The 57,169-nt window shown below is 57.7% G+C and carries 56 protein-coding genes (2 of these 56 running past the window's edge); 29 read left to right on the top strand and 27 right to left on the bottom strand.

Annotated features, from left to right (window positions below; translation table 11 throughout):
* A protein-coding gene (locus FPY71_RS13495; RefSeq protein WP_149301110.1) for an MFS transporter crosses the window boundary here: on the top strand, positions 1-210 show its 3' portion. 990 nt of this gene lie to the left of the window's left edge; the window shows 210 of its 1,200 coding nt (coding positions 991-1,200); its start codon lies beyond the left edge, outside the window; its stop codon occupies positions 208-210.
* Positions 211-236: 26 nt separating this feature from the next.
* Positions 237-1,967 carry a SulP family inorganic anion transporter gene (locus tag FPY71_RS13490; RefSeq protein WP_149301108.1) on the top strand — a complete coding sequence of 577 codons (1,731 nt, stop codon included), beginning with the start codon at positions 237-239 and terminating at the stop codon, positions 1,965-1,967.
* On the opposite strand, the gene FPY71_RS13485 is transcribed toward FPY71_RS13490, so the two are convergent.
* The 7 genes from FPY71_RS13485 to FPY71_RS13455 form a co-directional block, all read right to left on the bottom strand.
* Positions 1,964-3,169, bottom strand: a complete 1,206-nt coding sequence (locus FPY71_RS13485) for an MFS transporter (RefSeq protein WP_425457895.1) — start codon at positions 3,167-3,169, stop codon at positions 1,964-1,966. The two genes, FPY71_RS13490 and FPY71_RS13485, sit on opposite strands and share 4 nt — an antisense overlap.
* 50 nt (positions 3,170-3,219) lie before the next feature.
* Positions 3,220-4,233 (bottom strand): ABC transporter ATP-binding protein, encoded by a 1,014-nt coding sequence (locus FPY71_RS13480; protein WP_149300821.1) that lies wholly within the window; start codon positions 4,231-4,233, stop codon positions 3,220-3,222.
* Positions 4,230-5,264, bottom strand: a complete 1,035-nt coding sequence (locus FPY71_RS13475; protein ID WP_149300820.1) for an ABC transporter ATP-binding protein — start codon at positions 5,262-5,264, stop codon at positions 4,230-4,232. Before FPY71_RS13475 ends, FPY71_RS13480 begins: the two co-directional genes overlap by 4 nt.
* The gene (locus FPY71_RS13470) at positions 5,239-6,159 is read right to left on the bottom strand and encodes an ABC transporter permease (RefSeq protein ID WP_149300819.1); all 921 of its coding nucleotides are present in this window, start codon (positions 6,157-6,159) and stop codon (positions 5,239-5,241) included. Before FPY71_RS13470 ends, FPY71_RS13475 begins: the two co-directional genes overlap by 26 nt.
* A gap of 13 nt (positions 6,160-6,172) precedes the next feature.
* On the bottom strand, positions 6,173-7,138 hold the full coding sequence (locus FPY71_RS13465) for an ABC transporter permease (protein ID WP_149300818.1): 966 nt from the start codon (positions 7,136-7,138) through the stop codon (positions 6,173-6,175).
* A gap of 211 nt (positions 7,139-7,349) precedes the next feature.
* Complete coding sequence (locus tag FPY71_RS13460; protein ID WP_210246295.1) at positions 7,350-8,942, bottom strand: ABC transporter substrate-binding protein; 1,593 nt, start codon at positions 8,940-8,942, stop codon at positions 7,350-7,352.
* 164 nt (positions 8,943-9,106) lie between these two features.
* A complete protein-coding gene (locus FPY71_RS13455; RefSeq protein WP_149300817.1) occupies positions 9,107-9,841 on the bottom strand; it encodes a GntR family transcriptional regulator in 735 nt (244 codons plus the stop codon).
* 181 nt (positions 9,842-10,022) lie between these two features.
* On the opposite strand from FPY71_RS13455, the gene FPY71_RS13450 reads away from it, so the two are divergent.
* The 7 genes from FPY71_RS13450 to FPY71_RS13420 all read left to right on the top strand — a co-directional run bounded on the left by FPY71_RS13450 (position 10,023) and on the right by FPY71_RS13420 (position 18,752).
* Positions 10,023-11,273, top strand: coding sequence for a M20 family metallo-hydrolase (locus FPY71_RS13450; protein ID WP_149300816.1), 1,251 nt, complete (start codon positions 10,023-10,025; stop codon positions 11,271-11,273).
* Between the two features lie 15 nt (positions 11,274-11,288).
* A complete protein-coding gene (locus tag FPY71_RS13445) occupies positions 11,289-12,806 on the top strand; it encodes an aldehyde dehydrogenase (protein WP_149300815.1) in 1,518 nt (505 codons plus the stop codon).
* Positions 12,807-12,949: 143 nt separating this feature from the next.
* On the top strand, positions 12,950-14,659 hold the full coding sequence (locus FPY71_RS13440; protein ID WP_149300814.1) for a thiamine pyrophosphate-requiring protein: 1,710 nt from the start codon (positions 12,950-12,952) through the stop codon (positions 14,657-14,659).
* Between the two features lie 86 nt (positions 14,660-14,745).
* Positions 14,746-15,816 (top strand): ABC transporter substrate-binding protein, encoded by a 1,071-nt coding sequence (locus FPY71_RS13435; RefSeq protein WP_149300813.1) that lies wholly within the window; start codon positions 14,746-14,748, stop codon positions 15,814-15,816.
* A 148-nt stretch (positions 15,817-15,964) separates the two neighbouring features.
* Positions 15,965-17,014, top strand: a complete 1,050-nt coding sequence (locus tag FPY71_RS13430) for an ABC transporter ATP-binding protein (protein ID WP_188052346.1) — start codon at positions 15,965-15,967, stop codon at positions 17,012-17,014.
* Positions 17,011-17,925, top strand: a complete 915-nt coding sequence (locus FPY71_RS13425) for an ABC transporter permease (protein ID WP_149300811.1) — start codon at positions 17,011-17,013, stop codon at positions 17,923-17,925. Before FPY71_RS13430 ends, FPY71_RS13425 begins: the two co-directional genes overlap by 4 nt.
* Entirely contained in the window at positions 17,925-18,752 is an 828-nt protein-coding gene (locus FPY71_RS13420; protein ID WP_188052345.1) for an ABC transporter permease, read from the top strand. The genes FPY71_RS13425 and FPY71_RS13420 overlap by 1 nt, the downstream gene beginning before the upstream one ends.
* Positions 18,753-18,789: 37 nt before the next feature.
* On the opposite strand, the gene FPY71_RS13415 is transcribed toward FPY71_RS13420, so the two are convergent.
* Entirely contained in the window at positions 18,790-19,470 is a 681-nt protein-coding gene (locus FPY71_RS13415) for a GntR family transcriptional regulator (RefSeq protein WP_188052344.1), read from the bottom strand.
* A gap of 359 nt (positions 19,471-19,829) precedes the next feature.
* Here FPY71_RS13415 and FPY71_RS13410 point away from each other — a divergent pair, with 359 nt between their 5' ends.
* From FPY71_RS13410 to FPY71_RS13400, 3 genes are all read left to right on the top strand, one after another.
* The gene (locus tag FPY71_RS13410) at positions 19,830-20,963 is read left to right on the top strand and encodes a pyridoxal phosphate-dependent aminotransferase (protein ID WP_149300808.1); all 1,134 of its coding nucleotides are present in this window, start codon (positions 19,830-19,832) and stop codon (positions 20,961-20,963) included.
* Positions 20,964-21,014: 51 nt separating this feature from the next.
* On the top strand, positions 21,015-21,797 hold the full coding sequence (locus tag FPY71_RS13405) for an SDR family oxidoreductase (RefSeq protein ID WP_149300807.1): 783 nt from the start codon (positions 21,015-21,017) through the stop codon (positions 21,795-21,797).
* Positions 21,798-21,869: 72 nt separating this feature from the next.
* On the top strand, positions 21,870-22,751 hold the full coding sequence (locus FPY71_RS13400) for an alpha/beta fold hydrolase (protein ID WP_149301106.1): 882 nt from the start codon (positions 21,870-21,872) through the stop codon (positions 22,749-22,751).
* A gap of 76 nt (positions 22,752-22,827) precedes the next feature.
* Here the strand turns inward: FPY71_RS13400 and FPY71_RS13395 are convergent, their stop codons facing one another.
* Positions 22,828-24,261: a metal-dependent hydrolase family protein gene (locus tag FPY71_RS13395; protein ID WP_149300806.1), complete on the bottom strand. Its 1,434-nt coding sequence runs from the start codon at positions 24,259-24,261 to the stop codon at positions 22,828-22,830.
* Between the two features lie 110 nt (positions 24,262-24,371).
* On the bottom strand, positions 24,372-25,181 hold the full coding sequence (locus tag FPY71_RS13390) for an AraC family transcriptional regulator (protein WP_149300805.1): 810 nt from the start codon (positions 25,179-25,181) through the stop codon (positions 24,372-24,374).
* A gap of 87 nt (positions 25,182-25,268) precedes the next feature.
* Here FPY71_RS13390 and FPY71_RS13385 point away from each other — a divergent pair, with 87 nt between their 5' ends.
* The 3 genes from FPY71_RS13385 to FPY71_RS13375 all read left to right on the top strand — a co-directional run bounded on the left by FPY71_RS13385 (position 25,269) and on the right by FPY71_RS13375 (position 27,572).
* Positions 25,269-26,666, top strand: a complete 1,398-nt coding sequence (locus tag FPY71_RS13385; RefSeq protein WP_246160537.1) for an SLC13 family permease — start codon at positions 25,269-25,271, stop codon at positions 26,664-26,666.
* A gap of 62 nt (positions 26,667-26,728) precedes the next feature.
* Positions 26,729-27,307: an MgtC/SapB family protein gene (locus FPY71_RS13380; RefSeq protein ID WP_149300804.1), complete on the top strand. Its 579-nt coding sequence runs from the start codon at positions 26,729-26,731 to the stop codon at positions 27,305-27,307.
* Positions 27,308-27,338: 31 nt separating this feature from the next.
* A complete protein-coding gene (locus tag FPY71_RS13375; protein ID WP_149301104.1) occupies positions 27,339-27,572 on the top strand; it encodes a hypothetical protein in 234 nt (77 codons plus the stop codon).
* A gap of 12 nt (positions 27,573-27,584) precedes the next feature.
* On the opposite strand, the gene FPY71_RS13370 is transcribed toward FPY71_RS13375, so the two are convergent.
* Complete coding sequence (locus FPY71_RS13370) at positions 27,585-28,016, bottom strand: Lrp/AsnC family transcriptional regulator (protein WP_149300803.1); 432 nt, start codon at positions 28,014-28,016, stop codon at positions 27,585-27,587.
* A gap of 132 nt (positions 28,017-28,148) precedes the next feature.
* Here FPY71_RS13370 and FPY71_RS13365 point away from each other — a divergent pair, with 132 nt between their 5' ends.
* A complete protein-coding gene (locus FPY71_RS13365; protein WP_149300802.1) occupies positions 28,149-29,252 on the top strand; it encodes a saccharopine dehydrogenase family protein in 1,104 nt (367 codons plus the stop codon).
* A gap of 187 nt (positions 29,253-29,439) precedes the next feature.
* The gene (locus FPY71_RS13360) at positions 29,440-29,706 is read left to right on the top strand and encodes a hypothetical protein (RefSeq protein WP_149300801.1); all 267 of its coding nucleotides are present in this window, start codon (positions 29,440-29,442) and stop codon (positions 29,704-29,706) included.
* 59 nt (positions 29,707-29,765) lie between these two features.
* Here FPY71_RS13360 and FPY71_RS13355 read toward each other — a convergent pair whose 3' ends face one another.
* Positions 29,766-30,089, bottom strand: a complete 324-nt coding sequence (locus FPY71_RS13355; protein WP_149300800.1) for a hypothetical protein — start codon at positions 30,087-30,089, stop codon at positions 29,766-29,768.
* A 40-nt stretch (positions 30,090-30,129) separates the two neighbouring features.
* A complete protein-coding gene (locus tag FPY71_RS13350) occupies positions 30,130-30,522 on the bottom strand; it encodes a GFA family protein (RefSeq protein ID WP_149300799.1) in 393 nt (130 codons plus the stop codon).
* Between the two features lie 61 nt (positions 30,523-30,583).
* On the opposite strand from FPY71_RS13350, the gene FPY71_RS13345 reads away from it, so the two are divergent.
* The 9 genes from FPY71_RS13345 to FPY71_RS13305 all read left to right on the top strand — a co-directional run bounded on the left by FPY71_RS13345 (position 30,584) and on the right by FPY71_RS13305 (position 40,921).
* Positions 30,584-31,816, top strand: coding sequence for a putative DNA modification/repair radical SAM protein (locus FPY71_RS13345; protein WP_149300798.1), 1,233 nt, complete (start codon positions 30,584-30,586; stop codon positions 31,814-31,816).
* A gap of 29 nt (positions 31,817-31,845) precedes the next feature.
* The gene (locus tag FPY71_RS13340) at positions 31,846-33,252 is read left to right on the top strand and encodes a UdgX family uracil-DNA binding protein (protein WP_246160535.1); all 1,407 of its coding nucleotides are present in this window, start codon (positions 31,846-31,848) and stop codon (positions 33,250-33,252) included.
* A 66-nt stretch (positions 33,253-33,318) separates the two neighbouring features.
* Positions 33,319-34,308, top strand: coding sequence for a ligase-associated DNA damage response exonuclease (locus tag FPY71_RS13335; protein ID WP_149301103.1), 990 nt, complete (start codon positions 33,319-33,321; stop codon positions 34,306-34,308).
* Complete coding sequence (locus FPY71_RS13330) at positions 34,305-35,855, top strand: cisplatin damage response ATP-dependent DNA ligase (protein WP_149300796.1); 1,551 nt, start codon at positions 34,305-34,307, stop codon at positions 35,853-35,855. Before FPY71_RS13335 ends, FPY71_RS13330 begins: the two co-directional genes overlap by 4 nt.
* Before the next feature lie 269 nt (positions 35,856-36,124).
* On the top strand, positions 36,125-37,483 hold the full coding sequence (locus FPY71_RS13325) for an NAD(P)H-dependent oxidoreductase (protein WP_149300795.1): 1,359 nt from the start codon (positions 36,125-36,127) through the stop codon (positions 37,481-37,483).
* A gap of 5 nt (positions 37,484-37,488) precedes the next feature.
* Entirely contained in the window at positions 37,489-37,794 is a 306-nt protein-coding gene (locus FPY71_RS13320) for a putative quinol monooxygenase (RefSeq protein WP_149300794.1), read from the top strand.
* 216 nt (positions 37,795-38,010) lie between these two features.
* The gene (locus FPY71_RS13315; RefSeq protein WP_149300793.1) at positions 38,011-39,006 is read left to right on the top strand and encodes a DctP family TRAP transporter solute-binding subunit; all 996 of its coding nucleotides are present in this window, start codon (positions 38,011-38,013) and stop codon (positions 39,004-39,006) included.
* Between the two features lie 79 nt (positions 39,007-39,085).
* Positions 39,086-39,637: a TRAP transporter small permease gene (locus FPY71_RS13310; protein ID WP_149300792.1), complete on the top strand. Its 552-nt coding sequence runs from the start codon at positions 39,086-39,088 to the stop codon at positions 39,635-39,637.
* 3 nt (positions 39,638-39,640) lie between these two features.
* Complete coding sequence (locus FPY71_RS13305) at positions 39,641-40,921, top strand: TRAP transporter large permease (RefSeq protein ID WP_149300791.1); 1,281 nt, start codon at positions 39,641-39,643, stop codon at positions 40,919-40,921.
* Positions 40,922-40,942: 21 nt separating this feature from the next.
* Here the strand turns inward: FPY71_RS13305 and FPY71_RS13300 are convergent, their stop codons facing one another.
* On the bottom strand, positions 40,943-41,854 hold the full coding sequence (locus FPY71_RS13300; protein WP_149300790.1) for a LysR substrate-binding domain-containing protein: 912 nt from the start codon (positions 41,852-41,854) through the stop codon (positions 40,943-40,945).
* 182 nt (positions 41,855-42,036) lie between these two features.
* Between FPY71_RS13300 and FPY71_RS18780 the strand changes: the two genes are divergently transcribed.
* Complete coding sequence (locus FPY71_RS18780) at positions 42,037-42,165, top strand: hypothetical protein (protein ID WP_281287502.1); 129 nt, start codon at positions 42,037-42,039, stop codon at positions 42,163-42,165.
* A 102-nt stretch (positions 42,166-42,267) separates the two neighbouring features.
* Here FPY71_RS18780 and FPY71_RS13295 read toward each other — a convergent pair whose 3' ends face one another.
* The 9 genes from FPY71_RS13295 to FPY71_RS13255 all read right to left on the bottom strand — a co-directional run bounded on the left by FPY71_RS13295 (position 42,268) and on the right by FPY71_RS13255 (position 50,226).
* Positions 42,268-43,737, bottom strand: coding sequence for a phospholipase D-like domain-containing protein (locus tag FPY71_RS13295; protein ID WP_149300789.1), 1,470 nt, complete (start codon positions 43,735-43,737; stop codon positions 42,268-42,270).
* A gap of 6 nt (positions 43,738-43,743) precedes the next feature.
* A complete protein-coding gene (locus FPY71_RS13290; protein WP_149300788.1) occupies positions 43,744-44,928 on the bottom strand; it encodes a BatD family protein in 1,185 nt (394 codons plus the stop codon).
* A complete protein-coding gene (locus FPY71_RS13285; RefSeq protein WP_149300787.1) occupies positions 44,922-45,566 on the bottom strand; it encodes a tetratricopeptide repeat protein in 645 nt (214 codons plus the stop codon). Before FPY71_RS13285 ends, FPY71_RS13290 begins: the two co-directional genes overlap by 7 nt.
* Entirely contained in the window at positions 45,563-46,477 is a 915-nt protein-coding gene (locus FPY71_RS13280; RefSeq protein WP_149300786.1) for a vWA domain-containing protein, read from the bottom strand. Before FPY71_RS13280 ends, FPY71_RS13285 begins: the two co-directional genes overlap by 4 nt.
* Complete coding sequence (locus FPY71_RS13275) at positions 46,474-47,436, bottom strand: VWA domain-containing protein (RefSeq protein WP_149300785.1); 963 nt, start codon at positions 47,434-47,436, stop codon at positions 46,474-46,476. The genes FPY71_RS13280 and FPY71_RS13275 overlap by 4 nt, the downstream gene beginning before the upstream one ends.
* 7 nt (positions 47,437-47,443) lie before the next feature.
* The gene (locus FPY71_RS13270) at positions 47,444-47,815 is read right to left on the bottom strand and encodes a hypothetical protein (RefSeq protein WP_149300784.1); all 372 of its coding nucleotides are present in this window, start codon (positions 47,813-47,815) and stop codon (positions 47,444-47,446) included.
* Positions 47,799-48,716, bottom strand: coding sequence for a DUF58 domain-containing protein (locus tag FPY71_RS13265; protein WP_149300783.1), 918 nt, complete (start codon positions 48,714-48,716; stop codon positions 47,799-47,801). Before FPY71_RS13265 ends, FPY71_RS13270 begins: the two co-directional genes overlap by 17 nt.
* On the bottom strand, positions 48,713-49,711 hold the full coding sequence (locus tag FPY71_RS13260; protein WP_149300782.1) for an AAA family ATPase: 999 nt from the start codon (positions 49,709-49,711) through the stop codon (positions 48,713-48,715). Before FPY71_RS13260 ends, FPY71_RS13265 begins: the two co-directional genes overlap by 4 nt.
* 86 nt (positions 49,712-49,797) lie before the next feature.
* Positions 49,798-50,226 carry a MerR family transcriptional regulator gene (locus FPY71_RS13255; protein ID WP_149300781.1) on the bottom strand — a complete coding sequence of 143 codons (429 nt, stop codon included), beginning with the start codon at positions 50,224-50,226 and terminating at the stop codon, positions 49,798-49,800.
* 92 nt (positions 50,227-50,318) lie between these two features.
* On the opposite strand from FPY71_RS13255, the gene FPY71_RS13250 reads away from it, so the two are divergent.
* Together FPY71_RS13250 and FPY71_RS13245 are read left to right on the top strand one after the other, a co-directional pair.
* Positions 50,319-52,598: a heavy metal translocating P-type ATPase gene (locus tag FPY71_RS13250; protein WP_149300780.1), complete on the top strand. Its 2,280-nt coding sequence runs from the start codon at positions 50,319-50,321 to the stop codon at positions 52,596-52,598.
* Positions 52,599-52,603: 5 nt separating this feature from the next.
* On the top strand, positions 52,604-53,182 hold the full coding sequence (locus FPY71_RS13245) for a methyltransferase family protein (RefSeq protein ID WP_149300779.1): 579 nt from the start codon (positions 52,604-52,606) through the stop codon (positions 53,180-53,182).
* Positions 53,183-53,210: 28 nt separating this feature from the next.
* Here FPY71_RS13245 and FPY71_RS13240 read toward each other — a convergent pair whose 3' ends face one another.
* The 4 genes from FPY71_RS13240 to FPY71_RS13225 all read right to left on the bottom strand — a co-directional run.
* The gene (locus tag FPY71_RS13240; protein ID WP_149300778.1) at positions 53,211-54,320 is read right to left on the bottom strand and encodes an NADH:flavin oxidoreductase/NADH oxidase; all 1,110 of its coding nucleotides are present in this window, start codon (positions 54,318-54,320) and stop codon (positions 53,211-53,213) included.
* A 119-nt stretch (positions 54,321-54,439) separates the two neighbouring features.
* A complete protein-coding gene (locus FPY71_RS13235) occupies positions 54,440-55,879 on the bottom strand; it encodes an aldehyde dehydrogenase family protein (protein ID WP_149301102.1) in 1,440 nt (479 codons plus the stop codon).
* A 157-nt stretch (positions 55,880-56,036) separates the two neighbouring features.
* Entirely contained in the window at positions 56,037-57,047 is a 1,011-nt protein-coding gene (locus tag FPY71_RS13230) for a TRAP transporter substrate-binding protein (protein ID WP_149300777.1), read from the bottom strand.
* Between the two features lie 16 nt (positions 57,048-57,063).
* Positions 57,064-57,169, bottom strand: the end of a protein-coding gene (locus FPY71_RS13225) for a TRAP transporter large permease (RefSeq protein WP_149300776.1). Its footprint extends 1,157 nt past the window's final position; the window shows 106 of its 1,263 coding nt (coding positions 1,158-1,263); its start codon lies off the right edge, out of view; it ends in the stop codon at positions 57,064-57,066.

The raw sequence follows: 57,169 nt of genomic DNA, 5'->3' as shown, positions 1-57,169 counted from the left end.
CATACACCCGCAGAGCGCGGCAAGGTACAAGGCACCAACGACTTCATGGTGTTTGGCGTGGTTGCGGCAGCGTCGTTTTTCTCCGGCACATTGCTGCATGCCTCAGGCTGGCAAGCCATAAACTGGCTGATTTTTCCCGCTGTTGCACTGGTGCTGGTGCCCCTGTTGTGGCGCGCCAGAACGGCGGGCAGCCCGGCGCGAACCGTATGAACCGGCATTTCGAGAAAGCTAAAAACATGCGCCGCGCCACTGATCGGCTACGCCGTCACCTTCCCGCCTTGCAATGGGCCGCGGGTTACAACCGGGATATTCTCCTCAGCGATGGTATCGCTGCGGTGATCGTGACCATTATGCTGATCCCGCAATCTCTGGCCTATGCCATGCTGGCCGGATTGCCACCGGAAGTTGGGCTCTATGCTTCGATTCTGCCGCTTCTGGCTTACGCGCTTTTTGGCACAAGCCGAACGCTGGCAGTCGGGCCGGTTGCGGTGGTGTCACTGATGACAGCCTCTGCCATCGGGCAGATTGCGGCGCAGGGCACTGCCGATTACTGGACAGCCGCCGTTGCGCTTGCGCTGATGTCCGGCGTCATGCTGCTCATCATGGGGTTCCTGCGCCTCGGTTTTCTGGCCAATTTTCTCAGCCACCCGGTTATCTCCGGCTTCATCACCGCCTCGGCCATTCTGATTGCGGCGGGACAGGTTCGCCACATTCTTGGTGTACCAGGTAGCGGTAGCACGCTGGTGGAAATTCTGGCTGGTCTTTCTGCCAGCATTCGCCAGATCAACCCTGCCACCCTGGCTATCGGCGCAGGCGCGCTCTGCTTCCTCTATTTTGCGCGCCGGTGGGCAAAACCCATGGCTGTGAAGTCTGGCTTGCCCATTCGCGCTGCCGACATGCTGGCGCGCACCGCCCCCATTTTTGCCGTTGCCGTCACAATTTTGCTGGCAATCTGGCTGGATCTTGCGGCTAAGGGTGTCGCACTGGTTGGCGCCATTCCACAGGGTCTGCCTGCTCCGGCCATACCGGCACTGACATGGGAGCTGATCACCGGCCTGGCCGTCCCGGCATTTCTGATCAGCATTATCGGCTTTGTGGAGTCGGTTTCCGTTGGCTGGACACTTGCGGCCAAACGCCGCCAGCGCATCGTGCCGGATCAGGAGTTGATCGGCCTTGGTGCCGCCAACATCGCTTCGGCCATATCGTCCGGCTATCCGGTGACAGGAGGGTTTGCCCGGTCCATCGTTAATTTTGATGCAGGGGCGCAAACTCCGGCCGCTGGCGTTTTCACCGCCATTGGCATTGCCTTTGCAACCTTGTTTCTAACGCCACTTCTGGGCAGCCTGCCGCAGGCAACGCTGGCTGCAACCATCATTGTGGCTGTGCTGTCTCTCATGAATTTCAGCGCTATCCGCCATGTCTATCAATATTGCCGGGCGGATTTTTCCGCCATGATGGCCACCATCATCGTGACACTGCTGTGGGGGGTGGAAACCGGCATTCTTGCGGGGGTGGCGCTGTCAATTTTTCTGCACCTGTACCGCACCAGCAAACCGCATATGGCCATTGTCGGACAGGTTCCCGGCAGCGAGCATTTTCGCAATATCGAGCGGCACACTGTCACCACCGACCCTGCCATTCTGTCCATCCGGGTGGATGAAAGCCTGTATTTTGCCAATAGCCGCTATCTGGAAGACCGCATAACCGCTCTGGTGGCCGGCAGACCGGACATTCGGCACGTGGTGCTGATGTGTCCTGCCGTTAACGCAATTGATGCCAGCGCGCTGGAAAGTCTGGAAGAAATCAATCACCGGCTCGCCGAAGCCGGCATTGCCTTTCACCTTTCCGAGGTGAAAGGGCCGGTGATGGACAAGCTGCATCGCAGCAGCTTCCTGCAGAGGCTGAGCGGCAAAGTGTTCCTGAGCCAGTATGAGGCTGTCGCGAGTTTAAGCAAAGAAACGACCTAGCGCCGATCCCGTATATTGGGCAGAAAGAACGTCAAAAGGCCGATCAGTGGCAGGAAGGCACACAGACGGTAGACCAGCGTGATGGATGTCCAGTCCATCAACACGCCCAGAACCGCCGCTCCGATGCCGCCCAGCCCAAACGACAGGCCGAAGAACACACCGGAAATCAACCCGACCTTACCCGGCACAAGTTCCTGTCCAAACACCACAATGGCCGAGAATGCCGAGGAAAGGATCAGTCCGATCAGGATTGAAAACACCACTGTCCAGAACAGATCCAGGTAAGGCAGGGCCAGCGTGAATGGAAGAGCGCCGATAATGGAGAACCAGAGCACGAATTTGCGGCCGAACCTGTCGCCAATCGGCCCGCCTGCAATGGTGCCGGCAGCCACCGCAGCAAGAAAGACAAACAGATAGATCTGCGCATCCTGAATCGAAACATTGAATGTTTCGATCAGATAGAAGGTGTAGTAGCTGGTCAGCGCCGCCATATAGAAGAACTTGGAAAACAGCAACGCGCCCAGAATGAACATTGACCGGGTTACGATGTGCTGTGGCAGCCGCACAATCGGCGCAACACTGGCAGGTTTGGGCTTGCGCTCATGGTCGCGGTACCAGAAGCCAACGCGCGTCAGCAACAGCATGCCGGCCAATGCAAACAGTGCAAACCAGGCCACCTGCTCCTGCCCGCGCCCCAGAATGATCAGCGCCGCCAGCAAGGGGCCGATGGCGCCGCCAAAATTGCCGCCGACCTGAAACAGTGATTGCGCCAGACCATGCCGCCCGCCGGATGCCAGCCGCGCCACGCGTGAGGCTTCCGGGTGGAAAATAGATGAGCCGATGCCCACAAAGGACACTGACAGCAAAAGCATGGCATAGCTGTGCGACATGGACAGCATAACCAATCCGATCAGCGTGAAACCCATGCCAATCGGCAGCGAAAACGGCTTTGGATGCTTGTCCGTGTAAATACCGACAACCGGCTGCAAAATAGACGCCGTCAACTGGAATGCCAGTTGGATCAACCCGATCTGCGCAAAACTCAGTGCGAAGTCCTGCTTGAGAATCGGGTAGATGGATGGAATCACCGATTGCATCAGATCGTTCAGCATGTGGCTGATGCTGATGGCGACCAGCACAGCCACAGTGGTTTTTTGGACTGGATCCGGCGTTGACGAGGCAATATCGGCGGCTGCGGGCACTTGTGTCACTGACAAAAATCCAGCTTTTCAATAGATTACGCGTAATACGCTCAGATACGCCCTTCCTCGACTGCGTGGCAAGCAACAATTGTGCCGCCATGCTGTTTTGGCATTGGCACTTCTGCCTTGCACCTGGCATTGGCCACCGGGCAACGTGGATGAAAGGTGCAGCCGGAGGGTGGATTGATCGGACTTGGCACATCACCGGCAACCGGCGTGCGCTGACGCCCGGTCATTGCCAGATCGGGCACTGCATCCAGCAGCATGCGTGTATAGGGATGGCGTGGTGCGGAAAACAATTGGCCGGTTGCCGCCTGCTCGACAATGCGGCCCAGATACATGACGCCGACCCGCGCCGACATGTGATAAACCACTGCAAGATTGTGGCTGATAAACAGATAGGTCAGACCAATCTCGTCCTGAAGGTCCTTCATCAGGTTGAGGATCTGCGCCTGCACCGAAACGTCCAGCGCCGATGTCGGCTCATCGCAGATCAGAAAGCTGGGTTTGCCGGCCAGCGCTCGCGCGATGGAAAGGCGCTGCCTCTGCCCGCCGGAAAACTCATGCGGAAAGCGCTCTCCATCCGACGGCGCAAGCCCCACCTGCCGCAGCAATTCATGCACACGGTTCTGGATCACGCGTTCATCATTTTCCAGCTTCAGAAAGCGGATCGGCTCGGCAATGATGTTGCGCACACGCATGCGGGGATTCAGAGACGCATAGGGGTCCTGAAAAATCATTTGAAGTTGCGCCTGCTCCGGTGCATTGGCCTTGCGCGCCTGCGGCGTGCTCAAATCCTTGCCATCCACCGTCAAACGCCCATCCGACAAAGAATAGAGTCCGACAATCAACCGTGCCACGGTGGATTTTCCGCAGCCGGATTCCCCGACCAGGCTGAACGTTTCGCCGCGCCGAATGTCAAAGCTGACATTTTCCACCGCGTGAACATGAATGGGCTTTTTGCCGGTCGCACGGCCGATCAGCCCCGGCGTCATGCTGAAATAGCGCTGCAGGTCACGTGCGCTCAGCAATACGTCATCCGCTTTTCCGGCTTGAGCACTCATTGCGCCTCTCCGGTGGTTCCGGTGAACAGAAAGCAGGCCACCTTTCTGTCACTCAACTGGACCAGTGGCGGCTGGGACTGGCGGCAGATATCCATCGCCCGTGGGCAGCGCGGATGAAAAGCGCAGGCTTTCGTGCGTTCAGACAGGCGAGGCATGGAACCATCGATCTGGGCCAGCCGCTCCAGATCATCGCCAATGGATGGAATGGCCCCCATCAAACCCCTGGTATAGGGGTGGCAGGCATTGTGTACGACTTCAGCCACCGGGCCATCTTCAACAACCCGGCCCGCATACATGACAATGACCCGGTCCGCCGCCTCGGCTATGACGCCCATGTCATGCGTCACCAGCATGACGGCAGTGCCGCGCTCGTGGCACATGGTTTTGAGCAAAGTGATGATCTGCGCCTGTACCGAAACATCCAGCGCGGTGGTTGGCTCATCTGCGATGATCAGGCGTGGCTCTGTGCACAGGGCCAGCGCAATGACAACACGCTGGCGCATGCCACCGGAAAACTGGTGCGGATAATGATCAATCCGCTCCGCTGCGGCGGGAACGCCCACCGAGTCCAGCAATGCGATGGCCTTGGCCCGCGCCTGCTGCCTGGAAAGCGGCAAATGCGTGCAAATGGTTTCACAAAGCTGATGGCCGACACTGTACAGCGGATCCAGGCTGGTCAGCGGATCCTGAAAGATCATGCTGATATGCCGGCCACGAATTCTGCGCATTTTATTTGCCGGCAAATTGTCGATGCGCTGGCCATCAAACACAATCTCACCGGCCGCCAGATATCCCGGCGGATCAAGCAAGCCGATAATTGCTGAACCGGTCAGCGACTTGCCTGCGCCCGATTCACCGACAACCCCGACAATCTCGCCAGCGGCTATCGACATCGACACATCATCAATGGCCAGAAGCGGGCCATGGCGTGTGGCAAAGGCAACGTCAATATTGCGGACATCCAGCAGCGGTTCGGCGGCCCCGGCCCGAACGCTGCCCGTGGAGTTACTTGAGGCGTGGGTTGAGAGCATCGCGCAACCAGTCTCCCAGAAGATTGACAGAAAGGACAAGCAGCCCCAGCACAATGGCCGGGAACAGGGTGATCCACCATTCGCCGGAGAAGATGTAGTCATTGCCAATGCGGATCAGCGTGCCAAGCGAAGGCTGCGTGCTGGGAATGCCAACACCCAGAAAGCTCAGCGTGGCTTCTGCCACAATAGCCAGCGCCAGATTGATGGTGCCGATAACCAGAACAGGTGTCATGATATTGCGCAGCAAATGCCGCCACATGATCAGCGGCGCACTCAGGCCCAGAACCCGCGCGGCCATGACATATTCCTTGCCGCGTTCCACCATGGTGGAACCCCGCACCGTGCGCGCATATTGCACCCAGAACGACAGGCCGATGGCAAAAATCACCGCCGCCATGGCCAGGTTGTCGCTGGTGCCCTTTGCTGCCGCCTTGATGACACCGTCAACCAGCAGCGCCACCAGAATGGCCGGAAACGTTAGCTGAACATCGGCGATGCGCATGATGATCGTATCCACCACGCCGCCAAAATAGCCACTGACCAAACCGAGAATAATGCCGATCACCATGGCCAGCAGAACCGAGCACATGCCGACAATCAAGGACAGGCGCATGCCGTACATGATGGTGGACAGAACATCTCGGCCCTGATTGTCGGTCCCCAGCGGATAGACCCACGTGCCGCCCTCCACCCATGCCGGCGGCAGAAGCGCGTCCATCAGGTTCAGCGCTGTCAGATCATACGGGTCATGCGGTGCCAGCCACGGCGCGCCAAAGGCCGCAACAATAAAAATGAAGGTGATCAGCGTGGCAACCACCGTCAGTTTTGATTTTTTGAAGCTGTAGAAAAGATCGCTTCCCAAAAAACTCTGGATGCGAAGCAAAGACGCACTCATGATCGCACCCCTTTCAATTTGTTCTCAGACGCGGATCGACTGCCAGATAGAGCATATCGACAATGAAATTGATGGTGACGAAGACAACGCCCACAAACAGCAGATAGGCCGACATGACCGGCACATCGGAAAACTGGACCGAACGGATGAACAGAAGCCCGAGGCCCGGCCATTGGAAAACAGTTTCCACAATGATCGAAAACGCAATGAGTGAGCCAAGCTGCAAGCCGACAACGGTGATGACCGGCACCAGCGTGTTCTTCAGCCCGTGGCGAAAATAGATCGACCAGTCGCTCAAGCCCCGCGCCCTGCCGAATTTGATGAATTCAGTGCCAAGAACCTCCGCCATGCCTGCGCGCACCAGCCGCATGATCAGCGTCATCTGAAACAGACCGAGCGTCATGGCGGGCATGATGAGCGACTTCAGGCCCGAACTGGTAAGGAGGCCCGTTTGCCAGAAACCCAGGTCCACCACATCGCCGCGGCCAAAGGTTGGCAGGATGCGAAGGGTGACGCCGAAAATGAAAATCAGCAGAATGCCAATAACAAACGGCGGCAGGGAGACGCCCAGCAGAGAAACGGTCTGAAACACCCGGCTGGAAAAACTGTCCTGCCTTATGCCGCAATAAATTCCCATCGGGATGCCCATTGCCAGGGCAAAGACAGCCGCCACCGCGGCCAGTTCCAGCGTGGCAGGCATGCGCTGGGCAATCATTTCTGAAACCTTTTGCCCATCGCGGTACGACACACCAAGGTCGCCGCTGGCAATGCGCATGACGAAATCGCCAAATTGCACAATCACCGGGCGGTCAAGGCCAAGCTCCGTGCGCAGGCGCTCACGCTCGGCCATCGAAGTGTCCTGCCCCACCATGTTGGAAATCGGATCACCAACAAACTGGAAAATCAGAAACGACATGAAGGCAATGGCCAACAGAACAAATATTGAATGGCCAATTCGTCTTAAAAGAAACTGTAACAACTGGCCTCCAGCAACTTCGCATGGACCATTTCAGGCGATCTCAGGAGCGCCGGAATGGTCTGACTATTGGTTTTGCTGCATTGTCTTGCCGTTGAAAAACCGCTTCAACGGAAAATGATCTGACAGGAGAAACTGCCACTATCTCTGCAAGCTGATTGTTCCGGGAAGACCCGCCGTCGCAGGCACGCCCCCCGGAACCATATCCTTGAGATCAGTTGACGTTGACGTAGCGCAGCTCAAGCCGGTCATCCGGGCGCTGGTGCAGGTCAATATTCTTGCGCTTGGCCCATACCAGCATCTGCTGATGCAGCGGCACATGCGCTTCGTCCTGCCGCACCAGATCAAAAGCCTCGACCAACAGCTTTTTGCGGACTTCAGCATCCATCTCGCCGGCAACCTGAGCGGTCAGCTCATCCACCTTTGGGTTGGAATAGCCGTTCAGGTTCCACGTTCCTTTTTCCGGTGAAGGCGTGTTCAGCAAATCATACAGAATGTTGTGGCCGTCATTGGTCGATGTAGCCCAGGCGTGAAGGTAGAAACTCGTGTCACGCTCCAGCACTTTCTTGAAGAACAGCGAGCGTGTCTGCGCCTGCAGATCCACCTTGATGTTCAGACGCGCCAGCATCGCTGCCACTGCCTGACATATGGCCTCGTCATTGACATAACGGTCATTCGGGCAATCCATGGTCAGCGAAAAGCCATCCGCATAACCTGCTTCGGCCATCAGCGCCTTGGCCTTTTCCAGATCATAAGGCAGGCGCTGGTTCAGGCTTTCATCATAGCCCGTCACGCTTGGCGCAATGAGGGTGCCAGTGGGAAATGAGGCGTCGCGCATGATGCGGCTTTTGATTGCCTCAACATCAATGGCGTGATGGACAGCCTGCCGGACACGCTGGTCCTTGAACGGGTTTGCACCCTTGACGCTGCTGTGCAGAAGTTCATCGCGCGCAACATCAAATCCCAGGAAAACAACCCGGCTTTCCGGGCCCTTCAGCAGCTCGAAATCCGGTGTCTGCTCAAGCCGTGGAATATCCTGCGATGGCACTGGATAAATCATGTCCACATTGCCCGAAAGCAGGGCGGCAACACGTGTGGCATTGTTGGAAACCGGCGAGAAGATGGCCTCCTGGATGTTGAACTCAGGTTCGTCCCACCAATCCGCGTTGGCGGTCAACACCGTCCGTTCATCACGCTGGCGCTGCGTCAGCTTGAAAGGACCTGTGCCGTTGGCGCTGTGGGTGGCTGCGTTTTCGCCGCCCTTGCGCACATCTGCCGGGGCATCCGCATTGTTGGCCTCGCTCCAGACCTTGCTCAGAATGAACCAGTCAGCCAGCTCGCTCAACAGGATCGGGTTTGGCGCGTTGGTTTCGATTTCAATTTCGTGGTCGCCAATCTTGCGGATTTCCTTGATGCTCTGAATGCGCGGCTTGACGTCGGAACCGTCTTTCAACGAACGTTCATAGCTGAAAATCACATCGTCGGCGGTGAACGGGCTGCCATCGTGAAATTTCACATTTTCACGCAGCTTGAAACGCCAGACGGTCGGGCTTTCCAAAGTCCACTCGGCAGCAAGCGCGGGCTCGATCTGCATTTCGCGATCACGCCGGACCAGACCTTCATAAATGTTTGAAAGAAAGCCAACGGTGGTAAATTCCGTCGTGCTGTGCGGGTCCATGGTGATGTTTTCACCCTGGAAGGCCCAGCGAAATGTCTGCGCATGCGCGTCGCCGGTCATGGCCTGCGCTGCAAAAATGCCAAAAACGGCCGCTGCTACCGTTCTTTTCAGCCACATCTTGTTCATCATTTCCCTCCCGCTCTCGTTGGCAGTTTTATAATTTATTCAAGCTAAGAGTGATTGCATACCAAAGTCAACATTCATGCATGCATAACATGCATATTTGGAATAAATTGATTGTTGGTTGCGCATATCGCGTCGGGTGGCGGAAAAATAGCCCACAACCGGGGAACTCATGCAGTGTCACCCGACCTGCCAAATGCATCATGCGCCGCCCGCAAAAAATGCAGAAACTCGCTGGAGCCTTCTGCAAGAATGCTGATGTGCCGGTTCATGGCGTCGCATGCCAGTTCGCTGTCCCGCTGAATGATGGCATTCAGAACCTCGCCATGCTGCTCCACCGAAACATGCATACGCCCTGCCTGTGCAGTTATAGTGCGCCGATAAGGAGCTATTTTCAGGGTTAGTCGCCGCAATTCATCCTGCAGGATAAAATTCTGACTTCCGGCCGCCACCGCCTCGTGAAAGGCTAGATTGCCGATATAAAAATTAACCTCGTCATTTGCCTGCATGGAGCTGATGCAGATTTGATGGGCTGCCTGCATGCGTTCAACATGCTCAGGACGCGCCCTGCGCGCAGCCAGGCGTGCCGCAAGTGCTTCCAACTGCGCAACAACGCTGAACGCATCCAGAATCTCGCCCATGGACAGTTGGGCCACCCGCAGACCCTGCCGCCCGCGTGAGACAGCCAGGCCACTGGCAACCAGTCGCTGAAGCGACTCTCTCACCGGCGTGCGGGAAATCTTGAACCGCTCTGCCAGTTGCCGCTCGTCCAGATGCTCGCCCGGGCGGCGATGGCCCATCAGGATTTCATATTCAAGCCGACTGACAACGTGGCTGGAAAGCGAACCATCCATCGCCACATCGCCCAGGTTTTCCACTTGCAAACCGGCTGATGAAACCGTCATCCTTAACCTCGTGTCCTTCACCCGCAGACAATTCAGCGTACGCCAGAACGAGAACAAATTATACAAATTTTTATTGCATGCATGCCAAATTGATGTCTATATTTGCCATCAGACCTTATTTGCGGCGATGAAACATCCCGAAAACAGGCGCTTTCGCCGGTTCACAAGAATGGATTGATCCATGGAACAACGTGGTGTCTCACCTTCAGAATTCGTCAATGGTGAGCGCCTCTGGGATCGGCATTTCAAACTTGCGGCCCATGGTGCACGGCAAGATGGCGGCGTCGACAGACCCGCTTTGTCGGCAGAAGAAAGCGCCGCCCGGGCAGAGTTGATCGGTTGGGGCAAGAGCATCGGCCTCACCGCCTACACCGACGAAGCCGCCAACCTGTTTTTGCGACTGGAGGGGCAAGAGGCTGATGCTGCACCCGTCCTGTCCGGCTCGCATATCGACTCCCAGCCCACTGGCGGAAAATTTGATGGCGTGTTTGGCGTATTGGCTGCGCTGGAAGCGGTTGAGGCAATTGTTGCCATGGGAGCCAAGCCGCGCCGCCCGATTGAAGTTGTCGCCTGGATGAACGAGGAAGGTTCCCGTTTTTCGCCCGGCATGGCCGGTTCGGAAGCCTATACCGGTGTAAAGCCGATCGAAGCGCTGCTTGCGGTCAGGGATGCAGATGGCGTAACGGCGGGCGAAGCGGTGGCACAGGTTCTTGCGCGCGACGTGAATGTTCCGGTGCGCCCGTTCGGACGGCCTGCTGCAGCCTTCATCGAGGCGCATATCGAGCAAGGACCGGTGCTGGAAAAGGAAGGCATCCCCGTTGGCATTGTCACCGGGATACAGGGCACCCGGCGCTATCGGGTGCAGGTAACCGGTGAGGCAGCGCATGCCGGGACTGCCAATCGCAGCGAGCGCAAAGATGCGCTGATGGCAGCCGTGCGCATGATAGCTGCCCTGGACCGCGAAGCCATGCATCCTGACGACCTGAAGGTCACGGTCGGCATGTTGACCGTGACGCCCAATGCACCTTCCGTCGTTCCGGCACAGGTCATGTTTTCGATTGATGTGCGCCATCCGAACAACAAGGAAGTTGACCGTATAGACAGCTTTATCCGGCTGGTCGTTGAGGCGGAAAAAGGTCCGTGTGAAGTGGCGCTGTCGCAGATTGCACATGCGCCATCGCTGATGTTCAACGCCAATATTCGCATATTGCTGCATGAAAAAGCGCGGGAGGCTGGCATTGCTGCCACCGACATTTACTCGGCAGCCGGCCATGACGCCCGTCAACTTCATTATTTTTGCCCGACAGGCATGATCTTCGTGCCGTGCAAAGACGGCATCAGCCACAATCCGAATGAGTGGGCAGAGTCTGAACATCTGCTTATGGGGACGCAAATTCTGGCCGATGCCCTGTGGCATCTTGCTAATGAATAACAGAGGAAACGGGCTATGACGGCCACACGATCCCAGCAATCAGATCTTGAGCTGGACCTGTTTATTGACGGCGCATTTCGCAAGGCATCGTCGCATGACCGTTCGCAAATTCACAACCCGGCCACTGGTGCGCACGTGGGCAGCGCGGCCAAAGGAACGGCAGATGACATGCGCCTTGCGGTAGAAACCGCTGCCAAGGCTTTTGACAGCGGCGTTTGGTCGGACCTGGACGCGCTGGACCGCGGCCACATCCTGCATGCTATCGGGGATGCATTGAAAGCCCGCCTGCCGGAATTTGCCGAGCTGGAGACCCGGGTGACCGGCCGTCCCATTCGCGAAATGACCGCGCAGATGAGCCGCCTGCCCGAATGGTTCTACTATTTTGGCGGCATTGCGCGCGGCATGGAAGGCCATGTCAAGCCATTCAAGGGCGGGCACCTCAACTACACTCAGTTCAGTCCCTTGGGCGTGGTGGGTCTCATCACCTCGTGGAACCACCCGCTGCTGATTTTCCTGAAAAAACTGGCTCCGGCACTGGCCGCAGGCAATGCCGTGGTTGCCAAGCCGGCCGAAATTGCTCCGCTGACACCGCTGCTGTTTGCCGAACTGGCAACGCAGGCCGGGCTGCCAGCCGGCATCCTGAATATTGTAACTGGTGAAGGCTCCGTCGTTGGCCCTGCCATGTGTTCCGCTCCACGCATGGCGCGTATTGACCTGACCGGCGGCACGGAAACCGGGCGCCGCGTGGCGGGCATGGCGGCACAGCGGCTTATTCCAGCCACCATGGAGCTTGGTGGCAAGGCCCCTGTTCTGGTGTTCGATGATACGCCGCTGGAAGAGGCCGTTAATGGCGCCGCTTTTGCCGGGTTTATTGCCTCTGGCCAGACCTGCGTTGCCGGCACAAGATTTATTGTTCAGGACACGATTTACGAAGCCTTTATCGAAAAACTGGCAGCCAAGGTTGCGGGTTTCAAGATTGGCGACCCGCTGGACCGCGCAACCGAAATGGGCCCGGTGATTTCCCGCAAACAAATGGAAACAACGCTCGACTATATTGAATCGGGCAAAAGCGAAGGCGCACGGCTGGTAACCGGAGGCGCACGCGCCGCAATGTCGGGGGATCTGGCTGACGGCTATTATGTGGAACCCACCATTTTTGCTGATGTGAACCCGAGCCACCGCATTGTGCGCGAGGAAATTTTCGGCCCGGTGATCTGCGTCATGCCATTCACTGATGAAAAGCACGCATTGCAACTGGCCAATGATCATGAATTTGGTCTTGGCGCTTCCGTCTGGACCCGCAACGTCATGCGGGCTCACCGCGTGGTTAAAAACCTCAATGCGGGAATTGTCTGGATTAATGACCATCACAAGAACGATCCGGCATCGATCTGGGGCGGCTTTGGCTCCAGTGGATACGGCAAGGAAAATGGCTGGAACGCTCTGCACGAATATTCCAAGGAGCAGAATGTTGTGGTGCGCCTGACCGATGATTTCCCGGATTGGTATGGTGGTGGAGACCGCTACAGCTAGAGCGCTTCCCGCTGAAGCCGAATGCGCCGAAACAAAAGGTAAGAGTGTTTCGACTGTTGAAATGAATTCGCAAGGCAGCTCTCCGGCACAGCACCAATGGAGCGCCAACAACTCGTGCAATTGTTCCAAGCAGGGAATCTGACATGTCCACTTCCACCACCCAGACCGCAAGCGACGTATTTCTGGAGTCACTCAGCAAGGGGGGCGTGGACGTTGCTTTCTCGGTTTTCGGTACAGACCATGCCGGGTTGATTGAAAGCTGGGCAAAGCACAATGCTTCCGACAACATGCCGGAAGTACCCCGGCTGGTGATATGCCAGCATGAGGCCGTGGCCATGAACGGTGCCTTGGGCTATGCGCATTTTGCCGGGCATGCACAGGCGGTAATTGCCCATGTGGACGTTGGCACTCTCAATCTGGGCGCTGGCCTGCACAATTCCATGCGCAACCGCCTGCCTGTGCTGATTTTTGCCGGCATTTCACCCTGGACAGAAAATGGCGAGCGCTTTGGCGGCCGCGACCATTATGTGCACTGGATGCAGGATGTTGCCGACCAGCGTGGCAGCGTGCGCAATTACGTCAAATGGGAGTATGAAGTGCGCAGCGGTGCAGCTTTTCCCGCCGCGGTTTCACGCGGGTTGCAGATTGCCCATTCCAACCCTCCCGGCGCAGTTTATATGACAGCCGCCCGAGAGCCACTGGAAGACCCAATTGAAAGCTACCAGTACCCGGCAATGCCGGCTCCTGCACCAACGGTTCCGGCGGAAGACACCTTGCAGGATCTGGTCGCGAAATTGCGTCTGGCCAAGGCACCGCTTCTGGTGACCACATCGGCAGGTGCCGAAGCCGGGACGGTGGAAGCCCTGGTGAATTTTGCCGAGACCTTTGTGGTTCCCGTTGTGGAAATCAGACCGTTCCACGTCAATATGCCAGCCGACCACCCCTTGCATCAGGGCTATTTCACCGACGCGAAAATAGACCTTCTGGCACAGGCAGATCTGATCATTTCGCTCGATTGCCCGATACCGTGGGTGCCGGTTATCCAGACACCATCCGACGACGCCGAAGTGGTGTGGATCGGCGTGGATCCGATTGACAGCCGCATTCCCATGCGCAGCCTGCGCGGCGACACATTCATTCAGGCCAATTCACGCGAGACGCTGAACGCGCTGACCCGGCTTGGCCGCCAGACGCCGGCAACCGACGAAGCAGCATTGAGTGAACGGCGCGCAAGTCTTGCCCGCTCGCATGATGCGCTGGTTGCGACCTGGGACAAGGAGCTGGCCACCGATCAATTGACCGTTTCGCGGCTGGCCGGGCTTGTGGCAGAGGTTTGCGGGCAGGATGCATTGATCATCAACGAAACCGTGACCAACGACACGCGGGTTTTGCGGCAGTTGCGCAAAAGCAAGGCTGGCACCTTGATGGGAGAGGCAGGCAGTGGCCTCGGCCTGGGTCTTTCGGCAGCTTTTGGCGCAAAACTGGCCCGCCCCGACGCAGATGTTGTCTGCCTTCAGGGCGATGGCTGCTATGTTTTCGGCTCACCTTCCGCAGTTCACTGGGGTGCACGCGCCCACAACGCGCCGTTTCTGACTGTGATCATCAACAATGGCGGGTGGCGCGCCGTGGCGCGGTCTACCGCCATGATGCACCCTGAAGGGCATTCTGCCCGCGCAGGCTTTCAGGAAGGGCGCTTTGATGCGCCACTGGACCTGGCACGCACCATTGAAGCGGCAGGCGGCATCGGCCTGACCGCAACCACGATTGATGAGGCCAGAGAGGCGATTGCCCAAGGGCTGGCCAAGGTGCGCGAAGGCGTCAGCGTGGTTGTGAACGCGCATGTAACAGACTGATCCGGCTGCACAGCCTCAGCACACGATAAGAAAACAAGGCCGCATAGCACAGCATCAAAGACCCCTCACACTCCTACGGAGAGCAGATGATGAGCAGAAAAACCAGCAGGCGGGAATTTCTCTTACAGGCTTCGGCCATGGCAGCGCTGTCCGGCATTGCTGGCACAGGCTTGTTTTCAACTGGGGCATTTGCGCAGGCCGGGCCGGTGCGTGTAACGCATTTCGGCGGGCCATATCAGATACTTGATCAGGCGGTGGGTGCGCCGTTTGAGGCAGCAGGGCTTGGGCGGGTGGAATATACTGCCAGCCTGACACCGGCAACGATTGGCCAGTTGCAGGCCAGCCGCGCCAATCCGCCTTTCGATGTTGTCATGCTGTCGCGCCCGGCAGCCGTGCGCGCCGGCCGCGCCGGTCTTCTGGAAACAATCGACACATCAAAACTGCCCAATCTGGCAAATCTTGAACAAAGCTCGCTCAGCCCCGAGGGCTTTGGCATTCCGTTTGTGCTCGACACGATCGAGATCATGTACAACACCAAGATGGTCAGTTCGCCCATAACTTCGTGGCTGGACCTTTGGCGCCCGGAACTGCAGGGCAAAATCGCCCTGCCCTCAACCAGCGTTGTTTTTGCACCTGACTTTGTGGCGCTTGTCGCCCGCTCTTTGGGGGGTGATGAAAAAGACCCCGCAGCCATCGATGCGGCGTTTGAAAAAATCATCGAGCTGAAAAGCCATGTGCGCACCTTCACCACAAATCCGGAACAGGCATCGGCGCTGATGGAACGGGGTGAAATTGCGGCCTGCCCACAATTTGGCGTGCGCATCAGCAGCGTTATCCGCAACAACCCGGATGTTGCCCGCGCAGCCCCTTCGGAAGGCGTGGCTGCCCGGCCATATGACCTTGCCATTCCGGCGGAGTCGCCAAACAAAGACCTGGCCTATGAATACATCAATTTCATCATCGGCAGGCAAGCCCAGGAAAACCTGGCAACCGGCCTGTGGGCAACCACGGTCAACCGTGACGTCGTTGTACCGGATGATCTGAAGGACAAGATCATGACGGATTTCAGCAAGCTGATTTTCTGGGATGACACCTACATGGCCAGCGTTGAACGTGACTGGCGCACGCGCTGGGAAAGAAACGTGCAATCGGGCTGATATCCAGTTCCATACAAACCATTCCGGGCCGGACAGCAGGAAGTGAGCATCGAACATCATGACGATTTTGAATCACGACATTCAATTGAACTCAGATCAACGAAGCCAAAGCGGAGCCGGCCCGGATTTCGATCTGGAAATACAAGGCGTGAGCAAGCGCTTTGGCTCGCTTTACGCTGTCAACAACAGCAGTCTGGCAATTCACAAGGGCGAAATCATTTCGTTTCTTGGCCCCAGCGGCTGCGGAAAATCCACGCTGCTGAACATGATTGCGGGTTTTATCCAGCCAGATGCCGGCGACATCCGGCTGGCAGGCCGCTCGATTGTTGATCTGCCGCCCAACAAGCGCGAGACCGGCATGGTGTTTCAACACTATGCGCTGTTTCCGCACATGACCGTTAAAGCCAATATCGCTTATGGGCTGGAGGCACGCGGCCAGCCCGCCGCGTTGATCAAGGAACGCGTGTCCACCATGCTTTCCCTGTTGAAGCTGGACAGTTTCGGCGATCGCTACCCGGCAGAACTGAGCGGCGGACAACGGCAGCGTGTGGCCGTGGCGCGCGCTCTGGCTCCAAGGCCAAAAGTGTTGCTGCTGGACGAAGCGTTGAGCGCGCTGGACAAAAATCTGCGCGAGGAAATGCAGATCGAGCTTTCGCTGTTGCTGCGCCAATTGCAGATCACCACCATCATGGTCACGCATGATCAGGCAGAAGCATTTGCCGTCAGCGACCGGATTGCCATTATGGAGCAAGGGCATATTGTCCAGGTTGGCACGCCCGAGGATGTTTATCGCAACCCGGCCTCCAGTTTTGTGCTGCGATTTCTTGGCTCTGCCAATGAAATTCCCGCTTTGCTGCAAGCCGCTGGCAGCAGTTCGCTGGATGCTGTTGCGCCAACGGGCCTTTATGTTACCGGCGCACAGGGCGGTGGCAAAGCGGGAGATGCAACCGCGATTTTTCTGCGCAGCGAAGACATCCGCCTGTCAGCCCAGCCGACAGAACTGCATCGAAGCAATCCGGGCAGGATAACGCTGGTCACTTTTCTCGGGTCAATTTCTCGCTTTGTCATCGACCTGAGCGGCATCCAGATCGTGGCAGATTATCCAACTGACTTCCGCTCACTTGCTGTAGGCGACGCGGTGTACCTGGACGTTGCTCCGGGCAATATCCGCGTCATGCAGACGGGAGCCGCCGGATGACCCATCAGGCGACCCTGACAGCGTCTGCGCCCCCGGCAGCAAGACGGCGTTTCAACTTCAGCAAAATAACGCCATGGTTGTGGCTGGCGCCGGCAATCGCACTTTTTGTACCGTTCTTCATCATACCAATGGCAGTGGTGTTTCGGTACAGCTTCAACCGCGATGACCCCATGGCGCTGATGGTCAGCGATTTCACCTTTGAAAATTACGCCAATATTCTGACAGACACCTATTATCTCACAGTGTTTTCCAACAGCGTGCTGGTGTCCCTGGGAGTTACCCTTGGCACGTTGGCCCTGGGTTACCCGTTTGCTTATTTCCTGGTGCGTTATGCCCGAAAGTCCCGCGGCTTTCTGCTCTGGGCGGTGTATCTGCCGCTTATGGTCAGCGTCATTGTGCGGGCCTTTGGCTGGATTGTCATCACCGCCGATACCGGTCTGATCAACTCTGTTCTGCTGGGGCTGGGCATTCTGAAACAGCCGCTGATCATGCTGTTCGAGCTGGAAAGCATGGTTCCGGCCATGATCCACCGTTATCTGCCGCTGATGGTGCTGCCCCTGATCAACGCCATCGGCAAAATTGACGACACGCTCTATTCCGCTTCCGCCAATCTGGGTGCCGGGCGTCTGCGAACATTCCGCCGGGTTATTTTTCCGCTGACGGCGCCGGGCATTGTGGCTGGCAGCCAGCTGGTTTTTGCCAATGTTCTCAGCGATTTCGTCATTCCGAACCTGCTTGGCTCCACCCGCTTCCGCCTGCTTGCACCGGTGATTTATGAAGAAGCCGCCATTCAGGTTGCCTGGGCCACTGCCGCGTCACTGGCCATTGTGATGCTGATAATTGTTTCGCTGATGCTGTTGATTTCGAACATCACGTTCCGGCGTCTGGCTCCATGGGCGAGGACACTCTGATGACCAGCCATCGCCAATCCGAAGACCGCTTTGCGCGCCGAATGCTGGCAATTTATGTCGGCGGGGTCTGCATATTTCTCATCATTCCAATTCTGCTGCCAATGGTCATTTCCTTTTCCAGCAGTGCGCGGATCGAGTTTCCACCGCCCGGTTTCAGCCTGCAATGGTATGAGGCGGCCATCAACAATGAGCATTTTCGCCGGGGCTTGTGGAACAGCCTTGTCATTGCTGCGGTCTGCGCGGTTCTGTCCACCATTGCCGGAACCGCAGCCGCCATTGCGCTGAACCATTATCGCTTTCTGGGCCGAAGCTCGGCGCAATTGGTGCTGATGATGCCGCTGGCCCTGCCCGCGGTGGTCAAAGGGCTTGGCGTCATGTTTGTGCTGCCGTCTTATGGATTGGCGCCGGGCGTGGTTGCCACCATTCTTGCCCATTGTGTGCTCGGCATTCCCTATGTTGCCTATCTGGTTCTGGCCACGCTTTCCAATTACGATCTGACATTGGAACAGGCTTCCAGAAATCTTGGCGCGTCTGCCTATCGCACATTTCGGCTGATCACATTTCCGCTGATCAAGCCGGGCGTTGTTGCAGGCGGCGTGTTTGCGTTTCTCATGTCATTCGACAATGTGTCGCTGTCGCTGTTCACCGCTGCCGGCAACACACTGCCCCTCAGCCTGATGCAACATATTCAGCACAATGCCGATCCGACCGTTGCCGCCGTTTCAACCTTTCTGATCATTTCCGCGATGGTGATCATGGTGTTGTTCGGCCAGGTCATTCGCCAGCGACAACTGAGCGGGCTTAAATCCGCGTCAGCAGAAGCGTAACTGTATGTGGGTGGGCAATTGCCGCAGCGGCAAGGCGTTACCGCTGCACAATATCGGTGTCGATGCTGAGAAAATGGATCAGGTCGGAAAGCCCTTCGCCCAGAAGGGTGACATGAGCACGCAACGCATCGCTTGCGGCCTGGCCATCGCCCCGGAAAATCGCTTCCATCACCGCCGTATGTTCCGGAATGGACTTGTTCATCCGGTCGGCCTGAAAGGTAATGATGCGACGATAGGGGGAGGTCTTCACCGTCAGGCGGCGCAATTGCTCCTGCAGAACACGATTGTGGCTGGCAACGGAAATCAGGTTGTGGAAAGCAATATTGGCCGTGAAAAAGGCGTCACCATCGCCGCTTTTGACGGCTTCCTCACACGCCAGATGGCATTTGATCATCTCTTCCTTCTGCGCCGGCGTTATGCGGCGGGCAGCTTGCGAAGCAGCAAGTGCTTCAAGCTCGGCCACCACGCTGAACGCGTCCAGGAGGTCTGCCACCGCCAGCTTGGCCACTTGCAAACCCTGCTTCCCACGCGAGACAACAAGGCCGCTGGCCGCAAGCCGCTGCAGGGCCTCACGCACTGGCGTGCGCGAAACGCCATATTGTTCGGCAAGCTGGCGCTCGTCCAGACGGTCGCCGGGCTTGCGTTTTGCATGCAGAATTTCTTCTTCCAGTCGCGTGGCAACTTCCGCGGAAAGGGAAACACTCTCTGACTGGGACATGCCTTGTTCCTGATACTGGTCGGATCTGATCTGACTGCCTGACCGAAATACCAATACAGGCGCTATAAAAACATACACACATCGGCATTTCAGAGCCAGAGACCAAACCCCGCTCCACATTCAGATTCCCGGAATGGCAGGGCTTATCCAGCGTTATTTCAACCGCGGCATGCAGAACCGCCGAAGAAATGAGCTTATTTCAGGCGCCAGCGCTCAAAGATCTGGCAGGGTCTACAGATTATACACATACCAACGATTATTTTTTGCATACATGTTTGACAGTTCTGCATGCATATGTATATTCGACGCTGTTGATCAGCCCTAAAGATCGCCAGAGGCAAAGCCAAAAGGAGCGAGACATGCGGAGCTTTGAGCTCAGAAACGCCCATTTCGACAGACTCGTGAACACGCCGGATCTGAAGTGGCTGGGACAGAATACCAATCATGCCAAACTGCATCCTGCCGTTGTCGAGGCGATGGAAAAGTGCATTCGGGATGAAGAATTTCACATCTACGCGCCGCCAGCAGGTCTGGAAGAATTGCGCGCTGGCATCGTGGATGATCTGGGCCTGAACGAGCTCTCGGCACTGGTGTCCGACGGCGCTGTGGCGTCGCTTTACCATGTCTGTCACACATTCCTGCAGCCGGGCGATGAGTTCATCACAACTGACCCGACCTGGAACTGGCCAATGGCGTTTGCCCGCTCTGTCGGAGCCACGGTGAAGCAGATTCCGATCTATGGTGAAGAGCATGGTTACCGGCTGGCACCCGAGCGGCTGGCAGCGGCGATTACGCCGAAAACCAAGGTTGTTTACATTGTGGATCCCAACAACCCGCTTGGCACCGCCTGCACAGCGGAAGAAATTTCAGCCATTGCCGACATTTGCCGCGAGGCTGGTGCCTATCTGATTCATGACTGCACCTACCGGCATTTTGCCTATGACCACACTTTGGCGGCCAAGCAATATCCCGAAAAGACACTGACCGTTTACAGCTTTTCCAAGTGGCTGGGCCTTGCAGGTTTGCGTGTAGGGGCAATTGTCGCGAACGGCGATATCATTGAAAAGCTGGCGAGTTCACCACCGAACAATCTGGGTTCCAGCATTTTCTCGCAGCGGGCAGCCGTCGCGGGCCTGCGCGTCAAGTCTGAATGGTTCCCGGATGTCTTGGCCAATCAACGCGAAAACCAGCGTCTTATCAAGGAAGCAGTGGACCGCATCGAAGGCCTGCACATGCCGGTTTATCCTTCCAACGGTAATTTTGTGGTGATTGAAACCGGCAATGCCGGCGTAACACCCGAAGCTCTGGCGGCTGAATACCAGCAGCACAACATCATGATCCGTCAAGGCTCATATCACACTGCCACTTTTGGCGACCGGTTTATCAAAGTCAGCGTCAGTGTCCCGCGTGAGTGGGTGCAGGAGTTTGTCGATTTGCTGCCAGATCTGATCGAGCGTGCGCGCGGTCGCAATGAAACGATCAAACTGTTCTGAACGGCAACGAAACCGAATTGAAAAGCATCGACCAGCTCAGGAGAAATTGACATGGATCTGGCTCTCAAAGGAAAGAAAGTGCTGATTACTGGCGCTTCCCAGGGTATTGGCGCCGGCTTGAGCACGGCTTTTGCCGAAGAAGGCTGCGACGTCCATCTTGTTGCCCGGTCGAAAGACCGGCTGGAAGAAATTCAGAAGCACATTCACGACAATTACGATGTGAAAGCCACCATTCAGGCGATTGACCTGACCTCTGATGGCGCTGTTGACGCTGTGCTGGATGCCGCAGGTCAGGTGGACATTCTGGTCAACAATGCCGGTGTCATTCCCAGTGGCAATCTCTGGGATATCGATGAAAAGAAGTGGCGTGATGGCTGGGACCTGAAGGTTTATGGCTACATCAACTTTACCCGTGCCATCTATCCGCGCATGAAGGCGCAGGGCGGCGGCGTCATCATCAACAATATCGGCAATGGCGGCGAGGTTTTCGACCCCAATTATGTTGCTGGCACGACCGGCAATGCCAGCCTGATGGCATTCACTCGCGCCATTGGCGGGTGCAGCCTGGACGACAATATCCGCGTTGTGGGTGTCAACCCCGGCCCGGTGGACACAGACCGCATCTACAACATGTTGAAGAAGCGCGCCAAGGAATGGCATGGCGATGAGAGCCGCTATGAGGAACTGCAGGACCGCTATCCGTTGAAGCGCCCTGCTCACGTGCATGAAATCACCGACCTGATCGTGTTTCTTGCATCATACCGCTCGGGCTACACGTCCGGCGCCATCTTCACCGTGGATGGCGGCATCACCTCTCGCCGCTCCGTCATCTAGGCACAACGCCGTTCCCGCTTGTCACAAACCGGGAACGGCTTGAACCACGCAAACCGCAATCAGGGGCAGCAGATGGGTTACATAACGGCAAGCGACGGTGTGAAGCTGTACTATGAAGAGGCTGGCAGCGGCCCCTTGCTGGTTTTTGTGCATGAGTTTGGTGGCAGCCACTGGAGTTGGGAACCGCAGCTCAACTACTTTTCCCGCCGCTATCGCTGCGTTACCTTCGCGGCGCGCGGCTATGCGCCGTCCGACATACCCGATGATGTCGAACTGTATTCGCAGGCGCGTGCTGCCGACGATATTGCCGATGTGATCAAGGGTCTTGGCGAAAGCAAGGCCCACATTGTTGGCCTGTCCATGGGCGGTTTCGCATGTCTGCATGCTGGACTGCGCCACCCGGATGCCATTCTGTCGGTGGTAGCCGCCGGTGCCGGATATGGCGCTGAAAAGCAGCTGGAAAGCTATTTTCAGGGCGTATCAGAACTGGTTGCGAAAAACTTTTCTGAAATGGGTGCTGAAAAATTTGCGCCGACCTATGCCTCTGGCGCGTCCCGTGTGCAATTTCAGAACAAGGACCCACGCGGCTGGCAGTTGTTTGCCGAAAGACTGGCCAAACACTCCTCCGTCGGCGCGGCAAACACCATGCGGGGCGTTCAGGTGCGCCGTCCATCTCTGTATGATCTGGAGGCGCAGCTTGCCGCAATGCAGGCCCCGACACTGGTGATTGTGGGCGACGAAGACGACCATTGCCTGCAGCCCGGCATTTTTCTGAAGCGGACAATACCACGCTGCGGCCTCTCGGTGTTTCCGAAAACCGGCCACACACTGAATCTCGAAGAGCCTGCGCTGTTCAACAGCACGGTGGCCGAGTTTCTGGCACAGGTCGAACTGAACAAATGGGATGCGCGCGATCCACGCGCCAATCCGGCACAGATTATGCGGACCGACTGACACCTCCTGACGTCCGTATTTTGGCCGCTGCGAAAGCAGCGGCCCTTTTTCTTCGACGGTTCCGAAAAGAAATGCCTTACGTCAAACTCTGCTTGGCGAACTTGCCGTCCTTCATGATGATAGCAAGGTTTTCATCGGGTTTTTCCAATAGAGCGATATCTTCCAGCGGATTGCCGTTCACCACCAGTATATCGGCCAGAGCTTCCGGCTCGATCACCCCCAGCTTGCCGATGTAAGGCGAACGGGGCCCGGACAGTGCCAGCAGTTCTGCGTTGGTTGACGTGGCCATGCGCAGCGCCTGCGCATTGGAATACCAGTTTGCAAGATGGGTCAGCATATTGCTTTGCCGCGGCGCCAGTTCCTGAGAAAACAGAATATCTGACCCCCACGCGGTTTTGATGCCGTATTTGCGCACCCATTCATACAGTGTTGGCGTGCGGTCAAAAATCTGCTGGGCGCGCTCCGCTCCCGGCCCGGTTTGCGATGCTGCATCCGCCATGGTCAAAAATGGCTGGGTGCTCAGCCAGACATCCTTTTCCGCCATCATCTGCGCAGTTTCCTCATCCATCAGATGCGCATGCTCAACGCAACTGGCTCCGGCATCAATGGCGCGCTGCACGGTGATTGGAGCATAGGCGTGCACCGTCACATAGGTGTTCCAGTCGCGTGCCACCTGCACCGCAGAGCGGATTTCATCTCTACTGAAGGTTGAGATATCCAGCGGGCTGCGGGGTGATGAAACCCCTCCGCCCCCCACCAGCTTGACCTGCGATGCGCCCTGCAACAATTGTTCGCGCACCCGGCGGTTCAGGTCGCCAACATCATCAACAATCGACGATGCGCCCATCAACTCGCTCAGGCTCAAGGTTTCGCCGTCGCGCGGAATTTCATAGGGCATGCGCAAATCGCCATGCCCGCCCGATGTGGTGATCATCGTTCCGGAAGGAAAAATGCGTGGCCCCGGGATGATGCCGCGGTCAATGGCCTGACCGAAGGAAAACACTGGCCCGCCCATATCGCGAACGGTGGTAAAGCCCCGCATCAGGGTCCGTTGCGCCTCGGCTGTCGAAATGGTGAAAATCATCCCCAGATCGCCCGACATCAGCACCTGCATAGGAACCGCAGCGTAAAGCGTGTGCCAATGGGCATCGATCAGCCCCGGCATGAGCACGCGGTCGGCACAATCGATGATTTCAGCATTTTCCGGCGGTGCGTTGTTGGCAAAATCCACCTCGGCAATGCGATTGCCCGAAACCAGAACCTGTGCGCCCGATTGCAGGGAATCTGACTTGCCATCGAACAAGCGGACATTGCGAAACAGGATCTTTTCGGGCTGCGGCTGCGCCAAGGCCCTGCCCGGCATTGTGCTTGCCACGACCGCCCCTGTCAGTCCTGCCAGAAACTGGCGACGCGACAAACCGGCCAGACGTTGCGACACGCGTTGCAAAATCGGCGCGGAACATGAGCATCCCGCTGCGAAGTGCTGGTATTTGCTGCCTAGTCTAAGCATGCGTGCACCTTTCAAGGAACCTCGGAAACACCCGCTATCCGATTGCAACCAACATCGGGACCAACTTACGCGAATTCTGTTGCAAGTCTGCGCAAAACCGCCCGAATGGTCTAGTCACCCAATAAAAATCGCTGCGGCGTCGTGCCAAAATGTTCGCGAAAGGCGGCGATGAATGCACTGGGGCTGCGGTAGCCCAAAGACCACGCAATTGCCGCGCTGCTCTGGCCGCGGTTCAGGGCATCGACAGAGGCAAGCAGCCGGGCCCGGCTGCGCCACTGGCGAAATGTCAGGCCGGTTTCACTGCGAAAAAGCCGCTCCAGCGTGCGTGGGCTGGCTCCGGCCAGCGCAGCAAATTCTGTCAGCGAGCGATGGCTGTTCGGAAATTCCACCAGAAGCCGGGTTACGCGGATCAGCCGTGCATCCCGCCCACCCGGCAGACTCAGCCGGGCATCTGCCAGATCTTCAATTTCGTCGGCGATCACATCCACCAACCGCATCAGCCGGCCGTCAAATGGCTGCCTCGTATCGCTCTCTGCCAGCCTGCGTATCAGTTCGCGCGCCAGTGGCGTCAGCATGAGAACCGTGCATGCCTCCGCGCTTGACCCCGCACGCAGAGGGCGGGATGGATCGACATAGAGATTGAGAAATTCCACCTCGGTTTCTGTCGCCACCTGATGGGCTAGGCCGCCGGGCACCCATACCGCATGACTGGGGGGCACCACCCAGACGGATGCACCACTGATCAGCCGCAACACGCCGCGCATGGACCAAAGAAGCTGGCTGCGCGCGTGGCTGTGCGGGCGGACCGAACGGCCGGCAGGTAAAATGCGGCGATAGGTCAGGATCGGCCGCAGCGGATCGCGGATGAACGCGGTGCCACTCGGCTCAAAAATTGTCGTGTCAGCGACATCTGTTGGCATGAAGTCGGTCTAACACAATGTGCGCACTTCGGCTAGCTTGCCACCCGACGTGTTGTTGCCTGATTGCGTGTTCTTGAGGGTTCGCCAATGACAATGATTTCCCGACTGCCTGCAAAGCAGCTCATTGTCGCGATGGTCATGTGCCTTGCGCTGTTGCTGATTGCCACTCAGCCGGCATCCATGACACCCAACCAGACCCATGTTCTGGGCATCATTCTGGTAACTCTGGCACTGTGGGCCACCAGCGTCGTGCCAAGCTATCTGGCCAGCCTCATCTTCTTCACCATCACCCTGATTTTTGGTCTGGCCGCGCCGGATCTGGTGTTCTCCGGCTTCACCTCTGCCGCCATCTGGTTGATTGTTTCCGGCTTTGTTATCGGCTCGGCCATTGGCAATTCGGGCCTGGGCAACCGGCTGGCCGCTGTTCTGGACCCTATGCTGACCAGCAGCTACACGCGGCTGATTGGCGGACTGATGCTGGCTGCCATGTTGCTTGGCTTTCTCATGCCATCTTCCATCGGGCGGGCCGTGGTGCTCGTGCCCATCGGCATGGCGCTGGCCGACCGCATCGGCTTTGCCCTAGGGTCGAACGGGCGTGCGGGCATAGCGGTTGTTCTGACGATTGCCTGCAACATGCCAAGCTTTGCAATTCTGCCCTCCAACATTCCCAACATGGTGCTTGTCGGCGCGTCAGAAACCATACACGGCGTGCATTTCGGCTATATGGACTATCTCGCGCTGCATTATCCGGTTCTGGGCATTCTCAAGGCCATCATCACCGTCATGCTGGTGGTGCGGCTATTTCCTGCAACCATTGACCCGGTGGCCAAAACCGCTGCATCCGGCGCAGACACGGGCACAACCAGCGCTGCGCAGTTTCGCGTGGCCATCATTTTGCTGATCACGTTGGCATTCTGGATGACAGACAGCGTGCATGGCATCAATGCGGCGTGGATAGGGCTGGCCACAGCCTGCATTTTGCTGCTGCCGGGAATTGGCATTGTCTCGCCGGCCAACTTCAAAACCTCGGTTGATTTTGGCATGCTGCTGTTTGTGGTTGGCGCACTGGCCGTTGGCACATTGGTCAACGCAACCGGCCTTGGCAGTCTGCTTGGCTCTGCCATGACGCGCATTCTGCAATTGAGCCACGGCGCAGACATGCTGAATTTCCTGTCGCTGTCACTGATGACCACGATTATCGGGGTGTTTGCCACAATGCCGGGCGTGCCGGCGGTGCTGACGCCGATGGCGCCCGATCTTGCAGCCCAGACCGGCTTCGATCTGCAAGCGGTGCTGATGACTCAGGTTGTCGGCTTTTCGACCATCATTTTTCCGTATCAAGTCGCACCGCTGATTGTGGCCATGCAACTGGCCGGAGAGCGGCTGGGCAACCTTGTGCGTGTGATTATGCCTCTGGCCGCTGTCACCATACTGGTGCTGCTGCCACTGGATTACTTCTGGTGGAAGTTCCTCGGCTGGATTTAGCCTTCTGACCCCGGAACCTAAGGTCCGGCGCTGCCGTTTTGTGCAAAAAGGGGAGCGCTCGCATGCTGGAAACCGATGTCATTATGCGCTTGTCACTGGCCGTCGCAGGCGGGCTGTTGCTGGGTCTGGACCGTGAATTACGCGGCATTTCCGCGGGCATTCGAACCCATGGTATAGTAGCGCTCAGTTCCGCCGCCATCACGGTTTCCGCTTTGATGCTGTATGAAACACTTTCGGCGCAAAACCCCAATAACAGTATAGACCCATTGCGGGTCGTGCAGGGTCTGGCACAGGCCATCGGCTTTATTGCCGCGGGTGCGATATTTTTCGCGCGGGGCGATGTGCACAACCTGACCTCGGCCGCCAATCTCTGGCTGGCCGCAGCGCTTGGCATTACCTCCGGTGCAGGCCAGTTCGTTCTGTTTTTCACGGCATTGGCTCTGGGCCTTGTGCTGATAACCGGCATTCGGGTGCTGGAAAAATATCTGCCCGATTTCAAGCGCGGAGATGACAGCGCTGATGTCCCGGAGGTCGAGGGTCGATCAAATGCGCCCAATCGGGCGGTGACCGACAAGGATGGATATCGCAAGAAAGGCCAGACACCAGACCGCTCGGAACAAAATTCAACAACCGGGATTTGACAAGCTAAACGAGCGTTACAGGAGAAAATCCATGGCCCGCTGCGACCAGTGTGGAAATATTTACGACAAATCCTTTGAAGTCAAAATGGCGGAAAAAACTTATACTTTCGACAGCTTCGAATGCGCCATACAAAAACTTGCACCGACCTGCCCTTGCTGCAACTGCCGCATCATCGGCCACGGCGTTGAACAGGACGAGGTGATTTACTGCTGCGCCCACTGCGCGGAAGAGGAAGGCGCAACGAAGCTGGTAGACCGCGCCTGACCAATCGCCACATCACCTTGCAATGCGGGTGGAAAGGATGATTGAGGACAAGGTTCGCTCAACGCCTTCGATCATCCCGATTTCGTCGATCAACTGATCCAGTTGCGCAATCGACGGCGCAACTATGATTGCAATCAGATCAAAGTTGCCGCTGACAGAATGCAGTTCAACAACAGCCTTGATCTTGTCCAGGGAGGCTGTCACCTGCGCCAGAGCTTTAGGGGCGATGGTGATCAGAATATGGGCGCGGACGAGGCTCGACACATATTCAGCCGACAGCCGCACCGTGTAGCCGGCAATAATTTTTTCACGCTCCAGCCGCTCCAGCCGCGCCTGAACGGTGGTTCGCGAAAGACCGAGCTTTTTGGCCAGAACCGCCACCGGTATTCGCGCATTTTCGGAAAGCAGCGCCAGGAGTTCGCGGTCTTTTTCGGAAAGTGCCATGCTTTGCGAGTTGCCCAATTATCTTGTCCTTTCGTACAAACAAATTCATCATAATGTTAATTATGCCGCTACAATCTGACCAGCACGAACGTAGAATTGTCTGCCTACGACCCCTTATGGCAGGAAATCAAGATGAAAGACATTGTTGTAATCGGCGCCGGTAAAATCGGTGGCGCAATTGCCCTTATGCTGGCCGACACGGGCGACTATAAGGTTGTGGTTACCGATCGTGATCCGGCCCAGTTGGCAAAAGTCGATCAGCATCCGGCGATTTCCGTTGCAACTGTGGACATCGCGGACCACGCAGCCTTGGTTGCCACCCTGCGCGGAAAGTTTGCGGTTCTTTCGGCCGCACCATTTCATCTGACAGGCAATGTGGCCAAAGCCGCACTCGAGTCCGGTGTGCACTATCTCGACCTGACAGAAGATGTCGCAACCACCAAAATGGTCGAGCAACTGGCAGAAGGTGCGCAAACGGCGTTCATTCCTCAGTGCGGTCTTGCGCCGGGCTTCATTTCCATTGTGGCCAATGATCTTGCCAAGCGGTTCGACACGCTGGACAGCGTCAGAATGCGGGTTGGCGCACTGCCGCAATATCCATCCAATGCGTTGAACTACAATTTGACCTGGAGCACGGATGGCCTGATCAACGAGTATATTGAGCCATGTGAGGCCGTGGTTGAGGGCAAGCTGGTCACGGTGCCGGCGATGGAGGAGCGTGAGGAGTTTTCGCTGGATGGCGTGACTTACGAAGCGTTCAACACATCGGGTGGTCTGGGCACTCTGGCCAAGTCGCTTGAGGGCCGGGTTCGCACCATGAACTACCGGACAATTCGCTATCCGGGCCATCAGGCTATTATCAAGGCGCTGTTGAACGATCTGAACCTGAAAAACCGCCGAGATGTGCTGAAAGACCTGTTCGAGAACGCTTTGCCTGCAACCATGCAGGATGTGGTTGTCGTATTCGTAACTGTGTGCGGCTGGAAAGATGGCCGTTACATGCAGGAAACCTATGCGAACAAAGTCTATGCAGGCGTTGTTGCGGGCAAGCGCATGAGCGCAATCCAGATCACCACGGCGGCAGGCATTACCACGGTGCTGGATATGCTGGCGGAAGGCAAATTGCCGCAAAAGGGCTTTGTGCGTCAGGAAGAAGTGGCATTGACGGACTTCCTGAACAATCGCTTCGGCTACGCCTACAACCCGGATGCCGTGCGCCTGAAGCAAGCCGGCTGACAGCGGCGTATGCGCCAGTGCCCAGCTATCAGCCCCCGGTTGCAGTCGAACCGGGGGCTTTTCTGTGCGAGGCTTTGTTGATGTATATGTGGTACTGATGCATGGCAGAGCGCCGCGTTTTTGCAGATTTGCATCCGGCCGATTGATGGGACAAACAACTGCAAGACCGCGCAGGGAGGTCATGACCATGCATGAGACTGATGGGATATTTCCGCGTCCGGACCTTTTTACCAATGGCGATTTTGACGCCTGGGCCGAGCAGTTCCGCTTTCTCTACTACGTTCTGAACATGACCCCGAAGCAGATCGCCCAAATCGACTACGGAATCGATCCCGAACATCAAGCCGCAAATCTCGTATTCTCATGGGCACATGAAATTCAAAAAACATATCCCAGGATGAATGTTGCGGAAGAGATGGCTCGTATTTCAAAGTCTGGCCCAAAACGGACTTAACGCATGGTCATTTTCCTGATGCCAATCAGCGAAGCCTGGGACATCCAGATGCTTGCTCGCTAGTGCTGGACTTGCGAGACTGGTAATCTCCAAGGGTCTGTTTCATTGCGAAACACCTCAATACGGCGCACCAGCTCTTCACTCTCAAAGCGCAGCGACTGCGCGGCGTTGGCGGCTTCCATCAGTGCACAGGCCCGGATTGGCACGCTTTCCGTGCATGCCGCACCCAACCATTTTTCAATAGCCTCAATCTGCTGGCGCAGCGTTTTCAGAACAGCAATACTGTTCTGGTCTGGCAAAATGGCGTCCTTGCCCTCGCGAACCCGGCGCGGTCTCTCCTCTTCCGCCAGCTTGCGCGCAGTTTCCAACTGTGATGGCGCCATTGCTCATTGTCCTCTTTGAAATGGATAGTGGGCTGCCGAATTACACTTCCGAGCGGGAAGATGTGTCCCGGTCGCGTTCATATTGCTTCATGCCAGCAAATGGCTTCAGCCAGCTCTCACGGCGCACTGTCCATAATTCATAGGTTGGCACAAACTGGTCTGGCGCATCCAGCGAACCAAGGCTGATTTCCACCTCATCACCCGTGACACCAAACAAGGAAGAGCCGCATTGCGGGCAAAAATGCCGCCCTGCAACGTTTCGCGTTTCACCCTCTACCGACACTGCCTCAATGGGAAAAATTGCCGCAGCCGCGAAAGGTGCGCCATGATGCTTTCGGCAATCCATGCAATGGCAAATGCCGACGCGATAAGGCTTTCCCTCAAGTTTGAACCTGATGTCACCACACAGGCAGCCGCCAATTACCATGTCCATATCATACCCTCTGATTGCGTGCGAATTGACGAACATTTCGTGAACACTTATAGTTTCTGTCATGACAAAGATGACCCTCCAAGACAAGCTCGCCATTCTTTCGGATGCTGCGAAATATGATGCTTCGTGTGCATCATCCGGCGGCGAAAAGCGGGATTCGACAAAGGGTGGTATAGGGTCATCAGGTGGAAGCGGCATTTGTCATGCCTATACTCCTGATGGGCGCTGTATCAGCCTCCTGAAGATTCTGATGACAAATTTCTGCATCTTTGACTGCGCATATTGCATCAACCGCGTGTCTTCCAATGTGGAGCGCGCACGCTTTTCTGTCGAGGAAGTGGTTACTCTGACGCTGGAATTTTACCGGCGCAACTACATTGAAGGCTTGTTTCTGTCGTCCGGCATTATCCGCTCTCCCGACCAGACCATGGCGGATATGGTGCGCATTGCCCGCACCCTGCGTGAAGAACACGGCTTCAAGGGCTATATTCACCTCAAGACCATTCCCGATGCCAGCCCGGACCTGATCCGCGAAGCGGGACTCTATGCCGACCGCCTGTCCATCAACGTGGAATTGCCGCAGGATGAAAGCGTGCGCAAATTTGCGCCGGAGAAACGGCCGGAAACCATTCGCACTGCCATGGCGCAAGTGCGACTGGAGGGCGAGGCAGCCAAGGAAAAGACGCACACGGGACGCGCTGCCCGCCGTTTTGCCCCCGCCGGCCAAAGCACCCAGATGATCATCGGTGCCGATGGCACCGATGATCTGACGATCCTGAAAAGCTCTGTCCGATTGTACAATGGCTACAAGCTGCGGCGGGTATACTATTCCGCCTTTTCGCCCATTCCCGATGCTTCCAGTGCGCTGCCGCTGATACAACCCCCGCTTGTGCGTGAACACCGCCTCTATCAGGCGGACTGGCTTTTGCGGTTTTACGGTTTCAGTACTGACGAGATTGCAACTGGCACCAATGCCGGACATCTCGATCTGGACCTTGACCCTAAACTGGCTTGGGCTTTGCAAAATCGCGGCCTGTTTCCGTTGGACGTCAACCGCGCCAGCCGCGATATGCTGCTGCGCGTTCCCGGCTTTGGCACTCGCACTGTCGACCGTATTCTGGCGGCACGTCGCAACCGATCCCTGCGATATGAAGATCTGGCACGGCTGGGTGTTTCGATGAAGAAAACGCGCAGCTTCATTTCGTTGCCCGGTTGGTCGCCACGGGGGCTGACCGACAGTCTCAAACTGCGAGCGCGCTTTGCGCCCCAGCCTCAACAATTGTCCTTGTTGTGACTTACTCCGTAACATTGCCCGATATTGGCATGTTTGAAGCTTGGCGCGCTGCGGCAAGAACCGCCATCGGCCACCGCATCGCGCCGGTTGACATTGACTGGACTGGAAACAGCGCCAGCCTGTTTGAAGCACAATCCTTGCCGGATGAACCCGGTCTGCATCAGGCCCACGTGCCGCCAGCTTTCATTAAACTTGCCGGTTCAGTGATCTGGCATTCAGCGCCAGAGCGGCTGAGCCTTCTGTATCAGGCACTCTGGCAACTTGACCGGCGTCAGGGCGATCCGCTTTCACATGCTGACCCGCTCGGCCACAGGCTGAACCTGATGGCGAAATCGGTTCGCCGCGACATTCACAAAATGCACGCCTTCGTGCGTTTTCGCGAATTGCCCGCGGAAGGCCGCCGCCGTTTTGCTGCGTGGTTTGAGCCTGAACATGCCACGCTGATCCCGGGCAGTTCCTTCTTTGTGAAACGCTTTGCAGACATGGACTGGATGATCGCCACGCCGCGCCTGACCGCGCGGTTTGATAATGGGCGGCTAAGCTTTTGCCCTGGCGGGGTGCGGCCGGATCTTCCCGAGGATGCATCGGAAACACTTTGGGCAACCTATTTCGCCAATATCTTCAATCCGGCCCGCATCAAGCTGGATGCCATGCGCTCTGAAATGCCGAAAAAATATTGGAAAAACCTTCCGGAAACCCAATTGATCCCGGATATGTTGCGCGATGCGCAAGCCCGAGTGGAGCGGATGCAGGAAGCCGCAGCAACAGCGCCGCGCCCCGGTGCTGCGGCCGTTTCCACCCGCTACCGCGCAACCATGCCACAATCGCCTGAACTGCCCGCGACTTTGGAAGAGGCATGTGAGGGCGCATTGCAATGCCGCCGTTGCGGGCTGTGCGAGCCAGCCACGCAAACAGTTTGGGGTGAAGGGCCGCCAACAGCCAGCCTGATGATGGTGGGTGAACAACCGGGTGACCGGGAAGATCTGGAAGGTCGCCCGTTTGTCGGTCCTGCCGGTCAAATTCTGCGCGCTGCGGCGCGAGAAGCAGGCGTGGACCCGGAGCAGACCTGGCTGACAAATGCGGTGAAACATTTCAAATTCACCCCACGCGGCAAATTGCGGCTGCATCAAAGCCCCAACCGGCAGGAAATTCAGCATTGCCGCTGGTGGCTGGGTTTGGAACTGGCCTTCATTCAACCACGCATGGTGCTGGCACTCGGCGCCTCAGCCGCTTATGCCCTCACCGGCAATTCCGCACCGATGGCCGGCCGCCGCGGGCAGGTTGAATCCACCATGCATGGCGGTTCGGTGCTGATTTCGTGGCACCCATCCTACATATTGCGTGTGAAAGATCCTGCCGAGCGCGCCAAAGCGCTGGCAGAACTGACTGAAGACATTGGAACGGCTTGGAAGGCAAGCAGAATTTCCTCGGCTTAGCCATGCCGGGGAACCGGTTCACCGCTGCGGTGGTTTATGGAAACGGAGCATTGGAGTTTGGCGCGCTTGCAGGCACAGGACATCATCTACCCGACAGATGCCGGCCTTTATTGCGCGCCGGGGGATTTTTTCATCGACCCTTTGGTGCCAGTTGCGCGGGCATTGATCACCCACGGTCATGCCGATCATGCGCGGGCTGGCCATGGAGCTGTGCTTGCGACCCGGCAAACGCTCGAAATCATGGCAATTCGCTATGGCGAGGATTTTACAGCAGCCAGGCAGGTTGCCGAAGGTAAAGTTCGGATTGGCGGCGTCACGGTCGAGTTTTACCCAGCGGGACACGTGCTCGGCTCCGCGCAGATTCTTGTAACTCCCGACAACGGCCCCCGTATTCTGGTTTCAGGTGATTATTGCCGCACGCCAAACCCGGTTTGCGCACCTTGGGAACCGGTTCCGTGTGATGTGTTCATCACTGAGGCAACCTTTGGCTTGCCGGTTTTCCGCCACCCGGACCCGATGGGAGAGGCCTCGCGTCTGCTGGCCAGCATGGCGGAATTTCCTGATCGCCCTCATCTTGTCGGTGCCTATGCGCTGGGCAAAGCACAAAGGGTCATAGCCTTGGCCCGTGCTGCCGGACATACCGGGCCCATTGCCATACACGGTGCCCTGAAGCGCTTGTGTGATTACCACATTGAGCAGGGCATCGATTTGGGCGAGCTGGTCAGTGCAAGCGATCCGGGAGACGCCAGGCTCATTCTTGCGCCCCCCTCTGCCTTTGCCTCACCATGGGTGCAGCGATTCCGCGACCCGGTTCTTTCCTATGCCTCCAGCTGGATGACCGTGCGGGCACGTGCGCGGCAACGCGGGGTGGAACTGCCGCTGGTTATCAGCGACCATGTGGACTGGCCGCAATTGACTTCGACAATCACCGAACTTGCCCCGCAGGAAGTGTGGATCACCCATGGCGCTGAAGATGGCCTGCTGCGATGGTGCGAACTGGCAGGCATAGCTGCTCGCCCATTGCGTCTGGTTGGTTATGAGGACGAGCCGGAATGAAAGCCTTTGCGCGACTTCTGGAGCGGCTGGCTTTTACAGCCGGGCGAAATGCCAAGCTGACAATCCTTTCGCACTATCTGCGCGATACCCCCGATCCGGATCGCGGCTGGGCTTTGGCCGCGCTGACCGGCACTTTGAATTTGCGGCAGGTTTCGCCATCCTTGTTGAAACGCCTGGCAGCCGAGCGGGTTGATGAGCGGCTGTTTGCCTTGTCCTACGATTACGTGGGAGATCTGGCAGAAACAATTTCGCTGATCTGGCCAACAGAACCTGCCCAACGCACAGACGTCAGCGTGGCGCAGGCCGTAACTCTCCTGCGTGAGACGGGCAAAATGGCGCTTCCCGCTTTGGTAGCCGACCTTTTGGACAGCCTGACACCGCCTGAGCGACTGGCTTTTCTAAAGCTCGCCACCGGCAATTTGCGCATCGGCGTTTCTGCCAGGCTGGCGCGGGTTGCGCTGGCGCAGACAGGCTGCCGCAGCGTGGAAGAGATTGAGGAAATCTGGCATGGGTTGGAACCGCCTTTTCTGCCAATGTTCGAGTGGCTGGCCGGTGGGGAACCGCCCGCCCCTGCGCAGGCGCCTTTCCGCCCGGTCATGCTTTCCACCCCCATCACACCGGAAGAACTGGCGGGTTTGGACCCTGAGGAACATTTTGCCGAATGGAAGTGGGATGGCATCCGCGTTCAGGCGGTTTCCGAAGGCGGTCTCCGGCGGTTGTATTCGCGCACCGGCGAAGAGATTGGTGCGGCCTTTCCCGACATTATCGACGCCATGAACTTTGACGGCGCAGTGGATGGCGAATTGCTGATCCGCCGAATGGAAGATGTCGCACCCTTTGCCGACTTACAAAAACGGCTTGGCCGCAAAGCGGTCAGCCGTGCAATGCTGCAAAGCCACCCTGCCGGGCTGCGGCTTTACGACGTTTTGCTCTGGCAGGGAGAGGACCTGCGGCCGTTGCCACTGGCCAAAAGGCGCGAAATACTGGGAGAACTGAACTTCGACAGCCCGCAGATCGACCTTTCACCGCTTTTGCCATTCACCACCTGGGATGATCTGGCACGGCTGCGCGCCGCACCCCATGCGCCGGTCATCGAGGGCGTGATGATCAAACGGCGGGACTCGCCCTATCTGGCCGGGCGTCCGCGTGGCCCGTGGTTCAAGTGGAAGCGAGACCCTAAAATCATTGATGCCGTGTTGCTTTATGCCCAAAGCGGCCACGGCAAGCGCTCCGGCTTTTACAGCGACTTCACCTTTGGTCTCTGGGAGGGTGAAGACCTTGTACCAGTGGGCAAAGCCTATTTCGGTTTCACCGATGAAGAGCTGCGCGAACTGGACCGCTTTGTGCGCAAGAACACAACCCAGCGCTTTGGACCTGTGCGTCAACTGGCGCCCAAACTTGTCATCGAGGTGGCATTTGAAGGGTTGAACGCTTCGCTCCGCCATCGCTCCGGCCTGGCCATGCGGTTTCCGCGCATATCACGCATACGCTGGGACAAACCGGCCAGTGAGGCAGACAAGTTGGAAACGCTGCGGGCAATGCTCTGAACCCTGGCTCACCCGGGTAAAAGTTTAGAACAGCTAATCATTAATCCGAAATTTCTAAATTGAGCTAATTTCACGACCGTCCTAACCTTTGATCAAGGTTGCTCGGGAGGCAGCTGGGAGTGACGGTTGATATCGCACTTTCCCCGTTGGAATTTTACGCATATCGCGCCCATCAAGAGGCGGAAATGCGCTTGGCAGCCATCGGGAGAGTTCAAGCGGACATCATTAGGGACACTCCTCACTCATTCCCTATTTGAGGACGTTGTTTAATGAATCTCTCATCTCTTCTTTCGTTGCGAGCGGCTGACGGCAAGCCCGTTCGGGTTGCGCTGATTGGTGCAGGCAAGTTCGGCTCCATGGTGCTGGCTCAGGCACAGCGAATTGATGGTCTTCATGTGGTTGCCATTGCTGATCTGGACGTCGGCAAGGCGCGGGAATCCCTGCAGCGTGTCGGCTGGCCGGAAGAGCGTTACGAGGCCAGCAGCTGCGGCGATGCTCTCAAAACCGGCAAAACTTACATAACCAGCGATGCCGGCGACATCTTTGATTGCGATGAAATAGAATGCGTTATTGAAGCAACGGGCCATCCTATAGCCGGAACACGCCATGCGCTGGGGGCGATTGACAGCAAAAAGCATGTCATCATGGTCAATGTTGAGGCCGACGTGATGGTCGGGCCAATTCTGGCGGAAAAAGCCCGCGCAGCCGGTGTTATCTATTCCATGGCCTATGGCGACCAGCCGGCGCTGATCTGCGAACTGGTGGACTGGGCGCGCGCCACGGGCTTTGAAGTAACTTCCGCCGGCAAAGGCATGAATTTCGAGCCACGGTACCGCTACTCGACACCGGATACGGTCTGGAGCTTTTTCGGCTGGACCGAGGAAGAGGTAAGGCAGGGCGACTTCAACCCTAAAATGTACAATTCCTTCACTGATGGCACAAAGGCCGCCATTGAAATGGCAGCCGTGGCCAATGGTACCGGGCTGGATTGTCCGGATGACGGTCTGGCTTTTCCGCCGGCAGGCTTGCAGGATCTGGCACGCGTGTTTCGCCCGGCGGCCGATGGCGGCCGCATGGCTCGTTCCGGCCTGGTGGACATTGCCGCCAGTCAGGAGCCGGATGGCCGCGAAGTGTTCAACAATATTCGTTACGGTGTCTTCATCACGTTCAAGGCACATAATGAATATGCACGTGCCTGCTTCAAACAATATGGCCTGCTGACGGACCCGTCAGGCTGGTATGCCTCCATGTGGCGGCCATTCCACATCATTGGCCTTGAAACATCCGTCAGCGTTCTGTCGGCAGTCCTGCGCAACGAGCCGACCGGCTGCTCGAAGGAGTTTCGCGGAGATGCGGTTGCAACCGCGAAAAAAGACATGCAGCCCGGCGAGATGCTGGATGGCGAAGGCGGCTATGCAGTCTGGGCCAACGCCATTCCGGCCAGCCGCAGCCTTGATCTGAAGGCGCTGCCGATTGGACTTGCGCACAATGTCAAACTCAAGCGCCCTATCCGGAAAGACCAGATTGTGTCTTTTGATGATGTTGAAATCGTCAAGGATCTGGACGTGGTCAACCTGCGGCGGGAGATGGAAAATCGCTTTCGGCCCGCCACGCTTGCAGCAGAGTGAGTGAGATGAAAGCTTCGGCATTTGTGGTTATTGCCGAATTTCAGGTCAAGCCGGGCCAACGTTCGGCTTTTCTGGAAATTGCGCAGGATGACGCCCGCCATTCGCTTGCCGATGAACCTGCGTGCCGGCAGTTTGATGTGATCTGCCCGGACGGACTGGGCGATACCGTCATTTTTTACGAGGTCTATGACAGCCGCGCCGCCTTCAATGCCCATCTGGAAACGCCGCACCTCAAGCGTTTCCAGAGTGCCTTTCCGCCGCTGATTGTGGAGGAGCGGCCCGTTCGCTTCGCCACGCGGCACTATCCGTGAAGACTGAGCGGAGTGACTGCCGGCGCGTTTTGAGAATTTCTCGTTGAACGAACGCAGCTCAATGGGAGTAAAATGATAAGAAACAAAGAGTTAGGGCGTTTCTGGTGGTTGTGAAATTGCCTGCAACGGTCCAGCGTGCCGGAAAATGCCAGGTGAATAAAACCGAACGAGCATGCCAACACCATGCCAGCCTGACGACCCAATGGGAGGAATACCATGAAAAAACTGACCATCCGCAGCCTGTTTGCCGCAGCCGCAATGTTGTCCGCTACATTTGCACATGCGGAAACCTTGACCTTGTCCACGCCCGATCCCGATACGTCCGAGATCACGCTGGCTGCGAACAAGTTTGCAGAACTCGTGTCTGCCAAGACCAACGGCGAACTGACCATCAAAGTTTTCCCGAACGGCACATTGTATGGCGGCGATCCGTCGGCCGCGGTCAAGCAGTTGGCTGGCGGTTCGCTGGACATGCTGCTCAATTCGACATCGCTTTACGCTACCTTCAACCCTAAATTCACAGCGATCGCCATTCCTTACCAGTTCCGCGATATTGATCAGTTGCGTGCCTATCTGGATGGCGAACCGGGCCAGGAGCTTCAGTCGGATCTCAGCAAAATCGGCATTCAGGGCATTGACCTTTGGTCCCGCCCGCTGCGCCAGATTACCAATTCCAAACTGCCCATCACTTCGCCTGCCGACCTCAAAGGCATGAAGCTGCGCGTACCGAACAACCCGCTCTGGGTCGAGTTTTTCGGGGCAATGGGCGCCGCGCCAACGCCAATGGCGTTTGCCGAGGTTTACAACGCTTTGCAGTTGAAAGTCGTGGATGGGCAGGAAAATCCGATCAACGTGCCTGTGAGCGCAAAACTGTATGAAGTGCAGAAATACGCGACAATCAGCAACCACATTGCGGATGCATGGGTGCTGGGCATGAATCCCGCGCGCTATGAAAGCCTGAGCGACGAGTTCAAGACTGCGCTGAATGAGGCCGCCGTGGAAACGGAAGCCTGGAAGGCCGAAAATGACGCGGCTGATATTGAGAAATCAATTGAAACGCTGAAAGCCAATGGCATGGAGGTCAACGAATTGACTGATGAGCAACGCAAGGCGTTCATCGACGTGGCCACAAGTCTGGATGCAGAATTCTCTGCACTGGTCAAAGATCAGGCTTTCTTCGATCGCACACGCGCTTTCGTCACCGCGAACTGATGCCTCGCCGGTACTTTGCCCTTTGGCACAGTACCGGCCTTCCATCTGTCCCCGCAGCTTTGCGAAAAAGGGCAATCAAATGCGTCGTTCAATCAGTTCAATGCTGGACAAGGTTATTCGGATTGTGGCGGATGTGGCCGCCGGGATCGCGTGCGCCGGGGTTCTGATCGTCGTTCTGTTACAGGTGATTGGTCGGCTGAGTGGCCATCCATTGCCCTGGACAGAAGAGGCCACACGCTTCCTGTTCATCTGGATGGTTTTTCTGGGTCTGGCCGCAGGTTTCAGAACTGTGGAAAGCGCCCGGGTGGTGATTTTTCTGGTTATGGGGCGACGGCTGTTCCAGCATCTCGCAGTGCCGATCTATGTCGGCTCATCTGTCTTCTTCTTCGGCTTGATGGGCTGGACCGGGTTCACCCTGATGCGCCAGCAGATGATGATGAACGAAACCGCCGCCACGCTGCCCATACCCATGTGGGTGATTGGCATGGTGATGCCGGTTTCCGCCGTGATTGCAATATTGGCAATTCTGGATTCGCTGCAAACCCGCCGTGATTTGATTGCTCTTCCCGAACTTGGAATTCCGGCGGGTGAAATTGCCCATGCCGATGTTTCCATCAGCTCAGGACATTGAACAATGTCGGTCTTTCTCCTCGTCACCTTTTTCGGACTGAGCATGCTGGGCATTCCACTGGCCGTTGCGCTGGCGCTGGCCAGCGTTGCTTCCCTGTGGCTTTTCACCTCAATGCCGCTCGACCTTTTGTCGCAGACCATGTTTTCCTCCATGAATTCATTTCTGCTGGTTGCCGTGCCCTTGTTCATCCTGGTCGGCACCGTTATGGAACGCGGCCGAGTGGCCGAGCGCATATTCGATTTTGCCGAGGCTCTGGTCGGCTGGCTGCCCGGCGGCCTTGGCCATGTGAACGTCATCTCGTCGGTTATTTTCTCCGGTGTGTCCGGCTCTTCCGTGGCGGACATTGCCTCTGTCGGCGCAATTGAAATCAAGGCAATGGAGCGGCATGGCTTTCCCAAGGGCTATGCGGTTGGAATGACGCTGTGCACGTCCACCCTGTCATCCATCATCCCGCCATCCATTCTGGTGGTGATCGCCGGCTCCATCGCCAATGTTTCCATCGGCACGCTTCTGGTGGCCGGTCTGGTGCCGGGCCTGTTCATCGCCTTTGCCTTCATGGTGTTCAACCATTTCTACTCTGTTTATTACGGATACAACCCGCCTTCCCCCTTCAACCTGCGCATGGTTCTCATTACCGGCATTGGCGCCATTCTGCCGATGCTGACACCGCTGATCCTGATCATTGGCATTGCCAGCGGCCTGTTCACGCCAACCGAGGCAGCGGCGGTGGCCGTGGTCTACGTTGCCATTCTGGGAGTGCTTGTCTATCGCACTCTGCCTGTCAGGGAATTGCCTGAAATCCTGATCTCCACCGCGCGTATCTCAGGAACAATCCTGTTCATTGCCGCCACGTCACAAATCGCGGCCTGGGTGTTTACCTATGACGGCCTGCCGGAAAAAGTTGCCGATCTGCTCCAGGCCATGAACCTTGGCCCGCTGAGCGGCATGCTGGTCATCTTCGTGTTCCTGCTGATCATCGGCATTTTCATGGAAGCCATTCCGGCAATGTTCATTCTGATACCGGTGCTGATGCCACCCGCCATGGCAATTGGAATTGACCCGATGCATTTTCTCATTGTCACCGTCATGACGTTGACGCTGGGTCTGGTGACGCCGCCAGTCGGGGTGTGTCTGTTTGCAGCGGCGCAAGTGGCCAATATGAATATTGAGGATGTGATCCGCGGGTCACTGGCTCCCATGGCAGTTCTGACACTGGCAATCTTTGCACTGGTCATCTTCCCGGTGCTGACACTTGGGCCTATCCGCATGCTGGGAATGTATTAAGGCTGGTTCAAGCGAAGCGCTCTAGCCAGACTTGGGCCTGCTCGGGAAAGCTTGTTGCCAGCTTTCCCGTTCCTGCCTCAACCAGTCCAGAAACAGCCGCACTTTCTTCTGGCGCAGGTGGTCGCGCGGGCACACAATCCACTGGGTTACAATTCTGACCTCCGGCGGTTCTGCAACAGGGCAGATAAGGCGTCCTTCTGCCAGTTCGTCGCCCATCATCAGTGTGCTTTCCAGCGCAATTCCCATGCCGCGCACGGCTGCATCAATTGCCATATGGCTGCGGTCAAACAACACACGCCGCCAGCGGTTCTGCGGGGTTACTCCTGCCAGCGGAAACCAGCTGTTCCACTGGGCCTGTGATTTGACCGAATGGATAAGGCGATGCTCCAGCAGCTCCTGCGATGACAAGCTGCCCGCCTGCGCATAGTCGGGGGAGCAAACCGGGTAAAACTGCTCCTCCGCCATCTCTTCCACAAACAATCCCGGCCAACGCCCATCCCCGTGTCGGATTTCAACGTCGACAGATTCCTGATTGAAGTCGGTGGGCTCATTGGTGCCATCCAGTCGAACCTCCAGATCGGCATGCTGGTCCAGAAGATTTCCCAGGCGTGGCAGAAGCCACTTGTTGGACAGGGTCGGCGTTGCGCGCACGGTCAGTGTTGTTACCGATCGAAAGCCGCGAATTGTACCCGTGGCTTCCTCAATTCGCTCTATCTGGTCGGCAATCATCGAAAAATAGCGTTCACCCGCTTCCGTCAGCGCAATGCCACGACCGGCTTTTGCCAGCAGGGTCACACCCAGCTGCCCTTCCAGCAATTGAATCTGCTGGCTAACGGCCGACGGCGTCACACTCAGTTCCTCGGCAGCGCGCGAAATACTGCCCGCCCGAGCCGCCGCATGAAAAACCAGAATTGCCTTGATTGGAAGTTGCATCCTGCACCTTGATGTAGAGCGACGGAACAACTTTATTGCAACTTGCAGCATTCCGGAACACAGCAGAAAGCCTGAAACCCAGCCGTTTCGAAAATGCATTGCTGCGATGCAAAATACTCCACTGCAACAGCGCGCGCTCATGTCTTAGGTTACTGACAGCAGGCAAAAAATGGAGCTAGCTGATGAACACGACCTCAAGCAACCCACGCAGGAAATTCGGCCAGAAAATCTGGGACGCTGTCGTGCGGGCTCGCACACGCGAGGCAAAGCGCATGCTGGACCAGCTTGGCATGCCGCGCGACGGGCAATAAGCCGGCATCGAATTACCGAACTTTCAAGCGATCTCGGGACCGCCAAAACGGGCCGACCCATTGGTATGCGGCTGAAACCATGCCGTTTCAGCCGGACAGGCTCTAGTGCTTGCGCTTCAAGCGCTCTTTCAAGCGGCCCCACCCCTTGAAAAGCCCGCGATTTGCGGTGGATTCAAAAATTTCGTCCGGTCCATTGGGGTCCAGTATCTCGTTTTCGGCCAGCCATTCCTCAAAATCGGTCAATTCGGGCTTTTTATAGGGCACAAGGCTGCGCCCCTCACTGCGCAATGTCTCTATCGTTGCAATCAATGACCCGGTTCGGGCCAGAGTCGCGGTGATTGTATCTGGCGATACACCCAGATGTTCAGCCAGAAGGTCGTCACGCAGATGAGCGATCTCATTCACCAGATTCTCGTTGCCCGGTTCGTCAGCCGAGAGAATGATGTCACACTCGGTATCAAGTCGCATTGAGCGATTGTTGAAATTGGACGAACCCACGCGCAGCACCCGGTCATCCACCACCATAACCTTGGCATGAACATAGATCGGGTTTCCTCCCACGGTTTGCGGGTGGTAGATGCGCAGCTTGTTGTGCACGTCAATCCTGCTCAAAGCCTCAAACAGTCTGGCTCTGGCCGTATCCATAGCCAAAGGTTCCAGCCAGCCATTGATGCGATACGGGTTGACGATGACGATCTCTGGCGGATGCTCTTCAGCCAGCCGCTTGGCAATGGCATGGGCGATCTTTCGCGAGGCAAAATACTGGCTTTCGGCGTAGATCATGTTTTGTGCGCCGGCGATCATGTCCAGCCACGCCTCTTCAATTTCATGAACCGGCGTAACATCGGCCATTTTCGGAATGGTGCGGGCAACGCCCAGCCGCATATGCCGAAATGTCACCTGCAGCCCTTCGGGCCAGCAATCATGCACCTCTCGACAAGGCGGCAATGTTATTCCGGTCGCGGCCAGCCACCTTGCACGCGCCAGATCGCCAAGCGCCTCCGCCGCATTGCCATCAAACGCACTGGTGGCATCATGCCACGGGTCTTCCACTTTGCCGTTTGGGCTGACCCGGCGCGGATTATCATCCAGATGCTCGCGCGTGTCCCAGCGCTGCATGGTCATGTCAATGCCACCGCAAAACGCGATACTGTCATCAATAACCACAATTTTCTGGTGGTGAGAGCCTGCCAGCGGATGGGCACCATCCAGTTTCAACGTAATTCGCGGATGGGCTTTCCAGCGCAGGATGGTCCACAGTGTATTGCCCCGAAACATGGCTTTCAGGGCGCCGGTGTCCCAACGCAGCAGGCGGATTTCCAGACCGGGATTTTGATCTGCCAGCCAGATAATGAAGTCCCCCAGCCGCTTCGGCCCGCCATCTTCACTGTTGCCAAGCGTTATTCTTGCATCAAAATCCCAGCCGATCAGCATGATCGAACGGCGCGCTTTCAACATGGCCTTGCGAACAGCCACGAAATAATCGGCCCCGTCCGCAATGAACGCAAAGCGGTTTGCGCTTTCTACCCGCCAGCAATTCTGTCCCGGCTGTAGCAATTTTTTATCCGTCATACCGCCTCACACCGGCATATGACGACCCGCTCTCAGCGATTGCAATACCGTTCGGTAGTCTAATTGGATGCTTGGATGCCGCGCGTAAAGGGCCTGGTCAATCATTTTCAACGAAATTGACGTTTCAGGCTTTTGCCCGGTCAGTTGCAGCAGCGAAATCACGTGCGGGCGCGCTTTGGCTGTGTGCCTGCGCCACAGGTGAAAACGCAATGCAAGATGATGCCCAATCAAGGCGCAGCGAGCCTTCCAGCCCAGTTTTCCGCGTCGCATTGTCATGGCAGGCACAGCCAGAATGCAGCCCAGAAACACACCGGCCAGGCCGCCCCATAGCGGCAAATTCATAGCCATCGCCGAAGGCTGGCGCATCAGGCCACCTTTGCCTTCAAAGGCAATTTCGCGCCCTGCCAGGATAGAGGCTTGTCCTTGCCGGGTTGCTGTATTGAACCAATTGACGGGAATGTCGGCAAGATTCGCCGGCGCATCGCTCTGTGGCTGCATTTCGTACTGCCATATGACTGTGGATACCGGGCCATCCGGCGTCAAGCGTGTTAGCCGCTGCTCCGGCAGGTTGAATGTGAACAGGCCACCTGCATGCATTGGCGGCGCGACCGGCAGGGACTGCGGCGGCAGGCCCTCCGCCTCCAGCGTCACCGTGCGGATTGTGGATTGGCCACGCTGAATCTGTTCTGGGTTCACCGACCAGTCATCGCTGATGCGCACAGCACGCGCGGGCAGAAATGCCCCCGTTTGAACCTTGGGTGCCGGTTGAACTTCCAGAACCAGTTCGGATGACCTGACCTCCGTTTCAACCCGATCACCCTTCAAATCAGTCAGGATCATGTTGTGTGTGAAGGGCGAGATGGAAAGCGAACCAGACTTGCGCGGATACAGGGCAATGCGCTGGTGATATAATTTGACAGGCCGCCCGTCGATCAGCTCCTCCGACCAGCTTTCTTCACCCAATTGCATCCAGTCAAATTGCTCAAGCGGCGGAATTGTCAGTTTCTGGCGATTGATCAGCCCATTGTATCGCCCTTCCACAGTGGCAAGGATCATTTCACCGACATAGGGCGCTTGTGCCATCTCATCCGGTACGACAGTCAGGCTGGCAACTGTCTGTTGAGCTCCGACCGGCGTTACGCAGATGACCAGCAGTGTGGAAAGGCAGAGGGGCAACAGGTGTCTCACCATGGACTTGTCCCTTCCGGTGCCGCCACTCCAGCCTCGGCCCTGCGCTGCCGCTCGGCAGCAAGCCGCAATTGCAGATACTGGCCCGGCTCATCCGCCAGGCCCTGCAACCATTCCGGCCCTGGCACCATGGACTGTCCCGTGCTTCGCGGCGTGACGGGCGCAGGACGAGAGCGCATCAGAGCCTGGATGTTCATTTCGTAAGTGCCAATGGTTGGCATCGCCACACCAGTCGCTGCCGTTGCAGGAATTCCATCTATGGAGTTGGATTCGCCGATAACCGGATCAATCAATGGGGCAATGGTGGCTCGATTGGCCAGCGCGTCCGAATCTTGCGGATCGACATAAAGCACTGCCTCATAATAGGCCACAGCATCTCTGTATTGCCCGGTTGCAGCCAGGGAGTTGCCGCGATTGTAAGTGGAGCCACGTCCAGCCTTGCGAAATGCTGCATCGGCCTCGGCATAGCGACCGGCCTGATACAATGCGACGCCCTGCCAGCGGGGTTCTGTCAGCAATTGTGCCGCCACCTGCGGCATGCCAATGGCCAGAAACAGCCGCCCCCAGGCCGATGGCCCGGCGGCCGCGCCTGCAACCAGCATCAGGGCAACAAGTCCAAAGGTGACCCGGCGCCTGTTCATTGCAACACACCCCGGCGAAAGCACAGCAGAAGCGGCAATGCCGCAAAGAAGGCTAATGGCCTGCCATAGTCGGTCCAGATCAGTTCGGTAGTGGCTGCGGCTGATGCAGAAGCTCCACCGTTGCGAGCGGCAATTGCATCAATGACCGGCCGTGGCGCGGAAAGATTTGCCGCAAGCCCACCAGACGCGGCGGTCAAACTCTGCAGATCCAGCAATTGCGGCACCGGCGCATCCGGCATCGCATGTTCAGCATCAAGAGCCAGCGCAAACAAGTGTCCGCCAGGAACGTCAAAGCGCGCTGTCTCTGCCCCTTCTCCGTCGGACACCAACACAACATCGCTGGCAACAAGCGCCGCTTTTTCCAGCACCGACTTTGCAAGGTCCAGCCCGCATTGCAGACAACTGCCACTATCTGGCGCAGTCTGCGGTGTCAGAAGCGACAGCGTTGTGCCAAGTGTGGCGGGGTCGGTGCTGAACGGGCTAACGAGGTAAGCATCTGCCGCGTAGACAATCAGGGCCGTGGGCCGGGTTGCTGTGGCATCCACCACTTGCCGTGCAACGCGGACAGCCTCTGGAAATGCCGGGCTCTGCGTCATGGAGCTTGAAAGGTCCATGACAATCACCACCCCATCCAGGTTGCGAAAAGCGCCTGCATCGGCGTTTTGCTGCGCCGGACCAGCCAGCGCAAGAAGCAAAATCAGCGTGGTCAAGGCCAGCGGCCATGGCCGACGGACATTTCCTTCCCGCATCAGGCCAAAGCGATGAAGCGCGACCAAAAGGGCAGGATCCACTGCCCGCTGCCATGCAGAAACGCCGGCCTTGGCGGAAGTGAACCACAATGCCGCACAGGCCAGGGGAACGCCAAGCAGCCAGAAAGGCCGCAACAGGGCCAAATCGCCATACTCGATCATTGCCAGCGCCTCCAGCCCAGAGCGACTATCGCCAGAAGCATCAAGAGCGACAGAGCCGCCGGGTACATCCAGTAAGACGCGTACAGGGCAACCGCGGGCCGCTGTTGGGCATTGGCCTCCATACGGTCAATTGCCTGTCCCACGGCATTCAATTCGTCCGTGGTGCGGACAATGAAGCTTTCCCCGCCCGTTGCCTCGGCCATGACCTTCAAAGTCGCCGCATCCACCGCATCACGGCCAGCCGCAGCCTCACCCATGACCGTAAGCCCCATGGCTATGGTGTGCAGACGAATGCCCATGCCGGCTGCATAGCTTGCGGCACTGCCGGGTGTGACCGTGCCACTGGTATCCACCCCGTCAGACAGAAGCAGGATGACCCGAGAAGGAGCGTCGGAACTGGCCAGACGTTTGATTGCCAACCCCAGCCCGTCGCTGATTGCGGTGGACCTTCCTGAAATGCCGATTGTCGCGCCCTCAATCGCCTCAGCCACCGAGTTGACATCATAGGTCATTGGTACGGCGACATAGGCCTTCTGACCAAAGACCACGAGACCAAGCCTGTCACCTTCACGCTGGCGGGCAAAGTGCGCGGCCATGCGTTTCACCGCCTCCAGCCTTTGTACCGGCTGGCCATCAATCTCGAAATCTTCTGCCTCCATTGAACCGGAAAGGTCCAGAACCAGCACAACATCCCGGCCCGATACCGGCAATGCTGCGCGGCCCAGCAATTGCTGCGGCCCCGCCAATGCAAACACCAGGGCAAGCCATGCCAGCGCAGGCAGCAACACAGAGCCGGCATTTGCCAGAACCGAACCGGGGCGTCCTGCACCCAAAATTCCGGCGATGGCTGGCGGCACCAGCAAAGCACCTGCTGCTCCCTCACGCGCGGGCGCCAGCCAGCGCAGCACCAGCGGAAGCGGCATCAGCAAAAACATCAGCGGTGCCGAAAAGCTCCACATGCCGCACCTATGCCTTGGCTCTGTGGCTGCGCACCGCCGCCTCTAGTGCATCTGGCACAAAATCACGGCCCGGTTGGTACAGCGCCTGTGAAAGCCCGGGAATATTGGATATTTCCACTCCGCAATCGCGTGCAATGCGCGCCAGCGCCAGCAAGCGCTCGTCAGGGCTCAGCGCGCCCGCAGCGAGGATTTCTGTATCCAGTTTCTCCTGTCGGGTCATACGGCGGGAGAAAACGAGCCGCAAAAGCACCGCTAGAAGCAGTGCAACTGCGATGCCAAGTGCAAAGGCAAGGGCAGCATCGGCAGCCAGTTCCGGCAGGGTCAGCATCGGTTCACGCACAGGCCGCAGGGCGGCTACCAGATCAGCGGTGCTGTCCATGGGGCCTGTCCAGTTCGGCAATCACGGTCTGCGGCTTAGAGCCGGCGTCAATCCTGATGACGCGCATGCCCAGCCGTTCCAGAAACGCCACGCGCGTGTCGCCTTGACGCTGTTTTCCCTTCGCCACCTGGCCCCAGCTCAGGCCGCCCTGTCTTGTGGCAAACGGGTAGGTTCCGGCGGGAGGATCAAGCTCAAATGCGTCACAGACAACAAGCGCCACCATGCGCACCCGGCGAATCAGGCTCATGACCATCCGTTCAAACTCCGGTGGCAGACTCTCGAACGAAGAAGCCAGCACCAGTGTGCTGCGCGTGGTGGCAACTCGCGCGGCCCGTTCGAGCAATGCGCTTAAATCCACCGGCTCTGCTGCGTGCCGCGCAAGCGCGGCCGCAATTGACAGGCCATGAGCATGGCAAAGGCCGGTCACCACACCGCCCATGCCGCGTGCACCGGCACGCGGCGTAACCGAGTGAATCTCTCCATCAGCGCTGGCCAGAAGACCAATTCGCGCACCTTCCTCTGCGTAAAGCCAACCGCAAAGAGCCAGGCCCTCGGCCACCACAACCGACCGCAATGAGCGACGCGTGCCCCAGACCATCGGCGGGGAAAAATCCGCTATCAGAATTGCGAATTTTTCAAGTTCCTCGTGAAAAGTGCGCACATGCGGCACACCCGTGCGAGCGGTGGCGCTGCGCTCCAGATGGCGAATATCATCCCCCGGCAGATAAAGGCGCAGATCCGCGGTTTCGCTGCCATTGCCTGCCCGGCGCCCGGCAAAGCCGCCGGGTCGGCCCGTGGGCGCCAGATGATGCCGGTGCCGCTCTGCTGCATGTGCGCGCAGGCGAAGCAACGCTCCGGCATCCAGCATGACGCCTTGCATGGACGCAGTGTCCTCAATCATAGCGGCCGAACACGTTCGAGCAGACTGGCAATGACCCTGCGTGGCGTCTGGCCATCCGCTATGGCGCGCCAGGACAGGATCAGCCGATGAGACAGAATATCGACGGCAAGTTCCTCAACATCCTGCGGGGTGGCGTAATCGCGCCCATGAAGATAGGCGCGAGCACGGGCAGCCGCAGCGAGAGACAATGTCCCACGCGGTGATACGGCATGCTCCACCAGTTCGAACAGATCGGGGGCAGGATCAGGGCCGCGCGTCGCCATGACAAGCCGCACCATAAAATCTTTAAGCGCTGGCGAAATATAAACCGCCCGGACGGCATCCCGGCCATGGGCCACAACATCCAGCGGCAGCCCTTCGGCCTGCCCCGCTTCATCGGGCACTGTCTCCTCGTGTTCCACAAGATCCAGAACCTGTCGCTCTTCAAGCGCGTTTGGCAGTTCCAGAAGCACATGCAGCAAGAACCTGTCCAACTGTGCTTCGGGCAGCGGAAAGGTGCCTTCATGCTCAATCGAGTTCTGGGTTGCGACCACCATGAAGGGCCAGGGCAGACGGCGCGTGACGCCCCCCACGGTGACTTGCCCTTCAGCCATTGCCTCCAGCAGCGCCGATTGCACTTTGGGTGGTGCCCGGTTGATTTCGTCCACCAGGACAATCTGGTGAAACAACGGACCGGGCGCAAAATCGAACACGCCTTTTTCAGGGGACAGCACAAGCGTGCCTGTCAGGTCAGAGGGCATGAGATCGGGCGTGCATTGCACGCGGGCCTGACTGGCATCCAGCCCATTGGCCAAAAGCTTGACAGCCCGGGTTTTGGCCAATCCGGGTGGGCCTTCAATCAGCACATGGCCGCCGGTTAAAAGACCAATCAGCAGGCGTTCAATCAGCTCGGTCCGGCCAACAAGCCTCTGTCCGAGCAGTTGGGCAAGACGTGCCAACTCATGCGGGCTGCCCTCTTCCCACAGTGCGGGTGCCCGCGAGGTGCTTCCATCCATGCCATCACTCCGACTGCCTCCAGCCGGTGCCACCAAAAATCAGTATAGCGGGAAAGAAAGGCGTGTGAAGCCCTGCAAAGTCGCTATCAGTCCGCCACAGACATATGGTCGTGGGAACAGTGCGCGTGGTTGCTTAAGACCTCAATCACCCTGCAGTCAGAAACCTTGCCATGGCCGCACTGCACCACCATTCGCTCGAGCTCGCTTTGCAATGCGACCAGACGCGCAATGCGCAATTTCACGCTGTGCAACTGCCGCCTTGCAATATCATCGGCAGCCGCACAGGACTGTTCCGGCTTATCGGACAGGCTCAGCAATTCGCGTATTGCATCCAAAGTGAAGCCCAGATCTCGCGAATGGCGTATGAAAGCCAGCCGCTCCTGCGCTGCCTTGCCATATAGCCGCTGGTTGCCTGTGCTGCGCTCGGCCTCGGGCAGAAGCCCAATCTGCTCGTAATAGCGGATCGTCGGCACCTTCACACCGGCGGCTTCGCTCAGTTTTCCGATGCTCAGCATAAATACCTCTTGATCCTCTAGTTACTAGAGAGATTAAAACTCCGAATCAAGGAATGCAAGCAATCCGGGTGGTTCCGGGCGGGAGACTGGCAATGAGTGACGCCACAAGGCGGGAATGGACAGTTGCAGGAATGGATTGCGCCGCCTGCACAGTTAAAGTGACCAGAGCTGTGGAACGGCTGCCCGGCGTCAGCGACGTCAAGGTTGCGCTGATGAGCGAGCGGCTGTCACTCAATCTTGCCCCGCAAAGCACTGCGCCGGATCAGATTGAGGATATCGTCCGACGCCTTGGCTATCAGATCGCGCCGCGAGCAGGCATTGCCGCCCGTGCGCCAGCAGAACCTGTACGCCACGTTCACGGCCCTGCCTGCAACGGGCACGAACATGACCACAATGACCACGACCATTCTGATCACGCAGATGCCCCGTTGACCGCGAAAATGGAGGCCGGGCATGGAAGCCCCGGTCATGTGCACGACGACCCGGCCGATCGCGGCAAAGCATGGTATCAGACCAATAAGGGCCGGCTGGTCATCTTCACCGGCGCACTTCTGGCAATGGCCTGGATTTTCGAACTGTTGACCACAGCGCAGTGGGGATATTGGGCCTTTGCCACGGCTTGTGTGATCGGGGTGGCACCGGTTGCCAAACGGGCGTTCGAGGCGCTGCGCCTTGACCAGCCCTTCACCATTGAAAGCCTGATGACCATTGCCGCGGTCGGCGCGCTGTTCATCGGCGCCGCGGAAGAAGCAGCGTTGGTTGTTTTCCTGTTTGCCGTTGGCGAAGTTCTGGAAGGCGTAGCCGCTGGCAAGGCACGGGATGGCATTCGCGCGCTGGCCAATCTGGTGCCCAAAACCGCCTTGCTGGAGGTGGATGGCAGAACGCTTGAGGTTTCTGCGGAAAAACTGGCAGTCGGCCAGCGCGTTCTGGTGCGCCCCGGCGACCGCATTCCAGCGGATGGAGAAATTGCCGAAGGGACATCGGGCATCGACGAAAGCCCGGTCACCGGCGAAAGCGTGCCGGTGACGCGTGGCCCCGGTGAAGCAGTGTTTGCCGGATCCATCAACACCGAGGCGGTGCTGCGGATCACCGTCACCAAAGCCGCAGCGGACAACACGATTTCGCGCATTATCAAACTGGTGGAGGAAGCCGAGGACGCCCGCGCGCCAACGGAGCGGTTTATCGACCGCTTTTCGCGCTGGTACATGCCCGCCATCGTTGCGGTGGCTGCACTGGTGGTTCTGGTGCCGCCGCTGGCCACTGGCGCTGACTGGGACACATGGATATACCGCGGACTTGCTCTGCTGCTGATTGGCTGCCCATGTGCGCTGGTCATATCGGTTCCAGCATCCATTGCATCGGCCTTGTCCTCCGGTGCGAAGAAAGGCCTATTGCTGAAAGGCGGCGCGGTCGTTGAATCCGCTGCCCATGTCAGCCGCATCGGCTTTGACAAGACCGGCACCTTGACCCATGGCAAACCAGCGGTAACCGATATTGTTGCGGCGAGGGGTGTAACCGAAAGCGACCTTCTGGCCATAGCTGCCGGAGTGGAAGCCGGATCAAGCCACCCGCTGGCACAGGCAGTGTTGCGCAGGGCGGAACGTGCTGGAGTTGCGGCGTTGCCCGCAATTGATGCCCGCGCCATCGCAGGCAAGGGCGTGGAGGCCATTGTGGGCGGATCCAGAGCCTGGGTGTCCTCTCCCCGGCATGCATTGGAAACCGGGGGGATTGCGCAGGAGCATATGCGCCGCGCAACCGAGCTTGAATCGGAAGGCAAAACCGTGGTGGCGGTGTATCGTGAAGATCAGCCACTGGGCCTTATTGCTCTGCGGGACGAGCCACGCGCCGATGCGGCCGATGCCATGCGGCAGCTGAAAGCATTGGGCATTGCCCCCATTATTCTGACCGGCGACAACCCGCGCACCGCCGCGGCCATTGCCATCCAGCTTGGCATGGAATACCGCGCAGAGATGCTGCCGGAAGACAAGCTTACGGTCATCCGCGAGCTTGGCGCCCAAGGCGGCGTCATGATGATCGGTGATGGAATTAATGATGCGCCGGCATTGAAACAGGCAGGAGTGGGCGTTGCCATGGGATCGGGCACCGATGTGGCGCTGGAAACTGCTGACGCCGCGATATTGCGCGACCGTGTGACAGATGTGCCTGCCCTCATCCGACTGGCACGCACAGCCATGGGCAATATCCACCAGAATGTTACCATAGCGCTTGGGCTGAAGGCGGTGTTTCTGGTGACGTCGGTTCTGGGAATTACCGGCCTGTGGATTGCCATTCTCGCCGATACCGGGGCAACGGTTCTGGTTACGCTGAACGCCCTGCGTCTCCTGCGTTACAATCCGACAGAAGAGGGTTGACGCGCATGATCCCTGTAACTGGCTGGGTCGCATTCGCGGCCCTCACCCTCTACCTCATGCTGTTTTTTACGGGCACATTCCGCCTTGCCAAACTGGGGCAGCGCGTCTGGCTGTTCGGTACCGCAAAGGGACGTGACCGCCTTGCCGCCATTGGCTTTCGGTTGGCCTTTGTTCTTGCTTTGCTTGGACCTGTCGGCTGGAGCAATGCAGACTGGCGCTTCCTTTCCGTAACAGGCTCAGTTCTTGCCTGTAGCGGAGCCATGCTTGCGCTGGTGGCCCAGTTGGGCATGGCAGCGTCCTGGCGCGTCGGCGTTGTGGAAGGCGAAACCGGCGATCTGGTCACATCAGGTCTCTTCGCCTTTTCCCGCAACCCGACTTTTGTTGGCCAGGCCCTGCTGCTTGCTGGTGTTGCGCTTGCGCTACCCGGGGTGATGACAGGCCTTGCCCTGGTGTTGTTCATCCTGTCTGCCAATGCGCAAATCCGAAGCGAGGAGGCTGTGCTGCTGGGCGTGCATGGCCAAAGCTATGCACGCTACCTTCAGGCTGTTCCCCGCTGGATCGGCCGAACCAGAAGCCCGTCTTGAGCTAAGCGAAAAGTCCCGGGCTTGTGGGTCAGTCTTTCTGAACGAACAGGTTGCGGTACTGTCGCGGCTGGCAGCGCAGATATTGCGGAGCAACCTCTATGCTTTCGCCAAAATGCGCCGCTGCGTGCCATGGCCAACGCGGATCATAGAGGGCGGCGCGCGCTATGGCGACAAGATCGGCATCTCCAGAGGTCAGGATCGCCTCGGCCTGATCAAATCCGGTGATCAGGCCCACGGCCACCACCGGCACATTCACATTTGCCTTGACCGCTCTTGCCAGCGGTACCTGATAGCTCGGCCCGATCGGGATTTCCTGCGCAATATGCAGACCGCCGCCGGAAACATGGATGGCGGCGCAACCCCTGGCCACCAGCGCCTGTGAATAGGCAATGGTGTCTTCAACATCCCAGCCGTCTTCCACCCAATCCGTTCCCGAAACCCGGGCAGAAACCGGCCGGTCAGCCGGAAAGGCAGCGCGCACAGCGTCAAACACTTCCAGGGGAAAGCGCATGCGGTTTTCCAGCGAACCGCCATACTCATCCTCGCGCAGATTGGAAAGTGGTGACAGAAACTGATGCAGGAGATAGCCATGTGCCGAATGAATCTGCACGGCATCCAACCCAAGGCGCCCGGCACGGTGCGCGGCCTGTGCAAACGCATCCCGAATGGTGTTCAGCGCCGTCCTGTCCATTGCAACCGGCGCATTGTCTCCCTCTACAAAGGGCACGGCGGAAGGCGCAATCGTCTGCCAGCCATCAGGGTCCTGCGGAGGAAGCAGGCGACCGCCCTTCCATGGCAGGTTTGACGAGGCCTTGCGCCCCGCATGCGCGAGCTGGATGGCAATCGGCGTGTCTGACCAGCGGCGCACACCGGCAAGTGTGCGCTCCATTGCGGCCTCGCATTCATCGGAATAAAGGCCAACGTCAGCATAGCTGATGCGGCCTTCCGGGCTGACGGCCGTTGCCTCTATCGTCAAAAGGCCCGCGCCAGACAATGCCAGATTGCCCAGATGCATAAGATGCCAGTCAGTGGTTTTCCCATCTTCCGCTGAATACTGGCACATAGGTGCAATGACGATGCGGTTCTTCAGATTCACACCGCCGACATTGATGGGAGAAAACAGCTTGGTCTGGCTCATGATGACTTCGGCCCTTGATGACACAATTTCACACAAGACGTGTAACGGTTTTGAGTTTGAAATTGCAACCAGCAAGCGGCGGCTGCCGATGGACGGTTCAAGGGCTTCTGGGGCCTGCTTCAGGCCGCATAGCCGATCATTGCCTTGATCTCGAGGAAATCCTCCAGCCCGTAAAGGCCCGCTTCCCGCCCGTTTCCAGACTGCTTGTAGCCGCCAAACGGCGCTTCGACATCCTGAGCACCACTGTGCGGGGCGCCATTGAGATAGATGCGGCCGGCGCGCAGACGCATGCCCACCGCTTTTGCTTCGTCCAGCGATGGCGCGCTGACATAGCCCGCGAGACCATAAACGCTGTCATTGGCAATTTTCACCGCCTCGTCCACAGTGTCATAAACCAGAATGCTGAGCACAGGACCAAAGATTTCCTGCTGCGCAATCGTCATTTGCGGCTGCACATCCACAAAAATGCTGGGTCGCGCATACCAGCCAGTGGCCAGATGCTCCGGACGGCCGGGACCACCTGCCAGCAATCTTGCGCCTTCATCCAGCCCGGTCTGAATCATCGCCTGCACACGCTCGAACTGAAGTTCACTGGCCAGCGGACCCAGGCGCGAGTCTGAAGCCTCCGGATCACCGACTGTCACGCTTTGCGCCGTTGCATGCGCTATCTCGTACACTTTGCCTGCCTCGCTTCTGTGTACGAGCAGCCGCGTCGGTGCTTGGCAGGACTGGCCGGAATTGGTGAAGCTGCGCAGAACACTGGCGGGAACCGTCTTTTGCAGGTCCGTTCCCGGCAGAAGAATATTCGCTGACTTGCCGCCCAGTTCCTGATGCACCCGCTTCACCGTATCCGCGGCAGCCTTGGCGACCAGTACCCCGGCGCGTGTTGAACCGGTGAATGACACCATATCGATATCGGGATGGCGTGAAATCGCATCGCCAACCGTTGGGCCGTCGCCGTTGATGAGATTGAACACGCCGGCTGGAACACCTGCCTCGTGGATGATTTCCGCCAGCAGCAAAGGACTGAGCGGCGCGATTTCACTGGGCTTGACCACAACTGTGCAGCCAGCAGCAAAGGCGGAAGCAAACTTGGCAGCGACCTGGTTGATCGGCCAGTTCCACGGAGTGATGAACCCGCACACGCCCACAGGCTCGCGCACAATGCGTGTGCCGCTCATCATATGTCCGAAATCATAGTCTTGCAGAACTTTATGCGCCTGTTTGAAATGATTGAGCGCAGTTTGCACCTGCACCTCACGGCCGAACCACAAAGGCGAACCCATTTCAATCATCACCAGATGTGCCAATTCCTCGGCCCTGGACTCGTAGACTGCAATAATCCGTTCAAGCAGCGCCAGACGTTCTTCACGCGTTGTACGTGAGAATTCCGGAAACGCCTTGCGCGCAGCCGCAACGGCACGGTCCACATGCTCAGCCGTTCCCATGCTCAACTGCGCAACGGTTTTTTCCGTTGCCGGATTCACAACCGGAAAAGTCTCACTCGTTTCCGCCGCTACCCACTGCCCGTCGATATAGAATTGGTCCGTGCGCACCATGCCACCCTCAGAAAAATGAAAAAAGATAGAGCGTTGCATGCAATGTCCAACGCTCTTGTCCCGTCGCATCGCCTTGCCGTTGAAACGTCAGCGTTCCGGCAAGAAATGCTCGGGTGCACCGGTCAGTTGATGACCGATGCACCCTCAATGTCCTTGATCAGTTGGAACCCTTGATCAGGTCGTAGAGCTCACGAATATCGGGGTTGGCGCTAAGAAAAGTTTCCGCAACCACTGCCGCTGACTCCTGCGCCTTGGCTTGTTCCTCATCCGACAGTTCAACAATCACGCCGCCATTTTCGGTCCACAGCGCATTGTTGGTTGCCTGGCGTTCAAGCTGGCGGGCAAACATGCGCTCTTCGGCGCTTTGTGCAGATGCCAGCACTGCCTGCTGCAGGTCTTCCGGTAGGCTCTGAAACCAGATGTCGCTCACCGTGGCCAGCGAAATCGTGTACCAAAGCTCAGTTGGAACAGCGGTTGGTGCAACATCGTAGGACTTGAGTGAAATGAAGACATCCAGAACCGTGCTGGCTCCATCCAGCGCTCCCTGCTGAAGCGCTGCCGGTACCTCGTTCAACGGCATGGGCACAGCAGAAGCACCGAGCGAGTTGATTGTGCCGATTTCTGTCTCGGATGACAGAACCCGGATTTTCTGGGCAGCAAGGCCCGCAATATTGTCAGTCTTCATGCGTGAGATGACAACCTGCGGCCCGTAGACGACGGCAGCAATGCCCCGCAGCCCCTTGTCAACGCCAACCGCCAGCAGCGCGTCGCGCGCTTCCGGTGCATCCAGCTTTTCACGCGCGTCTTCCATGCTGGTGAAAAGGCCGGGCACAGCAGGTGCCTGATAGCGCTTGTCCACCCCAACATAAAATTCCGCCGGCGTGATCGTGGCTTCAATCGAGCCGAGCTGCAGACCCTCGATCACGCTCGCGATCGGCCCAAGCTGATTGGCAGGATATATCTGCACCTCAATGCGGTTTTCAGACGCGGCTTCCAGCTCCTCCTTGAACATTTGCGACCACTCGAACTGCATGTCGTTGATGGTCGGCATGCTGAGCTTCAAAGTGTAGTCGGCGGCCAGAGCCGATACCGGCAGGGCTCCGGCAAGTGTGAAAGCCAGCGCAGTCAGAGAATTTCTGGTCACTTTGGAGAAGATTGAATGCTTCATCTGTCGAGCCTTTCCATTAAATTAAAGCGAGAGAAAGTGCGGGAACGTAGGTGACGATCATCAATGCAATGATCTGCAGGAACACGAACGGCATGACCCCGCGGAAAATATCGAGAGTGCTG

Origin of the sequence: Aureimonas fodinaquatilis (assembly GCF_008369445.1) — a bacterium.
GTDB lineage: Bacteria > Pseudomonadota > Alphaproteobacteria > Rhizobiales > Rhizobiaceae > Aureimonas > Aureimonas fodinaquatilis.
This window is presented reverse-complemented; position numbering and strand designations above follow the sequence as displayed.

Bases quoted from the DNA above. Each gene is read 5' to 3' on its own strand.
- FPY71_RS13490 (WP_149301108.1), top strand. From the start codon at position 237: ATGCGCCGCGCCACTGATCGGCTACGCCGTCACCTTCCCGCCTTGCAA.
- FPY71_RS13480 (WP_149300821.1), bottom strand. From the start codon at position 4,233: ATGAGTGCTCAAGCCGGAAAAGCGGATGACGTATTGCTGAGCGCACGT.
- FPY71_RS13475 (WP_149300820.1), bottom strand. From the start codon at position 5,264: ATGCTCTCAACCCACGCCTCAAGTAACTCCACGGGCAGCGTTCGGGCC.
- FPY71_RS13470 (WP_149300819.1), bottom strand. From the start codon at position 6,159: ATGAGTGCGTCTTTGCTTCGCATCCAGAGTTTTTTGGGAAGCGATCTT.
- FPY71_RS13460 (WP_210246295.1), bottom strand. From the start codon at position 8,942: ATGATGAACAAGATGTGGCTGAAAAGAACGGTAGCAGCGGCCGTTTTT.
- FPY71_RS13455 (WP_149300817.1), bottom strand. From the start codon at position 9,841: ATGACGGTTTCATCAGCCGGTTTGCAAGTGGAAAACCTGGGCGATGTG.
- FPY71_RS13450 (WP_149300816.1), top strand. From the start codon at position 10,023: ATGGAACAACGTGGTGTCTCACCTTCAGAATTCGTCAATGGTGAGCGC.
- FPY71_RS13445 (WP_149300815.1), top strand. From the start codon at position 11,289: ATGACGGCCACACGATCCCAGCAATCAGATCTTGAGCTGGACCTGTTT.
- FPY71_RS13440 (WP_149300814.1), top strand. From the start codon at position 12,950: ATGTCCACTTCCACCACCCAGACCGCAAGCGACGTATTTCTGGAGTCA.
- FPY71_RS13435 (WP_149300813.1), top strand. From the start codon at position 14,746: ATGATGAGCAGAAAAACCAGCAGGCGGGAATTTCTCTTACAGGCTTCG.
- FPY71_RS13425 (WP_149300811.1), top strand. From the start codon at position 17,011: ATGACCCATCAGGCGACCCTGACAGCGTCTGCGCCCCCGGCAGCAAGA.
- FPY71_RS13420 (WP_188052345.1), top strand. From the start codon at position 17,925: ATGACCAGCCATCGCCAATCCGAAGACCGCTTTGCGCGCCGAATGCTG.
- FPY71_RS13415 (WP_188052344.1), bottom strand. From the start codon at position 19,470: ATGTCCCAGTCAGAGAGTGTTTCCCTTTCCGCGGAAGTTGCCACGCGA.
- FPY71_RS13410 (WP_149300808.1), top strand. From the start codon at position 19,830: ATGCGGAGCTTTGAGCTCAGAAACGCCCATTTCGACAGACTCGTGAAC.
- FPY71_RS13405 (WP_149300807.1), top strand. From the start codon at position 21,015: ATGGATCTGGCTCTCAAAGGAAAGAAAGTGCTGATTACTGGCGCTTCC.
- FPY71_RS13400 (WP_149301106.1), top strand. From the start codon at position 21,870: ATGGGTTACATAACGGCAAGCGACGGTGTGAAGCTGTACTATGAAGAG.
- FPY71_RS13395 (WP_149300806.1), bottom strand. From the start codon at position 24,261: ATGCTTAGACTAGGCAGCAAATACCAGCACTTCGCAGCGGGATGCTCA.
- FPY71_RS13390 (WP_149300805.1), bottom strand. From the start codon at position 25,181: ATGCCAACAGATGTCGCTGACACGACAATTTTTGAGCCGAGTGGCACC.
- FPY71_RS13385 (WP_246160537.1), top strand. From the start codon at position 25,269: ATGACAATGATTTCCCGACTGCCTGCAAAGCAGCTCATTGTCGCGATG.
- FPY71_RS13380 (WP_149300804.1), top strand. From the start codon at position 26,729: ATGCTGGAAACCGATGTCATTATGCGCTTGTCACTGGCCGTCGCAGGC.
- FPY71_RS13375 (WP_149301104.1), top strand. From the start codon at position 27,339: ATGGCCCGCTGCGACCAGTGTGGAAATATTTACGACAAATCCTTTGAA.
- FPY71_RS13370 (WP_149300803.1), bottom strand. From the start codon at position 28,016: ATGGCACTTTCCGAAAAAGACCGCGAACTCCTGGCGCTGCTTTCCGAA.
- FPY71_RS13365 (WP_149300802.1), top strand. From the start codon at position 28,149: ATGAAAGACATTGTTGTAATCGGCGCCGGTAAAATCGGTGGCGCAATT.
- FPY71_RS13360 (WP_149300801.1), top strand. From the start codon at position 29,440: ATGCATGAGACTGATGGGATATTTCCGCGTCCGGACCTTTTTACCAAT.
- FPY71_RS13355 (WP_149300800.1), bottom strand. From the start codon at position 30,089: ATGGCGCCATCACAGTTGGAAACTGCGCGCAAGCTGGCGGAAGAGGAG.
- FPY71_RS13350 (WP_149300799.1), bottom strand. From the start codon at position 30,522: ATGGACATGGTAATTGGCGGCTGCCTGTGTGGTGACATCAGGTTCAAA.
- FPY71_RS13345 (WP_149300798.1), top strand. From the start codon at position 30,584: ATGACAAAGATGACCCTCCAAGACAAGCTCGCCATTCTTTCGGATGCT.
- FPY71_RS13340 (WP_246160535.1), top strand. From the start codon at position 31,846: ATGTTTGAAGCTTGGCGCGCTGCGGCAAGAACCGCCATCGGCCACCGC.
- FPY71_RS13330 (WP_149300796.1), top strand. From the start codon at position 34,305: ATGAAAGCCTTTGCGCGACTTCTGGAGCGGCTGGCTTTTACAGCCGGG.
- FPY71_RS13325 (WP_149300795.1), top strand. From the start codon at position 36,125: ATGAATCTCTCATCTCTTCTTTCGTTGCGAGCGGCTGACGGCAAGCCC.
- FPY71_RS13320 (WP_149300794.1), top strand. From the start codon at position 37,489: ATGAAAGCTTCGGCATTTGTGGTTATTGCCGAATTTCAGGTCAAGCCG.
- FPY71_RS13315 (WP_149300793.1), top strand. From the start codon at position 38,011: ATGAAAAAACTGACCATCCGCAGCCTGTTTGCCGCAGCCGCAATGTTG.
- FPY71_RS13310 (WP_149300792.1), top strand. From the start codon at position 39,086: ATGCGTCGTTCAATCAGTTCAATGCTGGACAAGGTTATTCGGATTGTG.
- FPY71_RS13305 (WP_149300791.1), top strand. From the start codon at position 39,641: ATGTCGGTCTTTCTCCTCGTCACCTTTTTCGGACTGAGCATGCTGGGC.
- FPY71_RS13300 (WP_149300790.1), bottom strand. From the start codon at position 41,854: ATGCAACTTCCAATCAAGGCAATTCTGGTTTTTCATGCGGCGGCTCGG.
- FPY71_RS18780 (WP_281287502.1), top strand. From the start codon at position 42,037: ATGAACACGACCTCAAGCAACCCACGCAGGAAATTCGGCCAGAAAATC.
- FPY71_RS13295 (WP_149300789.1), bottom strand. From the start codon at position 43,737: ATGACGGATAAAAAATTGCTACAGCCGGGACAGAATTGCTGGCGGGTA.
- FPY71_RS13290 (WP_149300788.1), bottom strand. From the start codon at position 44,928: ATGGTGAGACACCTGTTGCCCCTCTGCCTTTCCACACTGCTGGTCATC.
- FPY71_RS13285 (WP_149300787.1), bottom strand. From the start codon at position 45,566: ATGAACAGGCGCCGGGTCACCTTTGGACTTGTTGCCCTGATGCTGGTT.
- FPY71_RS13280 (WP_149300786.1), bottom strand. From the start codon at position 46,477: ATGATCGAGTATGGCGATTTGGCCCTGTTGCGGCCTTTCTGGCTGCTT.
- FPY71_RS13275 (WP_149300785.1), bottom strand. From the start codon at position 47,436: ATGTGGAGCTTTTCGGCACCGCTGATGTTTTTGCTGATGCCGCTTCCG.
- FPY71_RS13270 (WP_149300784.1), bottom strand. From the start codon at position 47,815: ATGGACAGCACCGCTGATCTGGTAGCCGCCCTGCGGCCTGTGCGTGAA.
- FPY71_RS13265 (WP_149300783.1), bottom strand. From the start codon at position 48,716: ATGATTGAGGACACTGCGTCCATGCAAGGCGTCATGCTGGATGCCGGA.
- FPY71_RS13260 (WP_149300782.1), bottom strand. From the start codon at position 49,711: ATGGATGGAAGCACCTCGCGGGCACCCGCACTGTGGGAAGAGGGCAGC.
- FPY71_RS13255 (WP_149300781.1), bottom strand. From the start codon at position 50,226: ATGCTGAGCATCGGAAAACTGAGCGAAGCCGCCGGTGTGAAGGTGCCG.
- FPY71_RS13250 (WP_149300780.1), top strand. From the start codon at position 50,319: ATGAGTGACGCCACAAGGCGGGAATGGACAGTTGCAGGAATGGATTGC.
- FPY71_RS13245 (WP_149300779.1), top strand. From the start codon at position 52,604: ATGATCCCTGTAACTGGCTGGGTCGCATTCGCGGCCCTCACCCTCTAC.
- FPY71_RS13240 (WP_149300778.1), bottom strand. From the start codon at position 54,320: ATGAGCCAGACCAAGCTGTTTTCTCCCATCAATGTCGGCGGTGTGAAT.
- FPY71_RS13235 (WP_149301102.1), bottom strand. From the start codon at position 55,879: ATGGTGCGCACGGACCAATTCTATATCGACGGGCAGTGGGTAGCGGCG.
- FPY71_RS13230 (WP_149300777.1), bottom strand. From the start codon at position 57,047: ATGAAGCATTCAATCTTCTCCAAAGTGACCAGAAATTCTCTGACTGCG.